Genomic DNA, 52634 nt, shown 5'->3' with positions numbered 1-52634 from the left:
ACGCCCGGTTACATTCCGAACCCGGAAGCTAAGCCTTACAGCGCCGATGGTACTGCAGGGGGGACCCTGTGGGAGAGTAGGACGCCGCCGAACAATCTTTGGAAGGACCCCTGGTCACCAGCGTTCAGCTGGGACCAGGGGTCCTTTTTTATTTAAGCTTGCGGTACCGAAGACAGGAGTCACCGATGTCCACCAACTCTCCCGACGACCGACCGGAGCGCGACCAGCGGCGACGGGAGAGTGGTGACCGCTCCGACCGTTCCGACCGCGGTGGCCAGCGCGGCGGCCCGCGTCGGGGTAGTGACCGCGACCGTGGCTTCCGTCGCGACGGCGACCGTCCCTCCTTCCGCCGTGACGACCGTGACCGTGACCGTGACCGCGGCGGAGACCGGGATCGCGGCGGAGACCGGGATCGCGGCGGAGACCGTGACCGCGGCGGAGACCGTGACCGCGGCTTCCGCCGCGACGACCGAGCCGGTGGCCGGCCTGAGCGCGGCGGCTTCCGCGGACGCGACGACAACCGCGGTGGCGAGCGCGGCGGATACCGCGGCCGGGACGACCGTCGTGACGACCGCAGGGATGACCGCCGGGACGGTCGACGTGACGACGATCGTCAGCGCGGAGGCTTCCGGAGCCGGGACGACCACCGTGGCGGCGACCGTGACCGTGGCGGCTTCCGCCGCGACGACCATCGCGGTGACCGTGGTGGCTTCCGGCGCGATGACGACCGGGGCTACGGCCGGCGCGACGAGCGTCGTGACGACACCCGGCGTGACGACCGTGGCGGTTTCCGGCGCGAGGACAGCCGCGGCGGCGACCGTGACCGGGGCGGCTACCGCCGTAACGACAGCCGTACCCCCGACCGCACCGACCATCGTGGCGAGCGCGGAGGCTTCCGGCGCGACGACCGGCGTGACGACCGGCGCGACGACCGCCGTGACGACCGTGGCGGGTTCCGCCGCGACGACAGCCGGGGCGGCGACCGTGACCGCGGCTTCCGTCGTGACGACCGCGACCGTGACCGCGACCGCGACCGGGGCCGCGGTCCCCGCCGGGACGACCGGGGCGGACGGCCCGGCGGCTACCGGGGCCGGGACGACCGGCAGGGCGGCGGGCGCTTCCGTGACGACCGGGACCGCGATCGCGACCGCGAGCCGATCAAGCGGCTGCCGATCCCCGAGGACGTCACCGGCGAGGAGATCGACAAGGACGTACGGCAGGAGCTGCAGAGCCTGCCCAAGACCCTCGCGGAGGACGTCGCCAAGAACCTGGTGATGGTCGCCCGGCTGATCGACGAGGACCCCGAGGGCGCGTACGGCTACTCCAGGGTGGCCCTGCGACTGGCCTCGCGTGTCGCCGCCGTACGGGAGGCAGCCGGATTCGCCGCGTACGCCAACCAGAAGTACGCCGAGGCGCTCGCCGAGTTCCGGGCCGCACGGCGCATGACCGGGACCGTGGAGCTGTGGCCCCTCATGGCCGACTGCGAACGCGGACTCGGGCGGCCGGAGAAGGCGCTGGACATGGCCGGGGCCCCCGAGGTGCAGAAGCTGGACAAGGCCGGGCAGGTCGAGATGCGGCTCGTCGCGGCCGGTGCCCGGCGTGACATGGGGCAGCTGGACGCGGCGATCGTGACCCTGCAGAGCTCCGAGCTGGCGTCCAACTCGGTGCAGCCGTGGACCGCGCGGCTGCGGTACGCGTACGCGGACGCGCTGCTCGCGGCCGGCCGCAGCGGTGAGGCGCGGGAGTGGTTCGCCAAGGCCGTGGAGGCCGACCGCGACGGGAGCACCGACGCCTCCGACCGGCTGGCCGAGCTGGACGGTGTCGAGTTCATGGACGCCCTCGACGAGGACGACAAGGACGTGCGGGACGACAAGGACTGACGTCCGCGAGAGCGGGCGGTGACGACGAAGGGGCGGGCCTCACCGTGAGGCCCGCCCCTTCGTCGTCACAGGTCGAGCGCCCGCAGCACCAGGCCCGAAGCCGGCTTCGGGCCGAACGACGTCGACTTGCGCGGCATCGTGACTCCCTGACGGGCGAGCTCGCGGACGACGTCCTCGTGCACCGGATGCATCAGCACCGCCGTGCCGCCGTCGCGTTCCGCCTTCTCGACCGTCGCCGCCGTGTCGTGGATGTACGCGATGTGGGCGGGGGAGTCGGGGATGCGCCAGACCTGGTCGAGGAGCGTGGCGTGCAGGATCGTCGCGTCCAGGGTGCGCCAGGCGACCGGGCGGTCCACCGGCACCGTGCGCGCCAGCAGTTCGGGATCCGGCCGGTCGACGAGATGGAAGGCGCCGTCCCCGGCGAGGACGAAGGCGTTGCCCGCCGACGCCGCCTCGGCCAGGGCGTCCATCGCCCCGGGCAGTGGTACGTCGAGGCGGCGGACACGGAAGTGGCCGTCGAGCGCGGCCAGGGCGTCCGCGACCGGCAGACCGTGCAGCAGACGGTGGATGGCGCGCACACGCAGGGGATAGCGGGCCGTGTCGACCAGGAGCACCAGGCCGTGGTCCCACGGGCCGGGGGACGGGTGCTCCGCGCGGAGGCGGCGGTAGGTCGCCCAGCGGTGATGGCCGTCGGCGATGAGCGCCTGGTGACCGGCGAGGTCCTGCCGGATCGCGGTCAGGTCGGCCGGGTCGGTGACGGACCACAGACGGTGGTGGAAACCGTCCTCCGTGGTGGTCGCCAGCAACGGCCGCTGCTCGGCCGTGCGTTCGATCAGCTCGGCCGTGACGGACGCCGAGCCGTCGCCGCGGTAGGTGAGCAGCAGCGGCTCGAGGTTGGCAGACGTGGCCCGCATGAGGTCCGCGCGGTCGGCGACGATGTGCGGCATGACGTCCTCGTGCGGCAGGACCAGCCGCTCGTCCGGGTCCGAGACGCGCAGGACACCGATGATGCCGCGCTGCACCATGCCGTCGCCGTCGCGCTGTTCGTAGACGTACAGGCCGGGTTCCGGGTCGGCGGTCAGGACGCCCTCGGCGCGCCAGCGGCGGAGCGTCTCGGCGGCCTGGGCGTTGCGGGCCCCGGGCGTGTCCGCCTCGGGCAGGATCAGCCGGACGATGTTGTGGGGGTCGGCGGACTGGAGGTGGTGCAGGCCGTCGGGGCGGACCACGACGTCGTACGGCGGGGATGTCACGGCGGCCAGGCTGCCGACCCGGTCCGGGTCGTAGCGAAGGCCTCGGAACGGGGTGAGTTCCAGGCCCCGGGGCGCCTTTGCCTTCGAGTGACCTGCAGTGTTCATCCCGGCATCGTACGGGTGTCGGTGGCATGGGGGATGATCGGGGGAAAGCCGTCGAACGAGGAGCGATGCGGATGAGCCGGAGCGTCAGGACGAGCCCCGAGGGCAGTGGACAGGCCCTGAACGAGGCGTACGACACGGCGCTGCTCGACCTCGACGGTGTGGTGTACGCGGGCGGGAACGCGATCGTCCACGCGGTCGAGTCGCTCGCCACGGCCCGCGCGGGCGGTATGCACCTCGCCTACGTCACCAACAACGCCCTGCGCACCCCGGACGTCGTCGCGGCGCATCTGACCGAGCTGGGGATACCGGCGGAGGCCGGTGACGTCATCACCTCCGCCCAGGCGGTGGCGCGGCTGATCAGTGAGCAGGTGCCGCAGGGATCCCGGGTGCTGGTGGTCGGCGGCGAGGGACTGCGGGTGGCGCTGCGTGAACGCGGGCTGGTGCCGGTGGAGTCGGCGGACGACGACCCGGTGGCGGTGGTGCAGGGGTACGGCGGGCCCGAGCTGCCGTGGGGGAGGTTCGCGGAGGCGTCGTACGCGGTCGCGCGCGGGCTGCCCTGGTTCGCGTCCAACACCGACCTGACCATCCCCAGCGGCCGGGGCATCGCCCCGGGCAACGGCGCGGCGGTGGAGGTCGTACGGATCGCGACCGGTGCCGAGCCGCAGGTGGCGGGCAAGCCGCTGCCGCCGATGCACCGGGAGACGATCCTGCGCACGGGCGCCGCGCGGCCCCTGGTGGTGGGGGACCGGCTGGACACGGACATCGAGGGGGCGTTCAACGGTGAGGTGGATTCGCTGCTGGTGCTCACCGGGGTGACCGACGGGGCGCGGCTGCTCGCCGCGCCGCCGCAGCACCGGCCGACGTACGTCGACGCGGACCTGCGCGGCATGCTCACCGGGCAGCCGGAGGTCGCCCGGGCCGGCGACGGGTTCCGGTGCGGTGGCTGGACGGCGGCGGCCGGGGCGGTGGAGCTGGAGCTCGACGGGGACGGGGGCGCGCTGGACGGGCTGCGCGCGCTGTGCGCGGCGGCGTGGACGTCCGCCGGTGCCGGGGTGTGCGAGCTGGACGGGGGGAAGGCACTGGCCCGGCTGGGGTTGTGAAACCGGTTGGCTCCCTTATGTCATCCGGAAAAATGGGATCTGCGGATCGTGATCCAATACGAGGGTAGGCTAACCTAACCGGGTGTTGGTCGAGAGTCCCCCCGAACAGCGCGCGGAGACGGTCCCCGCGCCCCCGAACCGCCGGGCGATACGCGTCCTCGGGCTGCTCCTCTCCGTCGTGGTCCTGGTGCTCGTCGCCCTGGCGAGCATCGCGGTCGGGGCGAAGGAGCTGTCCCTGGACCAGGTGTGGCACGGCCTGTTCGACGCATCGGGCACCTATGGCGACGTCGTCGTGGCGGACCGGCTGTCACGAACCGTCCTGGGGCTGCTCGCCGGCGCGGCGCTCGGTCTCGCGGGGGCGGTGCTCCAGGCACTGACCCGCAACCCGCTGGCCGATCCGGGGCTCCTCGGCATCAACGCGGGCGCGTCCGCGGCCGTCGTCACCGCCATCACCTTCTTCGGCGTCACCTCCCTGGCCGGGTACGTGTGGTTCGCGTTCTTCGGCGCGGCGGCCGTCGGCGCGCTGGTGTGGTTCCTCGGCGGAAGCCGGGGCGCGACCCCGGTGCGGCTCGTGCTCGCCGGTACGGCCATCAGCGCGGCGCTGTTCGGCTACATCCAGGCCACCATGATCCTGGACGAGGCGGCGCTCGGCCGGATGCGGTTCTGGACGGTGGGTTCGCTGGCCTCCGGAAGCGACGAGGCCATCAAGCAGGTGGCGCCGTTCCTGCTGGCCGGTTCGGTGCTGGCCCTGACGCTCGCCAGGCCGCTGAACGCCATGGCCATGGGCGACGACACCGCCAAGGCCCTCGGCGCCAACCTGAACCGCACCCGCGCGCTGTCCATGCTGGCGGCGACCGTGCTGTGCGGCGCCGCCACGGCCGCCTGCGGGCCGATCGTGTTCGTCGGCCTGATGGTGCCGCACGTCGTGCGTTCCTTCACCGGGCCGGACCTGCGCTGGATCCTGCCGTACGCGGCGATCCTGTCGCCCGTGCTGCTGCTCGGTGCCGACGTCCTCGGCCGGATCGTGGCCCGGCCCGCCGAAGTCCAGGTCGGCATCGTCACCGCGATCCTCGGCGGCCCGGTCTTCATCTTTCTCGTACGACGGCGGAGGACGGCCCAGCTGTGAAGAGCAACCGCGCGGTGCGGACCCCCGGCGGCCTCTCGGTCCGGCTGGACGTGCGCGCCCTCACCGTCACCCTCCTGCTGCTGGCCGTGGCGCTCACCGCGAGCGTCGTACTGATCGGCACCGGGGACTTCCCGATCCCCGCCGCCGACGTGATCAGGACCCTCGTCGGCGAGGGCGACGCCGGCCAGGAGTTCATCGTCAACGAACTGCGGCTGCCCCGCGTCCTGGTCGGGCTGCTGGTCGGAGCCTCGCTCGGGCTCGGCGGCGCCCTGTTCCAGGCCATCTCCCGCAACCCGCTCGGCAGCCCCGACGTCCTCGGCCTCGGCCAGGGCGCGACCGCCGGCGCCCTCACGGTGATCGTGCTGTTCTCCGGCAGCGCCAACCAGGTGGCCCTCGGCGCGCTCGCCGGCGGACTGGTGACCGGGTTCGCCATCTACGTGCTCGCCTGGAAGCGGGGCGTGCACGGGTACCGCCTGGTCCTGGTCGGTATCGGTGTCTCCGCGATCGTCACGGCCGTCAACGGCTATCTGCTCACCAAGTCCGACATCGTGGACGCCGCCCGCGCCGTCGTCTGGATGACCGGGTCCCTCGACGGCCGCGACTGGGACCAGGTCTGGCCGCTGCTCGCGCTGTGCGCCGTGCTCGTACCGCTGGTTCTCGCCAACTCCCGCGGGCTCAGGATGATGGAGATGGGCGACGACGTCAGCCACGCCCTCGGCGTGCGCGTGGAGCGGGTACGGCTGCTGCTGATGCTGTCGGCCGTCCTGCTCACCGCCTCCGCCACCGCCGCCGCGGGACCGGTCAGCTTCGTCGCGCTCACCGCGCCGCAGCTCGCCCGGCGCCTGACCCGCTCGCCCGGCCCGAACCTGGTGGCGTCGCTGTGCATGGGTGCCGCCCTCCTGGTCACCGCCGACTGGATCTCGCAGCGGGCGTTCGGCGCCGATCAGCTGCCCGTGGGCGTGGTCACCGGCGTGCTCGGCGGTGTCTACCTGCTGTGGCTGCTGGTCACCGAGCGCAAGGCGGGCCGGATATGAGCGACGGCAGGGGCAGCACCCACCGCAGCGGGACGAACCACCGAAGGAGCACCGTGAACCGACTGTCCGCCGAGAACCTCACCCTGGCCTACGACCAGCGGGTCATCGCCGAACAGCTGTCGGTGGAGATACCGGACAACTCCTTCACCGTGATCGTCGGCCCCAACGCCTGCGGCAAGTCGACCCTGCTGCGGGCCCTGTCCCGGATGCTCAAGCCGAACGAGGGACGCGTCCTCCTCGACGGGCAGGTCATCCAGTCGATGCCCGCCAAGAAGGTCGCCCGCACCCTGGGACTGCTGCCCCAGTCGTCGATCGCCCCCGACGGCATCACGGTCGGCGACCTGGTCGGCCGCGGCCGCTACCCGCACCAGGGACTGCTGCGCCAGTGGTCCGCCGAGGACGAGCGGGTCGTCCAGGAGTCCATGGCCCGCACCGGCGTCGCCGAGCTGGCCGAACGCTATGTCGACGAGCTCTCCGGCGGTCAGCGCCAGCGCGTGTGGATCGCCATGGCACTGGCCCAGCAGACCCCGCTGCTGCTGCTCGACGAGCCGACCACCTACCTGGACATCCAGCACCAGATCGACGTCCTCGACCTCTGCGCCGACCTGCACGAGGAGCACGGGCGCACCCTCGTCGCCGTACTGCACGACCTCAACCACGCCGCCCGCTACGCCACCCACCTCATCGCCCTGCGCGGCGGGAAGGTCATCGCCCAGGGCGCCCCGAACGACATCGTCACCGCGGGCCTGGTCGAGGAGGTCTTCGGACTGCGCTGCCAGATCATCGACGACCCCGAGACGGGCACCCCGCTGGTGGTGCCGGCGGCCCGCACGGCACGGACCAGGACCACGGCGCACAAGGTGGGCGCTACAGAAGCTTCCTGAGGTGGAACAGGTCGCGCAGCCCCGCTTCCAGCCGCACCCGGCCCGATCCCCACGCCCTGGCGAACTGCAGCTCGCCGTCGACCAGCGCCACCAGGTCGTCGCCCGTCATCGCGAGCCGTATCTGCGCCTTCTCGCGCGGCGGCCCGGCGAACGTGTCGTGCACGTGGATCCGGCCGTCCTGGAGCCGGCCGGCGAACGTCACGTCCAGGTCGGTGATGTGGCAGCTCACCGAGCGGTCCAGCGACGCGGCCGCGCGGACGTCCCCCTCGGCGCTGTGCATGGTGTCCGAAAGCTTGTCGAGTGCGGCACGGCACTCCTCGATCGTGGCCATCGCGGACGACGGTACCCCAGCCGTACGCGGTAGCGTCGGGGCATGAACGACGCAGTACCGGAGGCGGAGCCCGAGCGGGCGCGGCCCCAGGACGCCGGCCCCCCGCTGCCGCCCGGCGACGGCCCCGCCGCCCCCGCGCCCCTGGGCGTACCGCGCACCCCCACCGGGCAGCCCGAGGTCGACGCCCACGTCGAGCGGCTGGCCGACGCCGACCACCTCACCACGGACGGCCACCTCGAGGTGTACGAGGATGTACACCGGGGGCTGCGCGACGCGCTCACCGCGCTCGACGCCCGCCCGGGACCTCCGGTGCCCCCGTCGGTACACCAACACAGGAGCTGAACCCACCGTGGCAGGAGTCGCACGCCGCCGTCTCGACGCCGAGCTGGTCCGCCGTAAGCTCGCGCGCTCGCGCGAGCACGCCAGCCAGCTGATCGCCGCCGGGCGGGTCAGCGTCGGCAGGACGGTCGCGACCAAGCCCGCCACGCAGGTGGAGACCGCCGCCGCGATCGTCGTCGCCGAGGACGCCGGTGACCCGGACTACGTCTCGCGCGGCGGCCACAAGCTGGCCGGCGCCCTCGAGGCCTTCGCGCCGCAAGGACTGCTCGTCGAGGGGCGGCGGGCGCTCGACGCCGGCGCCTCCACCGGCGGCTTCACCGACGTCCTGCTGCGGGCCGGGGCCGCGCACGTGGTCGCCGTGGACGTCGGATACGGACAACTCGCCTGGTCTCTGCAGAAGGATGAACGCGTCACCGTCAAGGACCGTACGAACGTACGGGAGTTGACGCTCGAGGTCATCGATGGGGAGCCTGTGGATCTTGTCGTGGGGGATCTGTCCTTCATTCCGCTCGGGCTGGTGCTGCCCGCACTGAAGCGGTGCGTGAAACCGGACGCCGACCTGCTGATGATGGTGAAACCGCAGTTCGAGGTGGGCAAGGAGCGCCTCGGCAGCGGCGGGGTCGTGCGCAGCCCGCAGCTGCGTGCCGAGGCCGTGCGGGGGGTGGCCGAGAAGGCCTGGGAGCTGGGACTGGGGGCACGGGGCGTGACGGCGAGTCCGCTGCCCGGACCCTCCGGGAATGTCGAATACTTTCTGTGGCTGCGGGCCGGGGCACCTGAACTGGACCCGGCCGACGTTGACCGTGCTGTGGCGGAGGGGCCGCGTTGACACAGAACCGAGCGCGTACTGTTTTCCTGCTGGCGCACACCGGGCGGCCCGCGGCCATCCGCAGCGCCGAACTCGTGGTCAAGGGCCTGCTGCGCTCCGGCCTCGGGGTGCGTGTCCTGGAGGACGAGGCCCGCGACCTGCCGCTGCCGGACGACGTGGAGACCGTCAAGGAAGGCACCCCGCAGTGCCTGGACGACTGCGAGCTGCTGATCGTGCTGGGCGGCGACGGCACGCTGCTGCGCGGCGCCGAGTTCGCCCGCGCCTCCGGGGTGCCCATGCTGGGCGTCAACCTCGGGCGGGTCGGGTTCCTCGCCGAGGCCGAGCGGGACGACCTCGACAAGGTCGTCGACCGGGTGGTGAACCGGGCGTACGAGGTCGAGGAGCGGATGACCGTCGACGTCGTCGTGCACCGCAACGGCGACATCGTCCACACCGACTGGGCGCTGAACGAGGCGGCCGTGCAGAAGGTGTCCGCCGAGCGGATGCTGGAGGTCGTGCTGGAGATCGACGGGCGGCCGGTCACCGGTTTCGGCTGCGACGGGATCGTCTGCGCCACCCCGACCGGGTCCACCGCGTACGCGTTCTCCGCGGGCGGGCCGGTGGTGTGGCCGGAGGTCGAGGCGCTGCTGATGGTGCCGATCAGCGCCCACGCGCTGTTCGCCAAGCCGCTGGTGACCTCGCCGGACTCGGTGCTGGCGGTGGAGATGCTGCCGCACGTCCCGCCGGGGGTGCTGTGGTGCGACGGGCGGCGGACCGTCGAGCTGCCGGTCGGCGCGCGGGTGGAGGTGCGGCGGGGGGCGGTGCCGGTGCGGTTGGCGAGGTTGCACCACGCTTCCTTCACCGACCGGCTGGTGGCGAAGTTCGCGCTGCCCGTGTCCGGGTGGCGGGGCGCGCCGCACTAGCGGTCTCCATGGGGTGGTTTTCCGGCGTCGGCTGCTGCGGTTCGATGGTGGTTGTCCGCAGTTCCCCGCGCCGCCGAGTACCTGCTCCTCCGTAGGTGTCAAGGGTGGGGCGGTCGCACTCCCGGGCTCAGACCTCGTAAGGTCTAGTTCGTGTTGGAGGAGATGCGGATACGGTCGCTCGGGGTCATCGACGATGCCGTTGTCGAGCTGTCGCCCGGCTTCACCGCCGTCACCGGTGAGACGGGTGCGGGCAAGACCATGGTGGTCACCAGCCTGGGCCTGCTGCTCGGCGGACGCGCGGACGCGGCCCTGGTGCGGATCGGCGCGCGCAACGCGGTCGTCGAGGGACGGATCGCCGTGCCCGAGGGCGCCGCGGCCGTCGTACGCGCCGAGGAGGCCGGGGCCGAGCTGGACGACGGTGCCCTGCTGGTCAGCCGTACCGTCTCCGCCGAGGGGCGCTCACGGGCGCACCTGGGCGGGCGGAGCGTGCCGGTGGGGCTGCTCGCGGAGCTCGCCGACGACCTCGTGGCCGTGCACGGGCAGACCGACCAGCAGGGGCTGCTGAAGCTGTCCCGGCAGCGGCAGGCGCTCGACCGGTACGCCGGGTACGCGGTCGCCGTGCCGCTCGGCAAGTACGGCGAGGCGTACAAGCGGCTGCGGGCGGTCACCGCGGAGCTGGAGCAGATCACCACGCGGGCGCGTGAGCGGGCCCAGGAGGCGGACCTGCTGCGTTTCGGGCTCGAGGAGATCGCCGCCGTGGAGCCCCGCGCGGGCGAGGACGTGGAGCTTTCGGAGGAGGCCGGGAGGCTCGGGCACGCCGAGGCGCTGGCCTCCGCCGCCGCGGTCGCGCACGCCGCGCTGGCCGGCAACCCGGAGGACCCCGAGGGCGTGGACGCGGGGACGCTCGTCGCGGGCGCCCAGCGGGCCCTGGAGGCCGTACGGGCGCACGATCCGGCGCTGGCCGCGCTGACCGACCGGATCGGCGAGGTCGGCATCCTGCTGCGCGACGTCGCCGGGGAGCTGGCCGGGTACGCCGACGACCTGGACGCCGATCCGCTGCGGCTGGCGGCGGTCGAGGAGCGGCGGGCCGCGCTCACCGGGCTGACCCGGAAGTACGGCGAGGACGTTGCCGCCGTACTGGCGTGGGCCGAGGAGAGCGCCGCGCGGCTGACCGAACTGGAGGGCGACGACGAGCGGATCGGGGAACTGACCGCCGAGCGTGACGCGCTCCGCGACGGACTGGGCGTGCTCGCCCAGGAGCTGACCGACGCGCGGACGGAAGCGGCGGAGCGTTTCGCCGCGGCCGTGACCGCGGAGCTGGCCTCGCTCGCGATGCCGCACGCGCGTGTGTCGTTCGCCATCCGGCAGACGGAGGACCCGGAGGGCGTCGAGGTCGGCGGGCGTACGGTCGCCTACGGGCCGTCGGGCGTGGACGAGGTGGAGCTGCTGCTCGCCCCGCACCCGGGGGCGCCGCCCCGGCCCATCGCCAAGGGGGCGTCCGGTGGTGAGCTGTCGCGTGTGATGCTGGCCGTGGAGGTCGTGTTCGCGGGGACGGACCCGGTGCCGACGTACCTCTTCGACGAGGTCGACGCCGGGGTGGGCGGCAAGGCGGCGGTGGAGATCGGGCGGCGGCTCGCGCGGCTGGCGAAGACCGCGCAGGTCGTGGTCGTCACCCACCTTCCGCAGGTGGCCGCGTTCGCCGACCGGCAGTTGCTGGTGGAGAAGACCAACGACGGGTCGGTCACCCGGTCCGGCGTGAAGGTGCTCGAGGGCGAGGACCGCGTCCGGGAGCTGTCCCGCATGCTGGCCGGGCAGGAGGACTCGGAGACGGCCCGCGCGCACGCGGAGGAGCTGCTGGCGACGGCACGGGCGGACGGGTAGCCGCGGGTCCCCGCCGCAAGGCGGGCCCGGGCGGGTACGGAGGCGCCCCCGTCACTCGTACGGGTGATTCGGTGTCGCTGGGGGATTCGGGTCGCCGCCTCGGCGGTTCCCGTAACCGGCGTGCTCCCTGGCATGCTTGACGGGTACGCGTAGGAAACCGCGCGGTACACCCCCACCGCACGATCCTTCTGTACGTTCTTCGTGACCGCCCGACCCGAACCAGGAGCCCGGCCACGTGACCCCCGTGAGCAGCCAGTCGTCCCTGCGCACCGTGCAGGTGCTGGGCGGCGGCAACGCCGCCAGCGGCGCCCATGTGCGCTCCCTGGCCGCGGGGCTCGTCGCGAGGGGCGTGCGGGTCACGGTGTGCGCCCCCGTGGAGGCGGATCACACCTACGGCTTCACCGGTGTGGGCGCCGAGCACGTGCACGTACCGCGCAGCAGCGACCCCGCGTCGGTGGCCGCGCTGCGGGCCGCCTGTTCGGGCGCCGACCTGGTCCACGCGCACGGGCTGCACGCCTCGTTCCGTACCGTGCTCGCGCTCGGCGGACGGCGTACGCCGCTGATCGTCACCTGGCACGACCGGGTGCGCGCCGACGGTCCGCGCGCGCACTTCCTGCGCGTGCTGGAGCGGCGGGTCGTCAAGGCGGCCACCGTGGTGCTCGGCACGACCTCCGCCCTCGTCGACCGGGCGCGCCGCACGGGAGCGCGGGACGCGCGGCTGGCCGCCGTCTCCCTGCCCGGCCCCCGCACGGCCCCCGCGCCGGACGACCCCGACCGGCTGCGGCCCAAGGTCCGGGCCGAACTCGGCGCCATCGGACGCCCGTTGCTCGTCGCCGTCGGCGCACTCGAACGGCACCGGGGCCATGACGTCCTGCTGGACGCCACTCACGCGTGGCGCCGGCGCGACCCGGTGCCGCTGGTGGTGCTCGCGGGGGAGGGGCCCTTGCGCGCCGAACTCCAGCGCAGGATCGAGGACGAGGACCTGCCGGTCCGGCTCGTCGGCGGGCGCGAGGACATCGGCGACCTGCTCGCCGCCGCCGACATCGCGCTGCTGCCCGGCCGTTGGGAGGCGCGCTCCCCCTTCGCCCAGGAAGCCCTCCACGCGCGCGTGCCGCTCGTCGCCACGCGCGTGGGCGGCATGCCCGAGCTCGTCGGCGACGCCGCCGAACTCGTCCCCTACGGCAACGCGCGGGCGCTCGCCGACGCGGTCACGGGGCTGCTGGACGACCCGGAGCGCCGGGAGCTGCTCAGGGAGCGCGGGGTGCGGCAGGCGGCCACCTGGCCGACCGAGGACGAGACGGTCGCCCAGGTGCTCAGCGTGTACGACGAGTTGACGCGGCCCCGGCCGCTGACCTGACCTCAGGGCACGTGCCGCCTGGCCCGCAGCGCCAGGCTCAACGCCAGGACCGTCTGCGGGTCGTCGAGGTCGGTGCCCAGCAACTCACCGATGCGGGCGAGCCTGTTGTAGAGCGTCTGCCGGTTCAGATGCAGTTCACGGGCCGTCTCCGCCTTGCGCCCGGCGTGCGCGAGATAGGTCTCCAGGGTGGGCAGCAGGGGCGGCCTGGAGCGGCGGTCGTGGTCCAGGACCGGTCCGATCGCGCGGTCCACGAACGCCGCCAGGTCCGGATGGTCGCGCAGCCGCCACAGCAGCAGGTCGATGTCGAGCCGGCGGGCGTCGTACCAGGGGCGGTCGGGGAGTCCCTGCGCCGCGGTCGCCGTCTCCGCCGCGTGCCGCAGCCCCGTCGACGCCGCCGCCCAGCCGCCGGCCGGCCCGACCACCACGACGGGCGGCCCGCCGCCCGGCCGCAGCATCCCCGCGCGCTCCACTCCGGCGCGCAGCGCGGCCGCCACCCGGTCCGCGGCCGCCGCCCGGTCCGCCTCCGCCCGCAGCCCGACCAGCAGCGGCACCCGTCCCTCCACCGGCCGCACACCGAGCAGGACGGGCATCCCGAGCGCGGCCAGTTCCTCGCCCACCGCGCGGGCCAGCACCGTCCAGCCGCCGCCCTGCGGCGACAGCGCGTCGCCGAGCCGCATCACCACCGGCAGCAGCGGTGCCGCACCCGGCTTGAAGCCCAGCACGCGCGCCTGCGCGGGCGCGTCCCCGGCGGTGACCCGGCCCTCGGCGAGGTCGGTGAGGAAGTCCCCGCGCCCGCGCGCCGCCAGCTCCTCCTCCTGACGGGCCTGCATCAGCACTACGGCGAGGATGCCCGCCGCCCGCTCGGCCGCCATCCGGTGCACCGGCTCCGGCGCGCTGCGCACCGGCAGCAGCACCAGCCGCGCGCGGACGCCGCCGCTGCCGGGGCCGCCACCGGGCACGTCCACGAGGGCCGAACCGGCGGGCGGGTCGTCCCGGTGGCGGTCGCGCAGCCCTTCCCACACCTGGAGCGGGTCCGCGCCCTCGGGGCCCTCGCCGGCCGCGTACAGCAGCTGCCCGTCCGTGGTCTCCAGGAATACCGGGTTGCCGCTGAACCCGGCGAGGATCTCCAGGACCTGGGGGACACCGCCACCGCCGAGCAGCGCCTCGGTGCAGCGGCGGTGCACCTCCTCCGCGCGCTGCAGCAGCGCGTAGTGCCCGTTGACGATCTCGGTGTGGATCTCCTCGGTGACCGTCACGAACGGCACCTCGCGGTGCAGCTGGACCAGCGGCAGCCCCGCCGCCCTGGCCCCGTCGACGAGGGCCGCGGGCAGCCGGGTGAAACGCGGGCCCAGCTCCACCACGAGCGCCGCGATGCCCCGCTCCGCCAGCGTGCGCACGAACGCCCGCTGGTCGGCCGGGCGGGTGCCGAGTCCGTACCCGGTGGTGAGCAGGAGTTCGCCGCCCTTGAGGAGCGAGGCGATGTTGGGCACCTCGCCGGCGTGCACCCAGCGCACCGTCCGGCCCAGCCGGTCGGCGCCGGCGAGGATCTCCGGGAGGCCGCTGCGCAGGCCCGGGAGGTCCAGGGCGCGTTGCACGGTGATGCCGGTGGGCGGGGGTGCGGTGGTGTTCATGCAGCGGACGGTACCTGGGGCCGGCGCCGGGGGTGCGGCTTGGTGCGGGTGCGGGTGCCGGTGGTTGGTGCCCGGGGTTGTCGCTGGGCGGGGGGTGTTGCGCAGCCCGGCGTTTGCGGGGTGCCTCCCCCACTCTCGGCTTCGCTCGAGCGGGAGGTGCCCCACCGCCCACCCGTGCCGCCCTGGGGGTACCCCCTCTGGGGGAGGCACGCATGCCCGCAGTTGCGGCGGCTGCGGGCATGTGGGCGGGGCGGGGCGGGCGTCAGCCTCCGTATGCCCCGCTCGCCGTCAGGCGGAGGGCTGTGTCGATGAGGGGGACGTGGCTGAAGGCCTGGGGGAAGTTGCCCACCTGGCGCTGGAGGTGCGGGTCCCACTCCTCCGCCAGCAGGCCGAGGTCGTTGCGCAGTGCGAGCAGCTTCTCGAAGAGCCTGCGCGCCTCGTCCACGCGGCCGATCATCGCCAGGTCGTCGGCCATCCAGAACGAGCAGGCGAGGAACGCGCCCTCGTCGCCCGGCAGGCCGTCCACGCCCTCGTCCTGGCCCTCCGTCGGGTAGCGCAGGATGAAGCCGTCGGAGGTGGACAGCTCGCGCTGGATCGCCTCGATGGTGCCGATCACCCGCTTGTCGTCCGGCGGCAGGAACCCCATCTGCGGGATCAGCAGCAGCGAGGCGTCCAGTTCCTTGGAGCCGTAGGACTGCGTGAAGGTGTTGCGTTCCTTGTCGTAGCCCTTCTCGCACACGTCCCGGTGGATGTCGTCGCGCAACTGCTTCCACCGCTCCAGCGGGCCGTCCGCGTCGCCGGACTCGATCAGCTTGATCGTGCGGTCGACGGCGACCCAGGCCATCACCTTGGAGTGCACGAAGTGGCGGCGCGGGCCGCGCACCTCCCAGATGCCCTCGTCCGGCTCCGTCCAGTGCTTCTCCAGGTACTGGATCAGCTTCAGCTGGAGCAGCGAGGCGTAGTCGTTGCGGGCGAGACCCGTCATGTGGGCCAGGTGCAGGGCCTCGGTGACCTCGCCGTACACGTCCAGCTGGAGCTGGTGCGCCGCGCCGTTGCCCACCCGGACCGGGGCGGAGTTCTCGTAGCCGGGCAGCCAGTCCAGCTCCGCCTCGCCGAGCTCGCGTTCACCGGCGATGCCGTACATGATCTGCAGGTTCTCCGGGTCGCCGGCCACCGCGCGCAGCAGCCACTCGCGCCAGGCGCGGGCCTCCTCGCGGTAGCCGGTGCGCAGCAGCGAGGACAGGGTGATCGCCGCGTCCCGCAGCCAGGTGTACCGGTAGTCCCAGTTGCGGACGCCCCCGATGTCCTCGGGCAGCGAGGTGGTGGGCGCGGCGACGATGCCGCCGGTCGGGGCGTACGTCAGTGCCTTCAGCGTGATCAGGGAGCGGATCACGGCCTCGCGGTAGGGGCCGTGGTACGTACAGTGCTCGACCCAGTCGCGCCAGAAGTCCTCCGTCGCCTCCAGCGACTGCTCCGGCTCCGGCAGCGCGGGCGGCTCCTTGTGCGAGGGCTCCCAGGAGAGGGTGAAGGCGATCCGCTCGCCCGGGGCGACGGTGAAGTCCGAGTACGTGGTCAGCGCCTCGCCGTAGGTCTCGGCGGGTGTGTCGAACCACACGGAGTCCGGGCCGGCCACGGCGACCGTGCGCCCCTCGTGCCGGTGCACCCACGGGACGATCCTGCCGTAGGAGAAACGCATCCGGAGCGCCGAGCGCATGGGCACGCGGCCCGAGACGCCCTCCACGATGCGGATGAGCTGCGGGGCGCCGTCGCGCGGGGGCATGAAGTCCGTCACCCGGACCGTGCCGCGCTCCGTCTCCCACTCCGATTCCAGGATCAGCGAGTCGCCGCGGTAGCCGCGCCGGGTCGCGCTGGGCGGCTCGGTGCCGTCCTCGTGGGCGGGGCCCAGCCGCCAGAAGCCGTGATCCTCGGTGCCCAGCAGGCCGGCGAAGATGGCGTGCGAGTCGAAGCGGGGCAGGCACAGCCAGTCCACTGTGCCGTCCCGGCAGACCAGCGCGGCTGTCTGCATGTCTCCGATGAGTGCGTAGTCTTCGATGCGCCCGGCCACGTGCATCTCCAGTCGAACGGCCACGTCACCCCGCGAGGGGTTGTCGCTAGTGCGGTCAGGGGGTTTCTGCAATACGTCGTTGAGCTGTGAAGCACAGCAGTCGCTCAGCCGTGATGGCAAAGCGCCAATTGTTGCTCAACGAACTGACGAGCTCACGTTGTTCCGGAACTTACGGGCGGGGGTGGTGCCGTTCGGCCGGCCTGGCTCGGCAGTGAGTGTCCGAGCAGGATACGACGCACGTAGATGATCTGTGTGCCGCTCCAGGCAACGCGGCTAGGCCGAACGAGTGAGCGCGGGGTGAGGGTCCGGTGTGCGGTGCATACCCTGTGCCGGCGCGTGCGCGGAGCGTGGCCGTGAGCCATCGCCGCGCGGCGCTGTTACGCTGGTAGCCCGTGGACCGGTGGGCGAGAAACCCCGGAACCGCACCCTCAGACCGCGACCACGGGAGCCCCGTCTTGGCCATGCCGCCCAAATCAACGACGACCAAGCACATCTTCGTCACCGGGGGTGTCGCCTCCTCTCTCGGCAAGGGCCTGACCGCCTCCAGCCTGGGCATGCTGCTCAAGGCCCGGGGTCTGCGCGTCGTGATGCAGAAGCTCGACCCGTACCTCAATGTCGACCCGGGCACGATGAACCCCTTCCAGCACGGTGAGGTGTTCGTCACCAACGACGGCGCGGAGACCGACCTCGACATCGGGCACTACGAGCGTTTCCTCGACCGTGACCTCGACGGCTCCGCCAACGTCACCACCGGCCAGATCTACTCGTCGGTGATCGCCAAGGAGCGGCGCGGCGAGTACCTGGGCGACACCGTGCAGGTCATCCCGCACATCACCAACGAGATCAAGCACCGGATCCGCCGGATGGCGACCGACGAGGTCGACGTGGTGATCACGGAGGTCGGCGGCACGGTCGGCGACATCGAGTCGCTGCCGTTCCTGGAGACCGTCCGCCAGGTGCGGCACGAGGTCGGCCGCGACAACGTGTTCGTGGTGCATATCTCTCTCCTTCCCTACATCGGCCCCTCGGGTGAGCTCAAGACGAAGCCGACCCAGCACTCGGTTGCGGCGCTGCGCAACATCGGTATCCAGCCGGACGCGATCGTGCTGCGCTGCGACCGCGAGGTGCCCACCGCGATCAAGCGGAAGATCTCGCTGATGTGCGACGTGGACGAGGCCGCCGTGGTCGCCTGCCCCGACGCCCGCTCGATCTACGACATCCCGAAGACCGTGCACGGCGAGGGCCTGGACGCCTATGTCGTGCGCAAGCTGGACCTGCCCTTCCGGGACGTGGACTGGACGACCTGGGACGACCTGCTCGACCGTGTGCACAACCCCGAGCACGAGATCACCCTCGCCCTCGTCGGCAAGTACATCGACCTGCCCGACGCCTACCTGTCGGTCACCGAGGCGCTGCGCGCCGGCGGCTTCGCCAACAGGGCCCGGGTGAAGATCAAGTGGGTCACCTCCGACGACTGCAAGACCCCGGCCGGCGCCCAGGCGCAGCTCGGTGACGTCGACGGCATCTGCATCCCGGGCGGCTTCGGCGACCGCGGGGTGCTCGGGAAGGTCGGCGCGATCAGGTACGCCCGCGAGAACCGGATCCCGCTGCTGGGCCTCTGCCTCGGTCTGCAGTGCATCGTGATCGAGGCCGCGCGCAGCCTCGCGGACATCTCCGACGCCAACTCCACCGAGTTCGACCCGGCCACCGCCCACCCGGTCATCTCCACCATGGCCGAGCAGATGGACATCGTCGCCGGTGAGGGCGACATGGGCGGCACCATGCGGCTCGGCATGTACCCGGCGAAGCTGGCCGAGGGCTCGATCGTGCGCGAGGTGTACGACGGCAAGGAGTACGTGGAGGAGCGCCACCGGCACCGCTACGAGGTGAACAACGCCTACCGCGCGGAGCTGGAGAAGAAGGCCGGCATCGTGTTCTCCGGCACCTCCCCGGACGGCAAGCTCGTCGAGTACGTGGAGTACCCGCGCGAGGTCCACCCGTACCTGGTCGCGACCCAGGCGCATCCTGAGCTGCGCTCGCGTCCGACCCGTCCGCACCCGCTCTTCGCCGGCCTGGTGAAGGCCTCGGTCGAGCGGAAGATCTCGAAGTAACACACCCAGTTGTACGGTTGCCGGGGTGCGAACCTTCAAAAGGGGCGCACCCCGGCCGCTTTTTTCACGCAGGGCACGCGCACGAGAGCTGTACGTCGGGAAGGACAGGCATGACGATCAAGGACACCCCGGAAGAGTGGGAGATCCGCGCGAGCGAGACCCCGTTCACGGGCAACAAGACCTCCGTCCGCACGGACGAGGTGGTCATGCCCGACGGCACGGTGGTGCGCCGCGACTACCAGGTCCACCCCGGATCCGTGGCCGTCCTCGCCCTCGACGACGAGGACCGGGTCGTGGTGCTGCGCCAGTACCGGCATCCCGTGCGCCGCAAGCTCTGGGAGATCCCGGCCGGTCTGCTCGACGTCGTGGGCGAGAACCCGCTGCACGCCGCCCAGCGGGAGCTGTACGAGGAGGCACACGTCAAGGCGGAGGACTGGCGGGTGCTGACCGATGTCTACACCACGCCCGGCGGCTGCGACGAGGCCGTGCGGATCTTCCTGGCGCGCGGGCTGTCCGAGGCCGAGGGCGACCGGTTCGCGGTCGAGGACGAAGAGGCCGACATGGAGCTCGCCCGGGTCCCCCTCCAGGAGCTGGTGCGCGGGGTGCTGGCGGGGGAGCTGCACAACAACTGCCTGGTGGTGGGCGTCCTTTCGCTCGTCGCCGCGCGGACCGGGGAGGGACTGGACGCGCTGCGCCCGGCGCAGGCGCCGTGGCCGGCGCGGCCGTTCGAGGCGTGATTCCGGCGGGAGCGGCGTCCTGCGCGGCGGCTCCCCGCCTCGCCCTTCACGGATGCCGCCAAGCCATCGGTCCTACGATCTGTTGATCCGATCGGGGGAGTCTCGTCCCCGGCCCCGCGCTCCTCACGGAACGTCGCAGAGCGTGAACTAGGCTCTGCGAAACGCCCGAACCGGAAGAACCGGCGGGCCTGCGCGTGCGGTGGGACGGGAGTGTGGCCCGTGACGGATCAGGTAGTGGACCCCGACGGTGTGCGGCTCCCCCGGGACGCTGCCCCGGAAGGTCGATTCCTGGGCCGTACCAGGGAGTTGAAGGAGCTGCGCGCGGACATCGAGCGCGCGGGACTGGACACGCTCTCCGGCCGCAAGGCGCCTCGCGCGCGCGTGCTGCTCATCGCGGGCCGGTCCGGCTCCGGCCGGACGGCCCTCGCCGAGGAACTCGTACGCCAGGTCGCCGACCGCTACCCCGACGGCGTACTGCGCGCCCGCCTCAGCGAACCCGACGGCACGCGCGTACCGGTCGGGCGCGCCGCGCGGGAGCTCCTCGACACGCTGGAGGCACCCGCCCCGGCCGGGGCCCCCGAGGACGACCTCACCGAGGCGCTGCGCACCGCCCTGGCCGACCGCCGCGCGGTGCTCCTGCTGGACGACGCGGCCGACGCCGAACAGGTCGACGCGCTGCTCCCGGACAACCCCGACTGCCTGGCCGTCACCGTCTCCTCGGGCCCGCTGACCGGCATCGCCGACGTCCGCCCCTGCACTCTGGGCGGCCTCGACACCAAGTCCGGGGTGGAACTGCTGTCCCGGCTGACCGGATCGGTGCGCATCACGGTCGACCCCCGGGCCGCCGAGCGGCTCGCCGAGCAGTGCCAGGGCCAGCCGGCCGCCCTGGTGCTGGCCGGCGGCTGGCTCGCCGCCCGGCCCAAGGCCGCCGTCGCCGACCTCGCCAAGCAACTCCACACGGACCCCGGCCAGAGCACCGCCGTCAGCCGCGTGGGGCGGCTGGTGCACGACTCGCTGCCCACGACCGCCGCGCGCACGCTGCGCCTGCTCAGCCTCGCCCCGTCGGGCCTGGTCGACCCGCAGACCGCCGCCGCGCTCGCCGGCTGCTCGGTGGAGGCCGCCCACACCACCCTGGACGGGTTCGCCGCCCACGGCCTGCTGCACTCCGTCGGCTCCGCCCAGCCGCAGTACCGGGTCCCCTGCTGTCTGCACCCGCTGCTGCGCGACCTCGCGGCGGAGCACGAGCGGCCCGGCGAGCTCCAGCTGGCCCGCGCCCGCATGCTGGAGCGGACGGTACGGCTGCTCCAGTCGTGCAGGGCCATCACCGAGACCGACAGCCCCCAGGCGCGCGAGAAGCTCCTCGGCATGCCGCGCGCCCTGCGCTTCCCCAGCCCCCGGGCCGCCGCCGACTGGCTGCGGCTGCGCCGGCCCGCCCTGCTGGCCGCCGCCCGGCTCGCGGTCGCCGACGGGGAGCTGGACACCCTCGCCAGACGCCTGATGGCCCAGCTGGTGCGCGCCATGGCCGCCCACTTCGGCACCCAGGCCGCCGCGAGCGACCTGTACGACATCCACGGCCTGGTCCTCGACGTCGCCGAGCGCCGCGGCCTGCCCCGGGAGCGGGCCGCCGCCCTGCTGAACCTGGGCGACCTCGACGCCCACACCGGCCGTACGGCGGACGCCCTGACGCGCTACCGGGCCGCGCTGGACGCCGGACGCGAGGCGAACGACCCGTACGCGACGGGCCGCGCGATGGAATCCGTAGGCGGCGCGCACCTGGAGCTCGGCGACTTCGACCGGGCCGCGGACTGGTTCGGCCGGGCCCTGGCCGAACGGCTCGCCCGGGACGAGCGCCCGGAGGCCGCCCGGCTCTACGGACGGATCGGCGCCGCCCACACCTACGCCGGCCGCTACGGCGAGGCGCTGCGCAACTGGCGTGCGGCGGTCGCCGGGCACCGGAAGAACGGCGACCTGGCCGCCCACGCACGGGCCCTGAGCGAACTGGCCCGGGTCCAGGAGTACGCCGGCCGGCTCGACGAATCGCTGCGCACCTGCCGGGAGGCCGTGGAGTGGGCGCGCCGGGCCGAGGACACGCGGCTGCAGGCCGCGCTGCACCTGCGGCTCGCGGACTCCTTCGGGCACCTCGGCGACCCGGCGTCCGCCGCGCTGCACCGGGGCACGGCCGAGCGGATGCTGGCCGAGGAGGCCCCGGAGGACGACTCCGAGCCGGAACACGGGGGCAATGCCTGCGAAATCCGCAGCACACCCACTGAAGATTGATGCATTGGAAGGCTAGACAGCGGGAACGCCTTCATTAAACTGGCTCTGCCGCACCATCTTCTGCGGTCTCTCCCGGTGTGCGCGCGTGTGCCCGGGTATGTGTAGTGATAGCCCCCTACCCTCTGAGCCAAGGACCGTGATCCACGTGAAGGTCGGCATCCCCCGCGAGGTCAAGAACAACGAGTTCCGGGTGGCCATCACCCCCGCCGGCGTGCACGAGCTCGTGCGCCATGGTCACCAGGTCGTCATCGAGCGCGGCGCAGGCGTCGGCTCCTCGATCCCGGACGGCGAGTACATCGCCGCGGGCGGACAGATACTGGACACGGCCGACGAGGTCTGGGCCGCCGCCGACCTGCTGCTGAAGGTCAAGGAGCCCGTCGCGGAGGAGTACCACCGCCTCCGCAAGGACCAGACCCTCTTCACCTACCTGCACCTGGCGGCGTCCAAGGAGTGCACGGACGCCCTCCTGGAGTCCGGCACCACCGCGATCGCCTACGAGACCGTGGAGCTGCCCAGCCGCGCGCTGCCGCTGCTGGCCCCGATGTCCGAGGTGGCCGGCCGGCTGTCCACCCAGGTCGGCGCCTACCACCTGATGCGCGCCAACGGCGGCCGCGGTGTGCTCCCGGGCGGTGTCCCCGGCGTGCTGGCCGGCCGCGCCGTCGTCATCGGCGGCGGCGTCTCCGGCTGGAACGCCGCGCAGATCGCCATCGGCATGGGCTTCCACGTGACCCTGCTCGACAAGGACATCAACAAGCTCAAGGAGGCCGACAAGGTCTTCGGCACGAAGATCCAGACCGTCGTCTCCAACGCCTTCGAGCTGGAGAAGGCCTGCCTCGAGGCCGACCTCGTGATCGGCGCGGTGCTGGTCCCGGGCGCCAAGGCGCCCAAGCTGGTCACCAACGAGCTGGTCTCCCGGATGAAGGCCGGAAGTGTCCTTGTCGACATCGCGATCGACCAGGGAGGCTGCTTCGAGGACTCCCACCCGACCACGCACGCCGACCCGACCTTCAAGGTCCACGAGTCGGTCTTCTACTGCGTCGCCAACATGCCCGGCGCGGTGCCCAACACCTCGACCTACGCGCTGACCAACGCCACGCTGCCGTACATCGTCGAAGTCGCCAACCGCGGCTGGGCGGACGCGGTGCGCCGCGACCCCGCGCTCGCCAAGGGGCTCAACACCCATGACGGCAAGGTCGTTTACAAGGAGGTCGCCGAGGCGCACGGCCTCGAGCACGTCGAGCTCTCCTCGCTGCTCGGCTGAGCCGCCCGGACGGTAAGTCGACCAAGTCATCAGCCCGCAAAGGCGATACGTCAACTCGTGTCGTCAACGCCACGCACCAGGCCGGACCTTGCCCGACAAGGTCCGGCCGGATGTGTGTATGGTCACTTCCGGATTCCCGGACAACTCGCCTCGAACGTAACCCTTCTACCGATTCGCACACCCGTGAAACCTGCCGTGCGACGGCCGTACGCCCTTGACAGCGGGATGTTTCATTGCCGACACATCGGGCCGGGTCCGGCGGATTGTGTTGCTGCGGACGGCCGACACGCCATAGAGTCGCCAATCGTCGGCATGGTGCCACGCTGACCTGTCTAGAAGTTTCCTGGTCACCAAGGAGGTAAGACGACTTGTGAATGAGTCGACATTTACTCCCGGGGGTGGTCAACCAGGAATGCCTGCGCCGGACCAGGGGCCCGCGGGATCCGCTGCTGTCGGCTCCGTAGCTGTGCGCACCTTCGCAGCCCACAGGAGTCACCGGACATCGGTGGTGACTCAACCAGCACACCAGAGCATGGATGGCCATCACGTGAACGCCATGGCCGGCGACGGAAGTGGCGCGCCCCACAACCATCTCGCCGACTACGACGAACTGCCCGAGGGGCACTTCTACGACCCCGACGCCGAGTACGAGCCCGACCCCGAGTACGCGGCCACGCTCGCGCCCGACGCGGCGCGCCAGCGCCGTGAGCGCGTCGGCCCGACCGGGCGCCCGCTGCCGTACTTCCCGATCCCGGGGCCGCTGACCGATCACGGCCCCGCGAAGATCATCGCGATGTGCAACCAGAAGGGCGGCGTCGGCAAGACCACGTCGACCATCAACCTGGGTGCCGCGCTCGCGGAGTACGGACGCCGGGTGCTGCTCGTCGACTTCGACCCGCAGGGCGCGCTGTCGGTCGGACTCGGCGTCAACCCGATGGAACTCGACCTCACCGTCTACAACCTGCTCATGGAGCGGGGCATGGCGGCCGACGAGGTGCTGCTGAAGACCGCGGTCCCCAACATGGACCTGCTGCCCAGCAACATCGACCTGTCGGCGGCCGAGGTGCAGCTGGTGAGCGAGGTCGCGCGCGAGTCCACGCTGCAGCGGGCGCTGAAGCCGCTGATGGACGACTACGACTACATCGTGATCGACTGCCAGCCCTCGCTCGGCCTGCTCACGGTCAACGCGCTGACCGCCGCGCACAAGGTGATCGTGCCGCTGGAGTGCGAGTTCTTCGCGCTGCGCGGGGTGGCGCTGCTGACCGAGACCATCGAGAAGGTCCAGGAGCGGCTCAACCCCGACCTGGAGCTCGACGGCATCCTCGCCACCATGTACGACTCGCGCACGGTGCACAGCCGTGAGGTGCTCGCGCGGGTGGTCGAGGCGTTCGACGACCACGTCTACCACACGGTCATCGGGCGCACCGTCCGCTTCCCGGAGACCACGGTCGCCGGTGAGCCGATCACCACGTACGCGTCCAACTCCGTCGGTGCCGCCGCCTACCGCCAGCTCGCCAGGGAGGTGCTCGCCCGGTGTCACGCCGAGTGAGTCTGCCGGGGGCCGACGAACTCTTCCGTACGACAGGGGGGATGGCGCTCCAGGCGTCCACTCCCCGGCGCGCCAACGGCGAGGCCCGCGTTCCCGCTCCCGCGGGGGAGGGCGACGCGGCGGCCGCGCAGGAGGACACGCCGCAGTCGGTGCCCGCACAGGGCGGCGACGGCGAGGGCGCGGAGCACGTCGCGGCGGACGCGGACCCGGACGGGACCGGGGAGTCCCGCAGCCGCGGTGCCACGGGCTCCGGACGCCGTCAGGCGGCACCGGAGGGCGCGGTCCCGCGCAAGCGGGGGAGAGCGGCGGCGCGGCGGCCCAGTGGCCGCGAGCGGCACGACGAGAAGATCACCGTGTACGTGTCCGCCGAGGAGCTGATGGACCTCGAGCACGCGCGGCTCGTCCTGCGCGGTGAGCACGGTCTCGCCGTCGACCGCGGCCGGATCGTCCGCGAGGCGGTGGCGGTGGTCCTCGCCGACCTGGAGAGCCGGGGGGACGCCAGCATCCTCGTACGACGCCTGCGGGGACGGTAGCGGTAGCCTGCGGAGGCCATGACCTCGAACGACGCACCCGCCTCCGGCGACCGGCCACCCCGCCGCCGCACCCTGGGCCGGGGCCCGGGAGCGACCCCCTCGCCGACGACCCCGCGCGCGGAGGAGGCCGGCACCGCGGCTGACGCCGCGCGTGAGACCCCCGCGCGGCAGGAGGACGTCGGTTCCCACGGGACGGTGTCGCAGGACGGCGTGACCGGGACCGGGAAGCCGGTCCCGGCGGATGACACGGTGTGGACGTCGCAGGGTCCGTGTGCGCAGGTTGGCGGGCCGGGTTCGGCGGCTGTTTCGGGCGATGGGGTCTTCGGGGCGGGTGCGGACGTCGGGGTGCCGGGGTCGGCGGTGGATGGGCCGGTGACGGCACCGGGGGCCGGGGAGTCGGACCTGGCGGACGTCTCGGCGGGCGTGCCGCCCGTGGAGGGCGCCGGTGACGGGAGCACTGGGCCGGGAGCGGCGGAGCCGGGAGTGGCGCCGGGTCGCGGTGTCGTGACCCGTGAGTCGCGTCGCCCGCCGACGGACGGGCGGGAGGAGGCCCGTGGGCCCGCCCCCCGCGCGGCGGCCGGGACGGACACCCCCCAGGACGCCGACGGCGGCGCCGGCGAAGGGGACGGGCGGTTCAAGGTCCGGCTGGCGAACTTCGAGGGGCCGTTCGATCTGCTGCTCCAGCTGATCGCCAAGCACAAGCTGGACGTCACCGAGGTCGCGCTGTCCAAGGTGACCGACGAGTTCATGGCGTACATCCGGGCCCTCGGGCCGGACTGGGACCTCGACGAGACGACGGAGTTCCTGGTCGTGGCGGCCACGCTGCTCGACCTCAAGGCGGCCCGGCTGCTGCCCGCCGCCGAGGTGGAGGACGAGGCCGACCTCGCCCTGCTGGAGGCCCGTGACCTGCTGTTCGCGCGGCTGCTGCAGTACCGCGCGTACAAGCGGATCGCGGAGATCCTCGACGGGCGGCTCGACGACGAGGCCCGGCGCCACCCCCGTACCGTCGGACTCGAACCGCACCACGCCGAGCTGCTGCCCGAGGTGGTCATCAGCATCGGAGCCGAGGGCTTCGCCAGGCTCGCCGTCAAGGCGATGCAGCCGAGACCCAGGCCGCAGGTGTACGTCGACCACATCCACGCGCCGCTGGTCAGCGTGCAGGAGCAGGCGGGGATCGTGGTCGCGCGGCTCAGGGAGCTGGGCGAGGCGAGCTTCCGGGCGCTGGTCGAGGACACGGACGACACGCTGACCGTCGTGGCGCGGTTCCTCGCCCTGCTGGAGCTGTACCGCGAGAAGGCGGTCGCCCTCGACCAGGAGGCCGCGCTCGGCGAGCTGACCGTGCGCTGGACCGGCGGGGACGGGGACGCCGAGCCGACGGTCACCGACGAGTTCGACCGGCCCCCGGAGCGGCCCGAGGAGGAGAAGAGGAAATGAGCGACGAGACCACCGGCGTACCCGCGGGGCCGCGCTCCGTCGCGGACCTCGCCCTCAGGCCGGCCCTGGAGGCGGTCCTCATGGTCGTGGACGAGCCCGCGACCGAGGAGCACCTGGCGAAGATCCTGGAGCGCCCGAAGCGCCAGGTCGCGGACGCGCTGCGCGAGCTGGCCGACGAGTACGCCGTGCAGGGCCGCGGCTTCGAGCTGCGGCTCGTGGCGGGCGGCTGGCGCTTCTACAGCCGCCCCGAGTACGCCGCCGCCGTCGAGCGCTTCGTCCTGGACGGCCAGCAGGCCCGGCTCACCCAGGCCGCCCTGGAGACCCTCGCGGTCGTCGCCTACCGGCAGCCGGTCAGCCGCAGCCGCGTCTCCGCCGTACGCGGAGTCAACTGCGACGGTGTGATGCGCACCCTCCTGCAGCGCGGTCTGATCGAGGAGGCGGGCACGGAACCCGAAACAGGTGCGATCCTGTACACGACGACGAACTACTTCCTGGAGCGAATGGGCCTGCGCGGTCTGGACGAGCTCCCGGAGCTCGCGCCCTTCCTCCCGGAGGCGGAGGCGATCGAGGCCGAGACACAGGAAGGCGTGCCGTCGTTCGATCCGGACGCCCCGGACCCGGACGACGGTCCCCCGACGAACACGACGACGGAATTGTGATGCGAAGCAGCGGCAGCGGTAAGAGCGGCGGGCGCGGCAACCACCGCGGTGCAGGCAACAACAGGGACCAGAAGCAGGGGCAGGGCCGCCCCCGCAAGCCCCGCCCCGAGGAGCGCCGCTACGACGTCGGCCCCGGCGGCACCCAGGACGGACCGAAGTCCGGCCGTGGCGGTGCCGCACGCGGTGGGGCCAAGGGCGGCCCCAAGCAGTCCCAGCAGGGCGGGCGCGGCCGTACGGCACCCGCCAGGTCCCGCGAGTACGAGACGCGGGCCGAGGAGCGCAACCGCGACCGGTACGCGGGCCGGAAGGACGTGAAGCTCCCGAAGACCTTCCCGGGTGCCGAGCAGGAGGGCGAGCGGCTGCAGAAGGTGCTGGCGCGCGCGGGCTACGGCTCCCGGCGCGCCTGCGAGGAGCTGATCGAGCAGGCGAGGGTCGAGGTGAACGGCGAGATCGTGCTCGAGCAGGGCCGCCGGGTGGACCCGGAGAAGGACGAGGTCAAGGTCGACGGCCTGACGGTCGCCACGCAGTCGTACCAGTTCTTCTCGCTGAACAAGCCCGCCGGGGTCGTCTCGACGATGGAGGACCCGGAGGGGCGCCAGTGCCTCGGTGACTACGTCACCAACCGCGAGACCCGGCTCTTCCACGTCGGCCGGCTCGACACCGAGACCGAGGGCGTCATCCTGCTCACCAACCACGGCGAGCTGGCGCACCGGCTGACCCACCCGCGGTACGGCGTGCGGAAGACCTACCTCGCGCACATCGTCGGCCCGATCCCGCGCGACCTGGGCAAGCGGCTCAAGGACGGCATCCAGCTGGAGGACGGCTACGCGCGCGCGGACCACTTCCGGGTGGTGGAGCAGACCGGCAAGAACTACCTCGTCGAGGTGACCCTGCACGAGGGGCGCAAGCACATCGTGCGCCGCATGCTCGCGGAGGCCGGGTTCCCCGTCGACAAGCTGGTCCGCACCGGCTTCGGCCCGATCACCCTGGGCGACCAGAAGTCGGGCTGGCTGCGGCGGCTGTCCAACACCGAGGTCGGGATGCTGATGCAGGAGGTCGAGCTCTAAAGGGCTTGTCAGCGGTGAGCACCCCCTTTTATAGTCGCTGTGACTATTAAAGGGGGTGCCGGTCATGGACGGCTACGGCTACGACAAACACGCCTTCGAACCCTTCGCCGTCACCGTCGACCTCGCCGTGTTCACCCTCCGCGCGGGCGCGCTGCACGTGCTGCTCGTCGAGCGCGGCCGGGAACCGTACGCCGGGCGGTGGGCGCTGCCGGGAGGGTTCGTCCGGCCCGACGAGTCCGCGGAGCGCGCCGCGCGGCGCGAACTGGGCGAGGAGACCGGGCTGACGGACGTCTCCGGGCTGCATCTGGAGCAGTTGCGGACCTACAGCGAACCCGGCCGCGACCCCCGGATGCGGGTCGTGTCGGTCGCCTTCGCCGCGCTACTGCCGGACGCGCCCGAGGCACACGGCGGCAGCGACGCGGCCCAGGCCCGCTGGACGCCGTACGACACCGCGCGGGGGCTCGCCTTCGACCACGACCGGATCCTCGCCGACGCGCGGGAACGGGTCGGCGCCAAGCTCGAGTACACCGGCCTCGCCACCGCCTTCTGCCCGGCCGAGTTCACCCTCGGCGAGCTGCAGCAGGTCTACGAGACCGTCTGGGGCGCCGAGCTCGACCGGCCCAACTTCCGGCGCAAGGTCCTCGCCACCCCCGGCTTCGTCGAGGCCGTCCCCGGTGCCGCGCGCCTCACCGGCGGCCGGGGCAAACCCGCCGCGCTGTACCGCGCGGGCACCGCCGCCACCCTTCACCCGCCGCTGCTCCGGCCGACCCCGGAAGGACGCCCCGCATGACCACGACCACCGTCACCAAGCGCGCCGCGACAGGCGCGCTCACCGGCCTCGCCCTCGGAGACGCGCTGGGCTTCCCCACCGAGTTCAACGACGTCCCGTCGATCCTCGCCAAGCTCGGCCCCTGGCGGGACATGGAGCTGCCCAGGCCGGCGATCGTCACCGACGACACCCAGATGACGCTCGCCCTGGGGAACGGGCTGCGCACGGCGATGGACCGCGGAGTGCTCACCCCGAAGCGGCTGGAGCGGCCGGTGCGGGAGGAGTTCGTGGAATGGTGGCGGTCGCCCGAGAACAACCGCGCCCCCGGCAACACCTGCCTCAGGGCCTGCCACCTGCTGGCCCGCGAGGAGCTGCGCTGGCAGGACGCCAGTCAGACCGGCTCCAAGGGCTGCGGCGCCAACATGCGCGTCGCCCCCATAGGCCTGGCGCCCGGCCTGACCGACGAACAGCGGTCGGGCGCCGCCCAGTTGCAGTCCGCCCTCACCCACGGGCACCCCACCGCGCTCGCCGCCTCCGACCTCACCGCGCACGCCGTACGGCTGCTGGCGGAGGGCGCCGAGCCGACCGGCCTGATCGGACGCCTGCGCTCCTACGCCTACGACAACCGCACCCGCTACCACGAGTTCTGGCTCGGCGACCTGTGGACCCGCGCCCAGGACCCCACCCCCGAGCACTTCATCGCCCGCGGCTGGGACGAGTGCCTGGAGATCCTCGGACGACTCCAGGAAGCGGTACGCACCGTCTCCCCGGAGACCGACCCCTGCCTGGCCACGGGCGAGGGCTGGATCGCCGAGGAGGCCCTGGCGACCGGCCTGCTCTGCTTCCTGCTCTTCGTCGACGAACCCCTCACCGCCCTGCGCCGTGCCGCCTGTACCTCAGGGGACTCCGATTCCATCGCCTGTCTCACGGGCGCCTTCGCCGGCGCGTACCTGGGCGCGGACGCCTGGCCGGCCGAGTGGGCGGACCGCATCGAGTACCGGGGCGAGCTGCTGGCGCTGGGAACGCTCTGGGACGTCCGGCCGGAGGGCTGAGGCGCGGCGGGTGCGGACGAGGAAGTCCTCGACCCGGCGGCGGTCCGGCTCCGCGGGGAGCGGGCTGCGGTGGGCGGCCCGCTCGGCCTCCTGCGCCAGCCGGGTCATCCACGCCTTGACCTCCGGCCAGGAGACCTCGCCCCGCTTGACCGCGAGCAGCGGTTCGCGCTCCTCGCCCACGTCGACCGTGAGGGAGCCCGTGCGCAGCAGGTCGCGGGCGCTGATCAGCAGGCGGAGCAGGTGCATGGCGTGCTTCCAGCGCGGGGCGCCGTGCGTGCGGACGTCGGCGTCCAGCTTGCGGCGCTGGCCGTGGGCGTACCGCGTGAACGTCTCGTGGACCCTGCGGGAGAGGAACGCCTCGCGCAGGGACAGCAGTTCGCGGCCGGTGGCGTCGGCGTACTCCACCAGCGGGGAGTGCAGGCACTCCAGGACGTTCGGGTTGGAGCGCAGCGCCAGCTCGCAGAAGCGTTCCAGCTCCCAGCTGAACTGCTCCTCGGCCGGCCCCTCGACATGCGCCGGCGGCTTCTCGAAACGCCAGAACAGGGCGGTGGGCGCGAGGAAGATGCCGCGGCGGTCGATGTCGCTGCCCTCCGTGGCCAGACCGAAGGCACGGGAGCCCATGACACAGGCGTAGACGGTGTGGTCGGTGACCAGGCTCTCGGGGCGCATGCCCGGGAGCGTACGCGGCGGCTCACGCCAGGCGGATCGAATTTCCCTCCACGGCGATCCGCTCCCCGGGCAGCGGTTCGGTCGCCGGACCCCGCTCCACCGAACCGTCGGTGATCCGGAACCGGCTGCCGTGGCAGGCGCAGTTGATCGTGCCGTCCGTGACCTCGGTCACCAGGCAGTTCTGGTGGGTGCAGACCGCCGAGAAGGCCTTGAAGTCACCCTCCTCCGGCTGGGTGACCACGATCTTCTCGTCCTTGAGGACGGTGCCCCCGCCCACCGGGACGTCGGCGGTCGAGGTCAGCTCCTGCCCGGAGGTGTCCGACCGGGGGTCACCGCCCTCGTCGCCGCCGTCCGAGCCGCAGCCGGCGGTCAGGGCCACCGCGCCGGTCGCCAGCAGGACCGTGCGGCGCGTCGCGCGAGAGGTCATGTCATCACTCCGTGGAAGGGGAAGGCGGCGGTGGCAGGGCGCTGGCATCCTGACACCGAAAACGCCCCATGCGCAGCAATTCACGATCAAACCCCCTCAATCGTGCGCGTCGTCCCGTCTCAGCGGGCGAGCGCCCGGCGCCGCTCCCGCGCGGCCCTGACTACGCTGGACGACCGAACAGCAGACACGCACCTCAGCAAGGAGCATCGTCGTGGCGGTACGCGCGGTCCGGGGGGCCGTCCAGTTGGAGCGGGACGAGTCCGGCCATATGGAGGAGCGGGTGGGCGAGCTGCTCACCGCCGTCCTGGAGCGCAACGGCCTGCACACCGACGACCTGATCAGCATCTGGTTCACGGCCACGCCCGACCTGCGCTGCGACTTCCCGGCGGCCGCCGCCCGCAAGCTCGGCATCGTCGACGTCCCCCTGATCTGCGCCCAGGAGCTCGACGTCGAGGGCGCCATGCCCCGCGTCGTCCGGATCCTCGCGCACATCGAGTCCGACCGGCCCCGTGCCGGCATCGCCCACGTGTACCTCGGTGCCGCGGCCGCCCTGCGCAAGGACATCGCCCAGTGAGAACCGCACTCGTCATCGGCACCGGACTCATCGGTACGTCCGCCGCCCTCGCCCTGACCCAGCGGGGCGTCGCCGTCCACCTCGCCGACCACGACCCGGAGCAGGCCCGCACCGCCGCCGCGCTCGGCGCCGGCACGGACGAGGCGCCCGACGGGCCGGTGGACCTGGCGATCGTCGCCGCCCCGCCCGCCCACGTGGCCGACGTGCTCGCCGACGCGATGCGGCGCGGCGCGGCCCGCGGCTTCATCGACGTGGCCAGCGTCAAGGGCGGACCGCGCCGCGAGCTCGAGGCGCGCGGGCTGGACCTGGCGACCTACATCGGCACCCACCCGATGTCCGGCCGGGAGAAGTCCGGCCCGCTGGCCGCGACCGGCGACCTCTTCGAGGGCCGCCCCTGGGCGCTCACCCCGACCCGCGACACCGACACCGAGGTGCTGAACCTCGCCCTGGAGCTGGTCTCGCACTGCAGGGCCGTGCCCGTCGTCATGGACGCCGACGCCCACGACCGGGCCGTCGCCCTCGTCTCCCACATGCCGCACCTGGTGTCCAGCATGGTCGCCGCGCGTCTGGAGCACGCCGAGGAGGCCGCCGTACGGCTGTGCGGACAGGGCATCCGGGACGTCACCAGGATCGCCGCCTCCGACCCCGGGATGTGGATCGACATCCTGTCGGCCAACCCGGGACCGGTCGCCGACCTGCTCACGGAGGTCGCCGGCGACCTGGAGGAGACCGTACGGGCCCTGCGCGCCCTGCAGTCCTCCGACGAGGACAAGCGCCGCGAGGGCGGCACCGGCATCGAGGACGTGCTGCGCCGCGGCAACGCCGGACAGGTCCGTGTCCCCGGCAAGCACGGCTCCGCGCCGCGCGTCTACGAGACCGTGGCCGTCCTCATCGACGACCAGCCCGGCCAGCTGGCCCGTATCTTCGCCGACGCGGGCCGCGCGGGCGTCAACATCGAGGACGTCCGCATCGAGCACGCCACCGGACAGCAGGCCGGTCTGGTGCAGCTGATGGTGGAGCCCAAGGCGGCACCGGTGCTCACCGCCGGGCTGCGGGAGCGGGGCTGGGCGATCCGGCAGTGACGGTCCGGTGGCCACCGGGGCCGTCCCCCGAAGGGCCGGTTCGTCCGCTTGTCGGAAGGGTTCCGGGGGGCCGGTAACCTGGTGCGGGGCGTGTCCGCGCCCCGCACACCCCACTCCACCGCACCAGGAAGGTGTTCCCCCGTGGAAAACGGCGCCGCCCAGCCCGTGATTGTCGCCATCGACGGTCCCTCCGGCACGGGCAAGTCGAGCACGTCGAAGGCCGTGGCGGCGCAGCTCGGCCTGAGCTACCTGGACACCGGCGCCCAGTACCGGGCGATCACCTGGTGGATGGTGAACAACGGCATCGACATAGATGACCCGTCCGCGGTCGCCGCCGTCGCCGGCAAGCCGGAGATCGTCTCCGGCACCGACCCCGAGAGCCCCACCATCACCGTCGACGGCGTCGACGTGGCCGGCCCGATCCGCGAGCAGGACGTCACCTCCAAGGTGAGCGCCGTCAGCGCCGTCCCGGAGGTGCGCACCCGGATCACCGAGCTGCAGCGCACCATCGCCTCCGCCGCCGTGACCGGCATCGTCGTCGAGGGCCGCGACATCGGCACCACGGTGCTGCCCGGCGCCGACCTGAAGATCTTCCTCACCGCCTCCGCGGAGGCGCGTGCCGCCCGCCGCAGCGGCGAGCTCAAGGGCGCCGACCTGCACACCACCCGCGAGGCCCTGATCAAGCGGGACGCGGCCGACTCCGGCCGCAAGACCTCCCCGCTCGCCAAGGCCGGCGACGCGGTCGAGGTCGACACCACCGAGCTGACCCTGCAGCAGGTCATCGAGTGTGTCGTCACGCTCGTCGAGGAGAAGCGGGCGGGGAAGTGACCGACGTCCCATCGGTGCGGGGCGCCGAGGTCGGGCGGCGCATCGGCGTCGGCCTGATGTACGGGCTGTTCAAGCCCCGCGTGCTGGGCGCCTGGCGGGTGCCCGCGGCCGGTCCGGTGATCTTCGCCGTGAACCACTCGCACAACATCGACGGCCCCATGGTCATGGGCGTCGCCCCCCGGCCGACGCACTTCCTGATCAAGAAGGAGGCGTTCGTCGGCCCGCTCGACCCGTTCCTGACCGGCATCGGCCAGCTCAAGGTCGACCGCCACAGCACCGACCGCACGGCGATCTCCCGGGCGCTCGGCGTGCTGGAGCAGGGCGGGGTCCTCGGCATCTTCCCCGAGGGCACCCGCGGCGAGGGCGACTTCGCCGCGATCCGCTCGGGGCTCGCGTACTTCGCCGTGCGCGGCGGCGCGCCGATCGTGCCCGTCGCCGTGCTGGGAAGTTCCGACCGCTCCGGACGGTTGATAAAGACGCTGCCCCCGCTGCGTTCCAGGGTCGACGTCGTCTTCGGCGACCCGTTCGAAGCGGGTGACGGCAGCGGGAGACGTACGCGCAAGGCGCTGGACGAGGCGACCGAGCGCATCCAGAAGCAGCTCACCGCGCACCTGGAAAACGCCAGGCGCCTGACCGGGCGCTGAGTGACACTTGAGTAGTGGATCACCGCTGACCTGTGGCGGTCCACCGATCACCACGATGAACGACGAGGTACGGACTTCATGAACGACCACATCCAGCCCGACGGCTCGGACGCGTACGAGGGTGCGCACGAGCACGACCACGGGGCGCTGGGCGATGCCGAGTTCGCGGAGTTCATGGAGCTCGCCGCGGAGGAGGGCTTCGACCTCGAGGACGTCGAGGGCGCCATCGAGGCCGCGGGCCACGGCCCGCTGCCGGTGCTCGCCGTCGTCGGCCGTCCCAATGTCGGCAAGTCGACCCTGGTGAACCGCATCATCGGCCGCCGCGAGGCGGTCGTCGAGGACAAGCCGGGCGTCACCCGCGACCGTGTCACCTACGAGGCCGAGTGGGCGGGCCGCCGCTTCAAGGTCGTCGACACGGGCGGCTGGGAGCAGGACGTCCTCGGCATCGACGCGTCCGTCGCCGCCCAGGCCGAGTACGCCATCGAGGCCGCCGACGCGGTCGTCTTCGTCGTGGACGCCAAGGTCGGCGCCACCGACACCGACGAGGCCGTCGTCCGGCTGCTGCGCAAGGCCGGCAAGCCGGTCGTGCTGTGCGCCAACAAGGTGGACGGCCCGAGCGGCGAGGCCGACGCCGCCTCTCTGTGGTCCCTGGGCCTCGGTGAGCCGCACCCGGTCTCCGCGCTGCACGGCCGCGGCACCGGCGACATGCTGGACAACGTGCTGGAGGCCCTCCCGGAGGCCCCGGCGCAGACCTTCGGCACCGCGGTCGGCGGCCCCCGCCGCGTCGCCCTCATCGGCCGTCCCAACGTCGGCAAGTCCTCGCTGCTGAACAAGGTGGCGGGCGAGGAGCGGGTCGTGGTCAACGAACTCGCCGGCACCACGCGCGACCCGGTCGACGAGATGATCGAACTCGGCGGCAAGACCTGGAAGTTCGTCGACACGGCGGGCATCCGCAAGCGCGTCCACCTCCAGCAGGGCGCCGACTACTACGCCTCGCTGCGCACCGCCGCCGCCGTCGAGAAGGCGGAGGTGGCCGTCGTCCTCATCGACGCCGCCGAATCCATCTCGGTGCAGGACCAGCGCATCGTCACCATGGCCGTGGAAGCGGGCCGGGCGCTCGTCCTCGCGTACAACAAGTGGGACACCCTCGACGAGGAGCGGCGCTACTACCTGGAGCGGGAGATCGAGACCGAGCTCGGCCAGGTCGCCTGGGCGCCGCGGGTGAACGTCTCGGCGCAGACCGGACGGCACATGGAGAAGCTGGTCCCGGCCATCGAGACGGCCCTGGCGGGCTGGGAGACCCGGGTCCCGACGGGCAGGCTCAACGCCTTCCTGGGCGAACTGGTCGCCGCCCACCCGCACCCCGTACGGGGCGGCAAGCAGCCGCGCATCCTGTTCGGCACCCAGGCGGGCACCAAGCCGCCGCGGTTCGTGCTGTTCGCCTCCGGCTTCATCGAGGCGGGCTACCGGCGCTTCATCGAGCGCCGGCTGCGCGAGGAGTTCGGCTTCGAGGGGACGCCGATCCACATCTCGGTGCGGGTGCGCGAGAAGCGCGGCAGGAAGAAGTAGCGCACGGCAGGCACGGTGAAGGGGCGGTCCCGCTGCGGGACCGCCCCTTCACCGTGCCCGGTCAGGCGCCTCTGCGCGGGGCCGGCGGCAGCCCGGCGGGCACGTGGTGCATCCCGGCGGTGTTCCGGCCGACCGTGCCGACCCGCTGCCACTGCGGCTGCTCGCCCTCGCCCTGCCGGGCGCCGCCCGCCCCCGCGCCGTAGGCCCCGCTCAGCAGGGAGGCGCCGAACGAGCCGGGGCTGTGGCCGCCGTACGAGCCCGTACTGCTGTGCGGGATGTTCCCGAAGGCTGTGAAGCCCAGGTCCTCCTCGCCGCTGCGGTCGCCCGGCAGCGAGCGGAAGGACTTGACGTACTCGGTGTAGAGGGCGTCGTAGATCGGCGTGGCCGAGAGGCCGCTCCTGGAGTCCTGCGCCGGGCGCACGGGGGCGGGGACCGAGGCGAGGGACTGGCGGCGGGGAACGTCGTATGCGTGCACGTATGTCCAAACGACCCCGCCCCGTAAGGGATGCGGCCCTTTCGGGGCTTTCGCCGGTTGCGCCGCGGCCGTGGCCCGGAGGTGTGCCGCCGGTCCGGTCAGATGCCGGCGAGCGGCAGCGCGGCGGCGACCAGCTTGCCGTTCGCCGCCGCCTTGTCGAGTGCGTCGCGCAGCAGGTCCTCGCGCGGCTGACGGCCGATCGAGCCGACCGGGGCCGCGAACATCAGCACCTGCTGGTGCTTGTTGGCGGCCTGTCGCCAGCCGTCGGTGACCTGGAGCGGCTGGTGGGCCTGCCACCAGGCCACCGGACGGCCGCCGGCGGGGTTCGGCTGGAGCACGGCGTGCAACTGGCCCGCGGCGAGCAGCACCGACCACCCGTGCAGTACCGGCGGTACGGCCGACAGCTCGGTCAGCGGCATGAAGCCCTGCTCGATGAGGAGCGGCAGGAAGTCGTCGCCGCCCCCGAGCGCACCGGGCCGGGCGACCGGCGCGGTCGGTTCGACGACCAGGGCCGGGTGCAGCTCCCCGGCGATCAGGGCCAGTCCGCTGGTCACCCCGAGTACGGCCTGCTGGGGGGCGGCCGGCGCGGCCTCCGGCTCCGGGGTGTGGCCGCCGATGGCCCGCACGGCGCCCTGGAGCTGCTCCTCGGTGACCTGGACGACCTGCGAGGGCAGGCAGGTGGAGTGGGCGAAGGCGAGCACGGCGGTCTCGTCGCCGATGAACAGGACGGTGCTGGTGCGCTCCTGCTCGGGGTCGCCCTGGGTACGGCAGGAGGTGCAGTCGTAACTGCCCGGGGCGGACTCTCCGGCGAGCAGGCGGGCTGCTTCTTCGTCGCCGATCTCGGCGCGTACCTCGTCGCTGACGTCGAGCATGCGCGGCACGGGTGGCTCCCTCGGGATGCGGTGCGTGGCGAGGCCGGGTGGCTCCCGGCCCGTGGTCCGGGTGGCTCCCCGGCTCATGAAGAAGACAACGGGCGATCTGTGGCGGGAGTCACGCTCCAGGGCGAACGGAATCGAACCAACCGGCGCGCTCCCCGACGGCGGGTGCGGAATCCGCCATTCGACCTCAAGTGGCCGCGTGTACAAGGTGGTTGAGGGGGTGGTGTGACTCATGGACGGTCTCCCTGACCGGCTGACAAATCCGGAAATCAGGGAATGAAGTGGGTGGCCGAAAATCGACGGTATCCGCGGTGGCCGGTAGCCGGTCCGGCACGACGGGACGTCGGCCGGCCCGGCCCTCCTCCGGTCCTTGAGGACAGAACCTGTCCGCAAGGACCGGCAGACTCGCTCCCATGGTTCGGACCTCGGCACGTCTGCTGCGTCTGCTGTCCCTGCTCCAGGCCCACCGCGAGTGGTCCGGTGCCGATCTGGCCGGCCGGCTCGGGGTCAGCGCCCGTACGCTGCGCCGGGACGTGGAGCGGCTGCGTGAGCTCGGCTATCCCGTCGACGCCAGCCCGGGCACCGGTGGCGGCTACCGGCTGGGCGCCGGTGCCGAGCTGCCGCCGCTGCTGCTGGACGACGAGGAGGCCGTCGCCGTCGCCGTCGGGCTGCGCACCGCCGCCGGGCACGGCGTGGAGGGCATCGGCGAGACCTCCGTACGGGCCCTGGCCAAACTGGAGCAGGTGCTGCCGAACCGGCTGCGCCACCGGGTGAGCGCCCTGAACGCCTTCACCGTGCCGATGCTGCGCGGCCCCGGCTCCGACGCCGTCGACCCGGCCGTGCTGACCGAGCTGGCCCACCTGTGCCGGGACGCCGAACTGCTGCGCTTCGAGTACCGGGGCCACGACGGCACGCCCAGCCGCCGCACCGTCGAGCCGCACCGGCTGGTCTGCTCCGAGCACCGCTGGTACCTGGTCGCCTGGGACCTCGACCGCGAGGACTGGCGCACCTTCCGCGCGGACCGCATCCGGCCCAGGCCGCCGCACGGGCCCCGCTTCGTCCCGCGCGACCCGCCCGCAGAGGACCTCGCCGCCTATGTCTCCCGGGGCATCTCCACACGCGCGTACGCCATGCATGCCGTGATCCGTCTGCTGGTCCCCCTGGAGGAGGCCGCCGGGCGGATCTCACCCTCCACCGGGACCCTCGAGCCGGAGGGCCCGGAGAGCTGCCTGCTGCGGACCGGGGCCGCGAGCCTGGACGTCATGGTGGTGCACGCGATGCTGCTCGGCCTCGAGTTCGAGGTGCTGGAGCCCGCCGAGCTGATCGACACCCTCAGCGCGGCTCATGACCGGCTTGCTCGCTCCTTGGCTCGGGCTGCGACGTCACGGCCGCGTACTCCGGATGGTGCAGGTCGAACGCCGGTGACTCCGAACGGATCCGGGGCAGCGTCGTGAAGTTGTGCCGCGGCGGCGGGCACGACGTCGCCCACTCCAGGGAGCGCCCGTACCCCCAGGGGTCGTCGACCTCGACCTTCTCGCCGTACTGGGCCGTCTTCCAGACGTTGTAGAGGAACGGCAGCGTGGACAGTCCGAGCAGGAAGGAACCGATGGTCGACACGGTGTTGAGCGCGGTGAAGCCGTCCGCCGCCAGATAGTCGGCGTACCGGCGCGGCATGCCCTCCGCACCCAGCCAGTGCTGGACCAGGAAGGTGGTGTGGAAGCCGATGAACAGCGTCCAGAACTGGATCTTGCCGAGCCGTTCGTCGAGCATCTTCCCGGTGAACTTGGGCCACCAGAAGTAGAACCCGGCGAAGGTCGCGAAGACGACGGTGCCGAAGACCACGTAGTGGAAGTGCGCGACGACGAAGTACGAGTCCGTCACATGGAAGTCCAGCGGCGGCGAGGCCAGCAGCACCCCGGTCAGGCCGCCGAACAGGAACGACACCAGGAACCCGACCGCCCACAGCATCGGCGTCTCGAAGGACAGCGAGCCCTTGATCATGGTGCCGGTCCAGTTGAAGAACTTCACCCCTGTCGGGACCGCGATGAGGAAGCTCATGAAGGAGAAGAACGGCAGCAGCACCGCACCGGTGGCGAACATGTGGTGCGCCCACACCACGGCCGACAGGCCGGTGATGGCCATGGTCGCGCCGACCAGCGTCAGATAGCCGAACAGCGGCTTGCGGCTGAAGACCGGGATGATCTCCGTGACGATGCCGAAGAACGGCAGCGCGATGATGTAGACCTCGGGATGGCCGAAGAACCAGAACAGGTGCTGCCAGAGCAGCGCCCCGCCGTGGGCGGCCTCGAAGACCTGGGAGCCGAACCGCCGGTCCGCCTCCAGCACCAGCAGCGCCGCCGCGAGCACCGGGAACGCCAGCAGGATCAGGATCGACGTGAACAGCGTGTTCCAGGTGAACAGCGGCATCCGGAACATCGTCATACCGGGGGCGCGCATCCCGACGATGGTCGTGATGAAGTTGACCGCGCCGAGGATCGTGCCGAACCCGGACAGCGCCAGGCCCATGATCCACAGATCGGGGCCGAGGCCGGGGGAGTACTCCATGCTGTTCAGCGGCGCGTAGGCGAACCAGCCGAAGGCGGCCGGGCCCCCGGTCACCAGCAGGGACCCGAGCACGATCAGTCCGCCGAAGAGGAACAGCCAGTACGAGAGCATGTTCAGCCGGGGGAAGGCCACGTCCGGTGCGCCGATCTGGAGCGGCATCAGCTCGTTGGCGAATCCCGCGAAGCTGGGCGTCGCGAACAGCAGCAGCATGATCGTGCCGTGCATCGTGAACAACTGGTTGAACTGCTGGTTGTCGACGATCTGCAGTCCCGGCCGGGCCAGCTCGGCGCGCATCAGCAGCGCCATCAGCCCGGCGATCAGGAAGAAGACGAACGACGTGACCAGGTAGAGGTGCCCGATCTTCTTGTGGTCGGTGGTGGTCAGCCAGTCGATCACCACCCGCCCGCGCCGCCGGCGCGTCGGCCGCTCCGTCTCCCGAACGGTCTGCGTCCCCATCGCTCGCCCCTTCGCTCCTCGCGCGCCCGGGCCCGCCGGAGCCCGCGCCACATGCACCCCGGGCCCACGCCATGATGCTCGCCCCCGCGCCCGCCCCGGTAGAGGGCGTGGCGGATCCTGTGACGAAAACGCGTAAGTTCTGTGCGTGCGGGTTTCCGCGGACCTGTGCGGCGGTGAAAGGAAATGGGTTCCGGGAACACTTCCCCCGGCACTTTCCGCCGGGGTTTATCGAGACGGTGGTGTGACACGCGGGAATTACGTTCGAATGCCTGCGGAAGGGGTACCGAACCGCCCATCCGGGTGAAGGTGACCGCTCCGAACGTCTGTCGTGATCCTGTGACACAAGTGTGACCGCCGGGGGACCGTGTCCGCCGTTCCCGGTGCGGACTTCCCCGCTCACGGGCCAGGGCATAGCGTGGCCGCATGGCACCCATTCCGACACCCTCCGCGGAACCCCAGGACAGCCCGGACGCCTATGTCGGCCTCGCCGCCGACCGGGCCGAGCGCCTCGCGCGTGAGCGCGGCTGGTCCACGGTGCGGGCGCTGGCACCGGGCACGATCATCACCATGGAGTACCGCGTCGGCCGGCTGAACTTCGAGGTGAAGGACGGCCGGGTGGCGCGGGCCTGGAAGGGCTGAGACACGGCGACGGCCCCCGTTCCGCGAGGGAACGGGGGCCGTCGCCATGGGGGCGGGCCGGGCCCGCCGGCGGTCAGGGGCGGGTCGCCGACGTCGTCCCGCGCGGGTGGCGCTCCGGGTGCGGCGGGCGGCGGCTGCCCGCCGGGGTGACCGGGGAGCGCTCCGCGCGGGCGGTGTGCGGGCCGGGCGCCAGATAGGCCGGCGACCGGGAGGGGCGGCCCGTGGGCACCGGGTCGTGACCGGGGTCCGCGCGGTGGGTCAGCGGCTTGAGCACGACGGGCCGGCCGCCCGCGCCCGCCACGGCTGCCGGACGGCCCCGGCGGGACCACCAGCGGTCGCGCAGGCCGAAGAGGCGGGTCTCGGTGCGCGCGATCAGCGGCTCGAACCAGGGCAGCGCGAGCAGGATCAGCAGGCCCGCGGCCCAGCCCAGCACCACATCGCTCAGCCAGTGCGTCCCGATGTAGACGGTGGACAGCCCCACGCCCAGCGAGGTCACCGCGGACACCGCCGACAGCCAGCGGCGCGCTCTCGGGGTGGAGGCCAGATAGGCCAGGATCCCCCAGGTCACCACGGCGTTGGCGGTGTGGCCGCTGGGAAATATATCGCCGCCGAGCCACATCTCGTTCGAGCCGATCTCGGTCGCGTAGTGCGGACCGAGGCGTCCCATGCCGTACTTCGCGGCACCCACGGTGACGTTGAGCAGCAGCAGGGAGACGCCGAGGGCGAGCAGCGGACGCAGGGTGTGCTGCCGCCAGGAGCGCCAGCCCAGCCAGGCCGCGACCATCACGGCGGTCGGGCCGCGCTGGCCGAGGACCACGTAGTAGTCCACGAAGGCGTGGAGCTCCGGCCACTGCTGGTAGGGGCGGAAGAACATGACCTGCCAGTCCAGCCGGACCAGCCAGGAGGTGATCAGGACGGCCCACACGATCGCCACGTAGAAGGCCAGGGTGGCGCCGAAGAGCACCGTCCGGTGCCGGCTCATTCGCGGCATGCCGACGTGAGCCGGTCGTTCCGGCTCACGGTCCAGCCTCGCGAACACCCGGTCCAGACGGGTGTGTTTCCGTTCGGTACGCACCCAATCGACGTTACAGCGAGTGAGCGGGGAACCCCGACGAATCAGCATGGTTGTGATGACGATGTGATGTGGGATTCCTCTCAGATGGATCTTTATTTCCGGCGAATCCGCGTCCTGGACTTCAATTCTTTTGATCCTTCGAGGTGGCGATTTTATCGCCCTTCTGAATTCGTTCACCGGAGCCTGGCGCGGAATTTCCCCGGCGCACATCGGCCATCCGGGATCAGGGCGGGCCGGAGCCGTTCAGCCAGAACGCCCCGTACACCGCCGAGGCCGCCGCGAGCGCGCCCACGACCAGCGCGGACCGGGGCGGACGCGCCCGCGCCAGGGCCGACGCGAGGGGCAGCAGCAGCGGGAAGGCGGGCATCAGCAGCCGCGGCTTGGAACCGAAGTAACTCGACGCGCACAGGGCGAGCGCGGTGACGACCCCGGCGTACACCAGCAGCGGGAGCGGCTGCCGCTGCCGTACGCAGACCACGTACAGCCACACCACCAGGCCCACGCCGAGAACCAGTGCGATACCGGCGAGGACGGACGGGAACGACGTGAACATGCTGGCGACGAAACGGGCGAAGGCGTATCCGCCGTCGAATCCGTTCCGCCATCCGGCCTGTACCTCCAGATAGCCCAGCGGCCCGCCCCCGGTCCGGTGCCCCACCCACAGAACGTAACCGGCTGCCCCGAGGGGCGCGAGGAGCATGCCGAGGCCCCGGCGCAGGCGGACGCCGGGGGCGCCAGGAGCCGGCGGAGCGCCGTCCGGCGCGGGCACGCGCGGGACGGCCGGGCGGGCACCGGCGCGCTTCCCGGTCCGCGCGCCGCCCGCCGGTGCCGTGCTGCGATCCCGCACGAAGGGGGTGCCCTTGCCCCGGGAGCGTTCCCGCAGGAAGGCGGCGATGCCCGCCGCCCACACCGCCGCGACCACCGCCAGTCCCACCGGCCGGGTCAGCCCCGCCAGACTCGCCAGGACCCCCGCGGTCACCCAGCGGCCCGTCAGCACGGCGTACAGCGACCACGCGGCGAGCGCGGTGAACAGGGACTCGCTGTACGCCATGGACTGCACGATCCCGACCGGCAGCACCGCCCAGAGCAGCACCGCGCACACCCCGGCCCGGCGCCCGTACAGGTGGTCGGTCACGGCGAAGATCCCCCAGGCCGCCGCGAGCGAGGCGAGCACACCGACGAGAAACCCCGCATCGGCGTACGACAGCGGGGACACCGCCGCGCCCAGCCGCTCCAGCCACGGGAGCAGAGGGAAGAACGCGAGGTTGGAGTGCACGTCGCCATTGGGCAGCCGCACCTCGTAGCCGTACCCCAGTTCGGCGACGCGCGTGTACCAGAGCGCGTCCCAGCGGGCGGTCAGCAACGTGTACGCGCTCTTCCCGCGCGCCTCGCTCCACAGGACCAGCACGACCAGGCCCAGGGCACGCACGGCGGCGTACCCGAGGAGCGCCGGCGCGGCCCGGCGCAGTGCTCCGGGGCGGGCCGGGGCGGCACGCGTCTCGAGATCGTTCACGGGCCGATTATCGACCCGGCGGGGAACCGGCCCGCCCGTCAGGGGAGGGTGCGCCCGCGGAGCGCAGTGGTGTACGCCACACCGATCCGCCGGTGCTGTGAGAGGCCCGCCACTCGATCCCGGCTCTCACTCGCGTACTCTGACGTGTCACTCGCCGTTCGCTGCGCGGGCCGGAGACCACCGCTCCTCTCCGGCCGAGTCACGGGGGAGTCCCCCACCCCGTGAGCCCGCCGATCGCGAGGGAACATCTGGGAGGTACGTGTACATGTCCGGGACGACCACGGCCGCCGCCGAGCTGCGCCGTCGGGCGGCCGGGGCCGGTGCCAACCGCTGGGCCGTACTCGTCGTCCTCTGCGTCAGCCTGCTGCTGGTCGCCGTCGACGCCACCGTGCTGCACGTGGCGGTCCCCGCCGTCACCGAGGACCTCAGGCCCGGCGGAGTGGAGCTGCTCTGGATCGTCGACGCCTACCCCTTGGTCTGCGCCTCGCTGCTGATCCTGTTCGGCACCCTGGGCGACCGGGTCGGCCGCAGACGCGTCCTCCTGCTCGGCTACGCCCTGTTCGGTGTCGCCTCCGGGATGGCGGCGCTCGCGGACAGCGCCCAGACGCTGATCCTGGCGCGGGCGCTGCTCGGCGTCGGCGGCGCGATGATCATGCCCGCCACCCTGTCGATCCTGCGCCAGGTCTTCCCCGACCGGCGCGAGCGGGCGCTGGCCATCGGCATCTGGAGCGCGGTCGCCGCCGTGGGCGCGGCGGCCGGGCCGCTGCTCGGCGGCTTCCTGCTGGAGCACTTCTGGTGGGGCTCGGTGTTCCTGGTCAACATCCCGCTGATGCTGGTCAGTCTGCCGGTGGGACGGCTCGTGCTGCCGGAGTCCAAGGGCGACGGCGACGGACCCTGGGACGTGGCCGGCGCGCTGATGGCCGCCGCCGGACTGTTCGCGCTGGTCCTCGGGGTGAAGCGGCTCGGCGGCGGGGACCCCGTCGGCAGCGTCTGGACCGTTCTGCCGCTGCTCGCCGGCGCCGGACTGCTGTCCGTCTTCGTACGCCGGCAGCGGCGCCGTGCGCATCCGCTGGTCGACCTGCGGATGTTCGCCCGGCCGGCGTTCAGCACCTCGGTGGGCTGCATCGTGCTGGCGATGCTCGCCCTGGTGGGCCTGGAGCTGATCGCCGCTCAGTACCTCCAGTTGGTGCTGGGCCTCTCCCCGCTGGAGACCGGGCTGCGCCTGGTGCCGCTGACCGTCGCGGCGATGGCGGCGGGGCTGGCGGGCGCGCGCATGCTGCGCAGGTTCGGCCCGCGCCGCATGGTCTGCGCCGGCTTCTGCCTGACGGCCGGCGCGGTGGTGCTGCTCACCGCGATGGGCGGACAGGACAACGCCCCGCTGCTGCTCACCGGTTTCGTCCTGCTCGGCTTCGGCCTGGAGACCACGCTGTTCGGCGCGTACGAGTCGATGCTCAGCGAGGCGCCGCCGCAGCAGGCCGGCGGTGCGGCGGCGATCGGCGAGACCTCCTACCAGCTGGGCGCCGGGATCGGGATCGCGCTGCTCGGCAGCGTGATGAACGCGGCCTACGCGCCGGGTGTCGCCGGCGCGTCCGGGGTGCCCGCGGGTGCGTCCGGCGCGGCGGCGCACTCGCTGGGTGAGGCGTACCAGGTGGCCGGCGGGCTCGGCGGGCCCGCAGGGGCCGCCCTGCTGGAGGCGGCGCGTCGCTCCTTCGTGCACGGGCTGCATGTGACCCTGTGGGTGAGCGCGGGGTTGCTGTTGCTCGGGGCGGTGATCGCGTTGCGGTTGCCGCGGGTGATGAGTTGCGAGGCCGCGGCTGTGGAGGTGCCTGCGCCGCGGGAGGCTGTGGAGTCCCGTGTCTCGGTGTGACCGTCTCGGTCTCCCACCCGCGCACCACCTGTTCACCGTCGGTCGAGAGGTGGACGTCGCCCGTGGGGGCGGGCCGCCGCCGGCGTCCGCGGGCGGTCTCCGCCCGGCGCGGTCGCCTGTGCGTGGGGCGGTGCTCGTGTGCAGGTGGGGGAGTGGGGTGGACGTGCGGGAGACTGCCGCGTAGCGTCGGCTCGGAGCCGGGACTAGCAGCGCTAGTTTTATCGTTCCTGGAGGGTGCCCCCATGTCCGCGTCCGCGAAGTTGCCCCCCTTCGACCCCGCCGACCCCCTCGGCCTCGACGACCTGCTGGAGCCGGAGGACCTGGCGATCCGGGACACGGTGCGCGGCTGGGCGGCGGACCGCGTCCTGCCGTACGTCGCCGACTGGTACGAGAAGGGCGAGCTGCCCGGCATCCGGGAGCTGGCCCGGGAACTCGGCGGGATCGGCGCCCTCGGCATGTCCCTCGACGGCTACGGCTGCGCGGGCGCGAGCGCGGTGCAGTACGGACTCGCCTGTCTGGAGCTGGAGGCCGCCGACTCCGGCATCCGCTCGCTGGTCTCCGTGCAGGGCTCGCTCGCCATGTACGCGATCCACCGCTTCGGCAGCGAGGAGCAGAAGCGGCGGTGGCTGCCGCGGATGGCCTCCGGCGAGGTCATCGGCTGTTTCGGGCTCACCGAACCGGACATCGGCTCCGACCCCGGCTCGATGCGCACGTACGCCAAGCGCGACGGCGGCGACTGGGTGCTCAACGGGCGCAAGATGTGGATCACCAACGGGTCCGTGGCCGGTGTCGCCGTGGTGTGGGCGCGGACCGACGAGGGGATCCGCGGCTTCGCCGTGCCCACCGACAGCCCCGGCTTCTCGGCGCCGGAGATCAAGCACAAGTGGTCCCTGCGCGCCTCCGTCACCAGCGAGCTGGTCATGGACGACGTACGGCTGCCCGCCGACGCGGTGCTGCCGGAGGTGACCGGGCTCAAGGGCCCGCTGAGCTGTCTGTCGCACGCCCGGTACGGAATCGTCTGGGGCGCGATGGGCGCCGCGCGGAGCTCCTTCGAGGCGGCCGTCGACTACGCGAAGTCACGGGAGCAGTTCGGGCGGCCCATCGGCGGGTTCCAGCTCACCCAGGCCAAGCTCGCCGACATGGCGGTCGAACTGCACAAGGGGATTCTGCTCGCCCACCATCTGGGGCGGCGCATGGACGCCGGCCGCCTGCGTCCCGAGCAGGTCAGCTTCGGCAAGCTCAACAACGTCCGCGAGGCCATCGACATCTGCCGTACGGCCCGTACGATCCTCGGGGCCAACGGGATCTCGCTCGAGTACCCGGTGATGCGGCACGCGACGAACCTGGAATCGGTGCTCACCTACGAGGGCACCGTCGAGATGCACCAGCTCGTGCTGGGCAAGGCGCTCACCGGAATCGACGCGTTCCGGTAGGCCGGCCGCGGAGGACCTCACGCGGAGGCGGGGCCGGCGAGCGGCCCCGCCTCAGCTCTGGTTGAAGAAGCCGTCCGAACGGTGCGCGGCCGGCTCACCGCTGACGACCTCGGTGTCGGCCGGGCTGAGCAGGAACACCCGGTTGGAGACCCGCTCGATGGAACCGCGCAGGCCGAAGATCAGGCCCGCCGCGAAGTCGACCACGCGCTTGGCGTCACCGGCGTCCATGGCCGTGAGGTTCATGATGACGGGCACGCCCTCGCGGAACAGCTCGCCGATGGCGCGGGCGTCCCGGAAGCTGTCCGGGGTCACCGTGCCGATCCGGCGGCCCTTCTCCTCGGCGACGTCCGCGGCCACCTTGACCCGCGGATCGGTGACCCAGGCCTCCCCGGTCTCGGGCCCGTCGGAGTAGTCGTCGTCGTAGTAACGCTCGTCTTCGTTGTCGTCGACGAGGCCAAGCCAGGCACTCGCCTTGCGTACCGATCCCATGGACGCCTCCTCTCACAGCGGTCTTTCTGCTTTCCGCATCCCTATGGTCGTCCATGATGCGGATGGCGCGCCAAGTGGATAGACGCCGCGCGGGGGGTTTGTGACGGTACTGGTGCACAGCGAATCCGTCGAGAGTCCGGGTTTCCCAAGGGTCTTGGTGTAAACGGCTGCTGACTGTGAGTGAAATATGATTCTTCCCGGCGTCCGGGTGATGAGAGGTACGTACGGGTGAACGGGCGGGCCGATACGATGCGGCCGCTCAGCGTCGTACAACTGCACGGGGGATCGTCGTGTTCGGAATGGTCAGGCCGTGTCGGCACCGGCTCGGGGAGAAGCTCACCGCCCAGTGGATGGCCCATTTGTGCGGGCTGTGCCTCGCGTTGCGCGGGGACCACGGACAGCTCGCGCGGATCGTCACCAATTACGACGGGCTGCTGATATCCGTTCTGACGGAGGCTCAGTCGGGATCCGCCGAGGCGGGGCGGCGCACCGCGGGGCCCTGTCCGCTGCGCGGTATGCGCACCGCGTCCGTGGCGCACGGTGAGGGCGCGCGGCTCGCCGCGGCCGTCTCGCTGGTGCTCGCCTCCGCCAAGATGCGCGACCATGTCGCCGACGGCGACGGGCTGCTGGCGCGCAGGCCGGTGGCGCTCGCCGCGCGCCGGGTCGCGGCGAGCTGGGACCGGGCCGGGGCGCGCACCGGCTCCGACGTCGGGTTCGACACGGCGGTCCTGCTCGACGCCGTGGACCGGCAGACCGGCATCGAGGCGCTCGCCGGGCCCGGCACCCCGATCCTCACCGTCACCGAGCCCACCGAGACCGCGACCGCGGCGGCCTTCGCGCACACCGCGGTGATCGCCGGCCGGCCGCACAACGCGGGACCGCTCGCCGAGGCCGGACGGCTCTTCGGCCGCCTCGCGCATCTGCTGGACGCGGTGGAGGACCGGGAGGCCGACGCCGCCTCGGGCGCCTGGAACCCGCTCACCGCCACCGGCACCCCGCTGGAGGAGGCCCGCCGGCTCGCCGACGACGCGGTGCACGGCATCCGGCTCGCCCTGAGGGAGGCGGAGTTCACCGACGGTGGTCTCGCGCACCGGCTGCTCGTCCATGAACTGCCCAACTCCGTCCGTCGCGCCTTCGGTACGGTCTCCGGTGCCCACGGAAGCGGCCCCTACGCTCCGCCCGGCACTCCCGGTGGCCCCGGCGCCCCGCTGCCTCCCGGGCCGCCGCGCCGCGAACCGCGCGGGTGGCTCGCCGGCTGTGCGGTCTGGGTGGGGCTCGCCTGCACCTGCCAGCTGTGCTGCGGCACCTACGAGGACCCCTGGACGCGCGAGCCCAAGGAGGGGTCCTGCGACTTCGGCGGATGCTGTGACTGTTGCGAGTGCTGCAACTGCTGCAGCTGCTGCGGTGAGGACGGCGGCTGCGACTGCGGCTGCGACTGCTGAGCCGGGGTCCGCGCGCGGGTCGCCGTGGGGACCGGCGGTCCGCCGCCGCGGGAACCGGAGGGGCGACTTCCGGACAGCCCGCGGCCGTTCGACCGGTCGTCGGAGCGGTGTGACCACTGGTAACGCGACTCCGCGCGTGGATCAAATCTCCTACATGGTTCAAAGGTTGACGGCCGAAAGACACCCTTGCGCCGACCGGTCGGTCGGCCGAATACTCGCCACCAGCGCTTGTCAGGGGCACGACGTGTTCGGAATCCGGACGCCCGGCCGCTGACTGCGCCTCACGGGCCCACAACCCCACGAGGGCCCCCTACTTCCTTTGTGGAGGAACGAGAAGTGAGGATCAAGCGCACCACCCCCCGCAGCGGCATCTCGAGACGGACTCGGCTGATCGCCGTATCCACCGGCCTCGTGGCCGCCGCCGCGATCGCGGTCCCCAGCGCGAACGCGGCCGACGCCCCTGCCACCTTCAGCTCCGCCGAGCTCAAGAACGTCAGCAGTTCGGTACTGAAGGCCGACATCCCCGGCACCGCATGGGCCGTCGACAGCGAGACCAACCGGGTGCTCGTCACGGTCGACAGCACCGTCTCCCAGGCCGAGATCAACAAGATCAAGCAGCAGGCCGGGGACAACGCCGGGGCGATCACCGTCAAGCGCACCCCGGGCACCTTCAGCAAGCTCATCCAGGGCGGCGACGCCATCTACTCGAACAGCGGCCGCTGCTCCCTCGGCTTCAACGTCCGCTCCAGCAGCGGCACCGAGTACTTCCTGACCGCCGGTCACTGCACGCAGGGCGCCGGTACCTGGTACGGCAACTCCAGCCGGACCACGGTGCTCGGCTCGACCGCCGGCTCCAGCTTCCCGGGCAACGACTACGGCATCGTCCGGTACACCGGGTCCGTCAGCCGGCCCGGCACCGCGAACGGCGTGGACATCACCCGTGCGGCCACCCCGAGCGTGGGTACCACCGTCCTCCGTGACGGCTCCACCACGGGCACGCACAGCGGCCGGGTCACCGCGCTCAACGCGACCGTGAACTACGGCGGCGGCGACATCGTCTACGGCCTCATCCAGACCACGGTCTGCGCCGAGCCCGGCGACTCCGGCGGTTCGCTCTACGGCAGCAACGGCACCGCGTACGGTCTGACCTCCGGTGGCAGCGGCAACTGCCGCACCGGCGGCACGACCTTCTTCCAGCCGGTGACCGAGGCCCTGAGCGCCTACGGGGTCAGCGTCTACTAGGACCGGTCCCGTACCACCCGCACCACCGGCCCACGGCGGCCGGCAGTACGCCGAGCCCCCGCACGCGAACCGCGTGCGGGGGCTCGCCCCTTGCCGGGTCCGGAAGCGGGTCCGGCGGGCCCTCGCGGCCGGTGCCGGAACCGGTGCGGAAGCAACGTCCGTCCGTCGCGGCCCGCGTGGAACCAGACCGCGAGGGGTCCATTTCGAGCCACCTGCCGATCCCGGGGTCCGTACCGCCGGTTACCCCTTCGTGGCGTTTGCAGTGCGAACCGTGCCGCGTGTCCATGACCAGTCAGGACATAGAGGGCGCACGCCCGTTGCCGTACGCGCGTCCGGAAGTCGACCTTGTGTGCTCCCCGCGGGGTTCGGAAGAGTAGGCGCCGTTCGACCGGCGCGGGTGTGGCTTCTTTCGTGTTCCGCCCCCGTGGCCGTACGCCTTCCGGTCCGGTGAGGTCCCCACAACCTCCCGGGCCGTCCCCCCACAGGAGGACGTGAGTTGAAGCACCGACGCATATCCGGGCGACGCGCGGTCATGGCGGGTGCGGGCATCGCCGCACTGGCCGCCGGCGCGGTCACCTTCCAGACTGCGAACGCCAGTGAGGTTCCGGCGGACGCGGCGCCCCGGACCCTCTCGGTCCAGGCGGCCGGAAAGCTCGCCTCGACGCTCGCCCAGGACCTGGGCGCCGACGCGGCGGGAACGTATTACGACGCGAAGAAGCAGAGCCTCGTGGTGAACGTGCTCGACGAGGCCGCCGCCGAGACCGTCGAGTCGGCCGGCGCCGAGGCGAGAGTCGTGGCCAACTCCCTCGCCGCGCTGAAGAGCGCGCACACCACCCTGAAGCAGGACGCCACCATCCCGGGCACCTCCTGGGTGACCGACCCGACCACCAACAAGGTCGTCGTCACCGCGGACCGCACCGTCTCCGAGGCCGAGTGGGCCGAACTGACGAAGGTCGTCGACTCGCTGGGCGCCAAGGCCGAACTCCAGCGCACCGAGGGCGAGTACAAGCCCTTCGTCGCGGGCGGCGACGCCATCACCGGAGGCGGTGGGCGCTGCTCGCTCGGCTTCAACGTGACCAAGGGCGGCGAGCCGCACTTCCTCACCGCCGGACACTGCACCGAGTCCGTCTCCACCTGGTCGGACTCCTCGGGCGACGTGATCGGCGACACCGTGGACTCCAGCTTCCCGGGTGACGACTACGGGCTGGTCAAGTACACCGCCGACGTGGCCCACCCGAGCGAGGTGAACCTCTACGACGGCTCCACGCAGGCGATCTCCGGCGCCGCCGAGGCCGCCGTCGGCATGCAGGTCACCCGCAGCGGCTCCACGACCCAGGTGCACTCCGGCACGGTCACCGGTCTGGACGCCACCGTGAACTACGGCAACGGCGACATCGTCAACGGCCTGATCCAGACCGACGTGTGCGCCGAGCCCGGCGACAGCGGCGGCTCGCTCTTCTCGGGCGGCAGCGCGGTCGGTCTCACCTCGGGCGGCAGCGGCGACTGCTCCTCGGGCGGCACGACCTTCTTCCAGCCGGTGACGGAGGCCCTGTCGGCCACCGGTACGCAGATCGGCTGACCGGCCCGCACCCCGGTCCCGACGTCCCGTCCCGCGTACGACGTACGCGGCACGGGACGTCCGCGTGTCCGTGGGACGTCCGCGTGTCCGTGGGACGTCCGCGTGTCCGTGGGACGTCCGCGTGTCCGTGGGCCGTCCGGCGCGGTCGTGGGCGTCCGGGCGGTCCGTGCCGCCGGGGCGGCCGGTCAGGGCTGTCCGGGGAGCTCGGCCGCCGGCTCGGGCGAGGCCCGCTGCCGCCTGTGCTGCGTCGGCGCCATCAGCATGGTGACCGCCATGCCCAGCAGGGCCCACGCCGACAGCACCAGCAGGGGACCGGTCAGGGCGTTGCCGTCGAAGTAGGCGATCGAGCGCGCCGCCCAGGTGCCCGCGCCCGGCGGCAGCGCCGGGCCGATCGCCGCCCAGAACGGCGGGAGCAGGGGCGGTGGCAGCGCTCCGCCCGCACTCGGGTTGCCCAGGATCACCACGATCAGGATGGCCACGCCGATACCGACGACCCCGAGCAGGCTCTGCAGGGCGAGGGTGGCCGCGCCCACCGCGAAGGTGATCAGCGCGCCCAGCCCCCACAGCGCGGGGAAGCTGCCCGGCAGCGCGTCCAGGATCGGCCCGGCGATGACGGCCCCGCCGTATCCGCCGACGATCGCGACCAGGGCCATGGTGCCGAGCCGGATCAGCGCGCGCCTCGGGGTGGACGCGCGGGCGCCCGAGCTGATGGCCAGGATCGAGGCGCACAGATAGCCGCCCACGCACCAGCCGACGGCCAGGTAGAACGACGAGAGTCCGTTGGCGTCCCGGGGGGAGGCCGGGGCGACGTCGACCACCCGCAGGGTGCGCCCCTCCGGCCTCTCCAGGGTGGTGGCGAGCCGCTCCAGGGAGGAGGCCAGCGAGGTGCCGCCGCCGGTGGCGACCAGCAGGGTGTCGGTGGTGCCCGCGGGGTCCACGATCAGGGCGCCGTCGATGTCCCGCTCCCTGATCTGCTGCCGCGCGGTCTCCTCGTCGGCCAGCGCGCGCGGGTCCAGCGGGGAGCCGGG

44 protein-coding genes, 1 rRNA gene and 2 pseudogenes (1 of these 47 running past the window's edge) are annotated in these 52634 nt (G+C 72.5%); 34 read left to right on the top strand and 13 right to left on the bottom strand.

Features of this window, described 5'->3' with window-relative positions; translation table 11 throughout:
• Together rrf and ACZ434_RS25940 are read left to right on the top strand one after the other, a co-directional pair.
• Positions 1-93: ribosomal RNA gene (gene rrf / locus ACZ434_RS25945) — 5S ribosomal RNA — on the top strand; the annotation flags it as partial.
• 1073 nt (positions 94-1166) lie between these two features.
• Positions 1167-1880 carry a tetratricopeptide repeat protein gene (locus ACZ434_RS25940; RefSeq protein ID WP_468459844.1) on the top strand — a complete coding sequence of 238 codons (714 nt, stop codon included), beginning with the start codon at positions 1167-1169 and terminating at the stop codon, positions 1878-1880.
• Positions 1881-1945: 65 nt separating this feature from the next.
• Here the strand turns inward: ACZ434_RS25940 and ACZ434_RS25935 are convergent, their stop codons facing one another.
• On the bottom strand, positions 1946-3235 hold the full coding sequence (locus ACZ434_RS25935; RefSeq protein WP_468459830.1) for a DUF1015 domain-containing protein: 1290 nt from the start codon (positions 3233-3235) through the stop codon (positions 1946-1948).
• A gap of 71 nt (positions 3236-3306) precedes the next feature.
• Between ACZ434_RS25935 and ACZ434_RS25930 the strand changes: the two genes are divergently transcribed.
• The 4 genes from ACZ434_RS25930 to ACZ434_RS25915 all read left to right on the top strand — a co-directional run bounded on the left by ACZ434_RS25930 (position 3307) and on the right by ACZ434_RS25915 (position 7379).
• Positions 3307-4335, top strand: a complete 1029-nt coding sequence (locus ACZ434_RS25930; protein WP_468459828.1) for an HAD hydrolase-like protein — start codon at positions 3307-3309, stop codon at positions 4333-4335.
• Between the two features lie 82 nt (positions 4336-4417).
• Positions 4418-5461 (top strand): FecCD family ABC transporter permease, encoded by a 1044-nt coding sequence (locus ACZ434_RS25925; RefSeq protein WP_468459826.1) that lies wholly within the window; start codon positions 4418-4420, stop codon positions 5459-5461.
• A complete protein-coding gene (locus tag ACZ434_RS25920; protein ID WP_468459824.1) occupies positions 5458-6495 on the top strand; it encodes a FecCD family ABC transporter permease in 1038 nt (345 codons plus the stop codon). The genes ACZ434_RS25925 and ACZ434_RS25920 overlap by 4 nt, the downstream gene beginning before the upstream one ends.
• Positions 6492-7379, top strand: coding sequence for an ABC transporter ATP-binding protein (locus ACZ434_RS25915; RefSeq protein ID WP_468459821.1), 888 nt, complete (start codon positions 6492-6494; stop codon positions 7377-7379). Before ACZ434_RS25920 ends, ACZ434_RS25915 begins: the two co-directional genes overlap by 4 nt.
• On the opposite strand, the gene ACZ434_RS25910 is transcribed toward ACZ434_RS25915, so the two are convergent.
• Positions 7363-7710 (bottom strand): sterol-binding protein, encoded by a 348-nt coding sequence (locus ACZ434_RS25910; protein ID WP_468459819.1) that lies wholly within the window; start codon positions 7708-7710, stop codon positions 7363-7365. The genes ACZ434_RS25915 and ACZ434_RS25910 overlap by 17 nt on opposite strands.
• A gap of 42 nt (positions 7711-7752) precedes the next feature.
• Between ACZ434_RS25910 and ACZ434_RS25905 the strand changes: the two genes are divergently transcribed.
• From ACZ434_RS25905 to ACZ434_RS25885, 5 genes are all read left to right on the top strand, one after another.
• Positions 7753-8052, top strand: coding sequence for a hypothetical protein (locus ACZ434_RS25905; protein ID WP_468459817.1), 300 nt, complete (start codon positions 7753-7755; stop codon positions 8050-8052).
• Between the two features lie 7 nt (positions 8053-8059).
• Entirely contained in the window at positions 8060-8875 is an 816-nt protein-coding gene (locus tag ACZ434_RS25900) for a TlyA family RNA methyltransferase (protein ID WP_468459815.1), read from the top strand.
• Positions 8872-9777, top strand: coding sequence for an NAD kinase (locus ACZ434_RS25895; protein ID WP_468459813.1), 906 nt, complete (start codon positions 8872-8874; stop codon positions 9775-9777). Before ACZ434_RS25900 ends, ACZ434_RS25895 begins: the two co-directional genes overlap by 4 nt.
• 162 nt (positions 9778-9939) lie before the next feature.
• Entirely contained in the window at positions 9940-11658 is a 1719-nt protein-coding gene (gene recN / locus ACZ434_RS25890; protein ID WP_468459842.1) for a DNA repair protein RecN, read from the top strand.
• A gap of 235 nt (positions 11659-11893) precedes the next feature.
• Complete coding sequence (locus tag ACZ434_RS25885; RefSeq protein WP_468459811.1) at positions 11894-13015, top strand: glycosyltransferase family 4 protein; 1122 nt, start codon at positions 11894-11896, stop codon at positions 13013-13015.
• 2 nt (positions 13016-13017) lie between these two features.
• Here the strand turns inward: ACZ434_RS25885 and ACZ434_RS25880 are convergent, their stop codons facing one another.
• On the bottom strand, positions 13018-14646 hold the full coding sequence (locus tag ACZ434_RS25880; RefSeq protein ID WP_468459809.1) for a PucR family transcriptional regulator: 1629 nt from the start codon (positions 14644-14646) through the stop codon (positions 13018-13020).
• A 262-nt stretch (positions 14647-14908) separates the two neighbouring features.
• Positions 14909-16711, bottom strand: coding sequence for a glycoside hydrolase family 15 protein (locus ACZ434_RS25875; RefSeq protein ID WP_468459840.1), 1803 nt, complete (start codon positions 16709-16711; stop codon positions 14909-14911).
• Between the two features lie 461 nt (positions 16712-17172).
• Here ACZ434_RS25875 and ACZ434_RS25870 point away from each other — a divergent pair, with 461 nt between their 5' ends.
• The 11 genes from ACZ434_RS25870 to ACZ434_RS25820 all read left to right on the top strand — a co-directional run bounded on the left by ACZ434_RS25870 (position 17173) and on the right by ACZ434_RS25820 (position 30160).
• A complete protein-coding gene (locus tag ACZ434_RS25870; protein WP_468459838.1) occupies positions 17173-18822 on the top strand; it encodes a CTP synthase in 1650 nt (549 codons plus the stop codon).
• 110 nt (positions 18823-18932) lie between these two features.
• A complete protein-coding gene (locus ACZ434_RS25865; protein ID WP_468459807.1) occupies positions 18933-19559 on the top strand; it encodes an NUDIX domain-containing protein in 627 nt (208 codons plus the stop codon).
• Positions 19560-19778: 219 nt separating this feature from the next.
• Positions 19779-21836, top strand: a complete 2058-nt coding sequence (locus tag ACZ434_RS25860) for a tetratricopeptide repeat protein (protein WP_468459805.1) — start codon at positions 19779-19781, stop codon at positions 21834-21836.
• 136 nt (positions 21837-21972) lie between these two features.
• Complete coding sequence (gene ald, locus ACZ434_RS25855; protein WP_468459803.1) at positions 21973-23097, top strand: alanine dehydrogenase; 1125 nt, start codon at positions 21973-21975, stop codon at positions 23095-23097.
• 412 nt (positions 23098-23509) lie between these two features.
• Positions 23510-24646, top strand: coding sequence for a ParA family protein (locus ACZ434_RS25850; RefSeq protein WP_468459801.1), 1137 nt, complete (start codon positions 23510-23512; stop codon positions 24644-24646).
• Positions 24643-25179 (top strand): hypothetical protein, encoded by a 537-nt coding sequence (locus ACZ434_RS25845; protein ID WP_468459836.1) that lies wholly within the window; start codon positions 24643-24645, stop codon positions 25177-25179. Before ACZ434_RS25850 ends, ACZ434_RS25845 begins: the two co-directional genes overlap by 4 nt.
• A 372-nt stretch (positions 25180-25551) precedes the next feature.
• Positions 25552-26613 (top strand): segregation and condensation protein A, encoded by a 1062-nt coding sequence (locus ACZ434_RS25840; RefSeq protein WP_468459799.1) that lies wholly within the window; start codon positions 25552-25554, stop codon positions 26611-26613.
• Positions 26610-27272 carry an SMC-Scp complex subunit ScpB gene (gene scpB, locus ACZ434_RS25835; protein WP_468459797.1) on the top strand — a complete coding sequence of 221 codons (663 nt, stop codon included), beginning with the start codon at positions 26610-26612 and terminating at the stop codon, positions 27270-27272. The genes ACZ434_RS25840 and scpB overlap by 4 nt, the downstream gene beginning before the upstream one ends.
• Entirely contained in the window at positions 27272-28339 is a 1068-nt protein-coding gene (locus ACZ434_RS25830; protein WP_468459795.1) for a pseudouridine synthase, read from the top strand. Before scpB ends, ACZ434_RS25830 begins: the two co-directional genes overlap by 1 nt.
• Positions 28340-28403: 64 nt before the next feature.
• Positions 28404-29129 (top strand): NUDIX hydrolase, encoded by a 726-nt coding sequence (locus tag ACZ434_RS25825; RefSeq protein ID WP_468459793.1) that lies wholly within the window; start codon positions 28404-28406, stop codon positions 29127-29129.
• Positions 29126-30160 (top strand): ADP-ribosylglycohydrolase family protein, encoded by a 1035-nt coding sequence (locus tag ACZ434_RS25820; RefSeq protein WP_468459791.1) that lies wholly within the window; start codon positions 29126-29128, stop codon positions 30158-30160. The genes ACZ434_RS25825 and ACZ434_RS25820 overlap by 4 nt, the downstream gene beginning before the upstream one ends.
• On the opposite strand, the pseudogene ACZ434_RS25815 reads toward ACZ434_RS25820, so the two are convergent.
• Both ACZ434_RS25815 and ACZ434_RS25810 read right to left on the bottom strand, forming a co-directional pair.
• Positions 30146-30829, bottom strand: a pseudogene (locus ACZ434_RS25815) (nucleotidyltransferase domain-containing protein); the annotation flags it as partial. The gene ACZ434_RS25820 and the pseudogene ACZ434_RS25815 sit on opposite strands and share 15 nt — an antisense overlap.
• A 22-nt stretch (positions 30830-30851) precedes the next feature.
• The gene (locus ACZ434_RS25810; protein WP_468459789.1) at positions 30852-31256 is read right to left on the bottom strand and encodes a Rieske (2Fe-2S) protein; all 405 of its coding nucleotides are present in this window, start codon (positions 31254-31256) and stop codon (positions 30852-30854) included.
• A gap of 211 nt (positions 31257-31467) precedes the next feature.
• Here ACZ434_RS25810 and aroH point away from each other — a divergent pair, with 211 nt between their 5' ends.
• The 5 genes from aroH to der all read left to right on the top strand — a co-directional run bounded on the left by aroH (position 31468) and on the right by der (position 35953).
• Positions 31468-31830: a chorismate mutase gene (gene aroH, locus ACZ434_RS25805; RefSeq protein ID WP_468459787.1), complete on the top strand. Its 363-nt coding sequence runs from the start codon at positions 31468-31470 to the stop codon at positions 31828-31830.
• A complete protein-coding gene (locus ACZ434_RS25800) occupies positions 31827-32912 on the top strand; it encodes a prephenate dehydrogenase (RefSeq protein ID WP_468459784.1) in 1086 nt (361 codons plus the stop codon). The genes aroH and ACZ434_RS25800 overlap by 4 nt, the downstream gene beginning before the upstream one ends.
• 141 nt (positions 32913-33053) lie before the next feature.
• Positions 33054-33740 (top strand): (d)CMP kinase, encoded by a 687-nt coding sequence (gene cmk / locus ACZ434_RS25795; RefSeq protein WP_468459782.1) that lies wholly within the window; start codon positions 33054-33056, stop codon positions 33738-33740.
• Positions 33737-34384, top strand: a complete 648-nt coding sequence (locus ACZ434_RS25790; protein WP_468459780.1) for a lysophospholipid acyltransferase family protein — start codon at positions 33737-33739, stop codon at positions 34382-34384. The genes cmk and ACZ434_RS25790 overlap by 4 nt, the downstream gene beginning before the upstream one ends.
• 78 nt (positions 34385-34462) lie before the next feature.
• A complete protein-coding gene (der, locus tag ACZ434_RS25785; protein WP_468459778.1) occupies positions 34463-35953 on the top strand; it encodes a ribosome biogenesis GTPase Der in 1491 nt (496 codons plus the stop codon).
• A 61-nt stretch (positions 35954-36014) separates the two neighbouring features.
• On the opposite strand, the gene ACZ434_RS25780 is transcribed toward der, so the two are convergent.
• Together ACZ434_RS25780 and ACZ434_RS25775 are read right to left on the bottom strand one after the other, a co-directional pair.
• The gene (locus ACZ434_RS25780) at positions 36015-36428 is read right to left on the bottom strand and encodes a hypothetical protein (RefSeq protein WP_468459777.1); all 414 of its coding nucleotides are present in this window, start codon (positions 36426-36428) and stop codon (positions 36015-36017) included.
• A 98-nt stretch (positions 36429-36526) separates the two neighbouring features.
• Positions 36527-37309 (bottom strand): hypothetical protein, encoded by a 783-nt coding sequence (locus ACZ434_RS25775; protein WP_468459775.1) that lies wholly within the window; start codon positions 37307-37309, stop codon positions 36527-36529.
• A gap of 410 nt (positions 37310-37719) precedes the next feature.
• On the opposite strand from ACZ434_RS25775, the gene ACZ434_RS25770 reads away from it, so the two are divergent.
• Positions 37720-38760 (top strand): helix-turn-helix transcriptional regulator, encoded by a 1041-nt coding sequence (locus ACZ434_RS25770; RefSeq protein WP_468459773.1) that lies wholly within the window; start codon positions 37720-37722, stop codon positions 38758-38760.
• Here the strand turns inward: ACZ434_RS25770 and ctaD are convergent.
• Positions 38645-40327 (bottom strand): annotated as a pseudogene (gene ctaD, locus ACZ434_RS25765) (aa3-type cytochrome oxidase subunit I); the annotation flags it as partial. The gene ACZ434_RS25770 and the pseudogene ctaD sit on opposite strands and share 116 nt — an antisense overlap.
• 423 nt (positions 40328-40750) lie before the next feature.
• On the opposite strand from ctaD, the gene ACZ434_RS25760 reads away from it, so the two are divergent.
• Positions 40751-40966 carry an I78 family peptidase inhibitor gene (locus ACZ434_RS25760; RefSeq protein WP_468459771.1) on the top strand — a complete coding sequence of 72 codons (216 nt, stop codon included), beginning with the start codon at positions 40751-40753 and terminating at the stop codon, positions 40964-40966.
• Positions 40967-41039: 73 nt separating this feature from the next.
• On the opposite strand, the gene ACZ434_RS25755 is transcribed toward ACZ434_RS25760, so the two are convergent.
• Both ACZ434_RS25755 and ACZ434_RS25750 read right to left on the bottom strand, forming a co-directional pair.
• A complete protein-coding gene (locus ACZ434_RS25755; RefSeq protein WP_468459769.1) occupies positions 41040-42041 on the bottom strand; it encodes a phosphatase PAP2 family protein in 1002 nt (333 codons plus the stop codon).
• Positions 42042-42264: 223 nt separating this feature from the next.
• The gene (locus tag ACZ434_RS25750) at positions 42265-43554 is read right to left on the bottom strand and encodes a glycosyltransferase family 39 protein (RefSeq protein WP_468459767.1); all 1290 of its coding nucleotides are present in this window, start codon (positions 43552-43554) and stop codon (positions 42265-42267) included.
• 265 nt (positions 43555-43819) lie between these two features.
• Here ACZ434_RS25750 and ACZ434_RS25745 point away from each other — a divergent pair, with 265 nt between their 5' ends.
• A complete protein-coding gene (locus tag ACZ434_RS25745) occupies positions 43820-45421 on the top strand; it encodes an MFS transporter (protein WP_468459765.1) in 1602 nt (533 codons plus the stop codon).
• 242 nt (positions 45422-45663) lie between these two features.
• Positions 45664-46854 carry an acyl-CoA dehydrogenase family protein gene (locus tag ACZ434_RS25740; RefSeq protein WP_468459763.1) on the top strand — a complete coding sequence of 397 codons (1191 nt, stop codon included), beginning with the start codon at positions 45664-45666 and terminating at the stop codon, positions 46852-46854.
• A gap of 51 nt (positions 46855-46905) precedes the next feature.
• Here ACZ434_RS25740 and ACZ434_RS25735 read toward each other — a convergent pair whose 3' ends face one another.
• The gene (locus tag ACZ434_RS25735) at positions 46906-47343 is read right to left on the bottom strand and encodes a cell division protein SepF (RefSeq protein ID WP_149550732.1); all 438 of its coding nucleotides are present in this window, start codon (positions 47341-47343) and stop codon (positions 46906-46908) included.
• Between the two features lie 299 nt (positions 47344-47642).
• On the opposite strand from ACZ434_RS25735, the gene ACZ434_RS25730 reads away from it, so the two are divergent.
• The 3 genes from ACZ434_RS25730 (at position 47643) to ACZ434_RS25720 (ending at position 51606) form a co-directional block, all read left to right on the top strand.
• Entirely contained in the window at positions 47643-48785 is a 1143-nt protein-coding gene (locus ACZ434_RS25730; protein ID WP_468459760.1) for a DUF5685 family protein, read from the top strand.
• 336 nt (positions 48786-49121) lie between these two features.
• Positions 49122-50027, top strand: coding sequence for a S1 family peptidase (locus ACZ434_RS25725; RefSeq protein WP_468459758.1), 906 nt, complete (start codon positions 49122-49124; stop codon positions 50025-50027).
• Between the two features lie 496 nt (positions 50028-50523).
• Positions 50524-51606: a S1 family peptidase gene (locus ACZ434_RS25720; protein WP_468459756.1), complete on the top strand. Its 1083-nt coding sequence runs from the start codon at positions 50524-50526 to the stop codon at positions 51604-51606.
• A gap of 185 nt (positions 51607-51791) precedes the next feature.
• Here ACZ434_RS25720 and ACZ434_RS25715 read toward each other — a convergent pair whose 3' ends face one another.
• Positions 51792-52634, bottom strand: the 3' portion of a protein-coding gene (locus tag ACZ434_RS25715) for a DUF3533 domain-containing protein (protein ID WP_468459754.1). It continues 231 nt past the right edge of the window; the window shows 843 of its 1074 coding nt (coding positions 232-1074); the start codon falls outside the window, past its right edge; the stop codon is at positions 51792-51794.

It is taken from the genome of Streptomyces sp. NPDC030893 (genome assembly GCF_055571535.1).
This window is presented reverse-complemented; position numbering and strand designations above follow the sequence as displayed.

What these genes read in the sequence shown, in the direction of transcription:
- ACZ434_RS25930 (WP_468459828.1), top strand. Translation starts at nt 3,307, where the DNA reads ATGAGCCGGAGCGTCAGGACGAGCCCCGAGGGCAGTGGACAGGCCCTG.
- ACZ434_RS25910 (WP_468459819.1), bottom strand. Translation starts at nt 7,710, where the DNA reads ATGGCCACGATCGAGGAGTGCCGTGCCGCACTCGACAAGCTTTCGGAC.
- ACZ434_RS25770 (WP_468459773.1), top strand. Translation starts at nt 37,720, where the DNA reads ATGGTTCGGACCTCGGCACGTCTGCTGCGTCTGCTGTCCCTGCTCCAG.
- ACZ434_RS25730 (WP_468459760.1), top strand. Translation starts at nt 47,643, where the DNA reads ATGGTCAGGCCGTGTCGGCACCGGCTCGGGGAGAAGCTCACCGCCCAG.
- der (WP_468459778.1), top strand. Translation starts at nt 34,463, where the DNA reads ATGAACGACCACATCCAGCCCGACGGCTCGGACGCGTACGAGGGTGCG.
- ACZ434_RS25870 (WP_468459838.1), top strand. Translation starts at nt 17,173, where the DNA reads ATGCCGCCCAAATCAACGACGACCAAGCACATCTTCGTCACCGGGGGT.
- ACZ434_RS25760 (WP_468459771.1), top strand. Translation starts at nt 40,751, where the DNA reads ATGGCACCCATTCCGACACCCTCCGCGGAACCCCAGGACAGCCCGGAC.
- ACZ434_RS25740 (WP_468459763.1), top strand. Translation starts at nt 45,664, where the DNA reads ATGTCCGCGTCCGCGAAGTTGCCCCCCTTCGACCCCGCCGACCCCCTC.
- recN (WP_468459842.1), top strand. Translation starts at nt 9,940, where the DNA reads ATGCGGATACGGTCGCTCGGGGTCATCGACGATGCCGTTGTCGAGCTG.
- ACZ434_RS25830 (WP_468459795.1), top strand. Translation starts at nt 27,272, where the DNA reads ATGCGAAGCAGCGGCAGCGGTAAGAGCGGCGGGCGCGGCAACCACCGC.
- ACZ434_RS25820 (WP_468459791.1), top strand. Translation starts at nt 29,126, where the DNA reads ATGACCACGACCACCGTCACCAAGCGCGCCGCGACAGGCGCGCTCACC.
- ACZ434_RS25915 (WP_468459821.1), top strand. Translation starts at nt 6,492, where the DNA reads ATGAGCGACGGCAGGGGCAGCACCCACCGCAGCGGGACGAACCACCGA.
- ACZ434_RS25745 (WP_468459765.1), top strand. Translation starts at nt 43,820, where the DNA reads ATGTCCGGGACGACCACGGCCGCCGCCGAGCTGCGCCGTCGGGCGGCC.
- ACZ434_RS25935 (WP_468459830.1), bottom strand. Translation starts at nt 3,235, where the DNA reads ATGAACACTGCAGGTCACTCGAAGGCAAAGGCGCCCCGGGGCCTGGAA.
- ACZ434_RS25825 (WP_468459793.1), top strand. Translation starts at nt 28,404, where the DNA reads ATGGACGGCTACGGCTACGACAAACACGCCTTCGAACCCTTCGCCGTC.
- ACZ434_RS25905 (WP_468459817.1), top strand. Translation starts at nt 7,753, where the DNA reads ATGAACGACGCAGTACCGGAGGCGGAGCCCGAGCGGGCGCGGCCCCAG.
- ACZ434_RS25880 (WP_468459809.1), bottom strand. Translation starts at nt 14,646, where the DNA reads ATGAACACCACCGCACCCCCGCCCACCGGCATCACCGTGCAACGCGCC.
- scpB (WP_468459797.1), top strand. Translation starts at nt 26,610, where the DNA reads ATGAGCGACGAGACCACCGGCGTACCCGCGGGGCCGCGCTCCGTCGCG.
- ACZ434_RS25735 (WP_149550732.1), bottom strand. Translation starts at nt 47,343, where the DNA reads ATGGGATCGGTACGCAAGGCGAGTGCCTGGCTTGGCCTCGTCGACGAC.
- ACZ434_RS25865 (WP_468459807.1), top strand. Translation starts at nt 18,933, where the DNA reads ATGACGATCAAGGACACCCCGGAAGAGTGGGAGATCCGCGCGAGCGAG.
- ACZ434_RS25850 (WP_468459801.1), top strand. Translation starts at nt 23,510, where the DNA reads ATGCCTGCGCCGGACCAGGGGCCCGCGGGATCCGCTGCTGTCGGCTCC.
- ACZ434_RS25810 (WP_468459789.1), bottom strand. Translation starts at nt 31,256, where the DNA reads ATGACCTCTCGCGCGACGCGCCGCACGGTCCTGCTGGCGACCGGCGCG.